53 protein-coding genes and 3 tRNA genes (1 of these 56 running past the window's edge) are annotated in these 57,671 nt (G+C 38.8%); 36 read left to right on the forward strand and 20 right to left on the reverse strand.

Annotated features, from left to right (window positions below):
- Window positions 1-93 precede the first annotated feature (93 nt).
- The 3 genes from DS885_RS05725 to DS885_RS05735 form a co-directional block, all read right to left on the reverse strand.
- Window positions 94-2,217 carry a RelA/SpoT family protein gene (locus DS885_RS05725; protein ID WP_113818443.1) on the reverse strand — a complete coding sequence of 708 codons (2,124 nt, stop codon included), beginning with the start codon at window positions 2,215-2,217 and terminating at the stop codon, window positions 94-96.
- A gap of 89 nt (window positions 2,218-2,306) precedes the next feature.
- Window positions 2,307-3,155 (reverse strand): deoxyribonuclease IV, encoded by an 849-nt coding sequence (gene nfo / locus DS885_RS05730; protein WP_113818444.1) that lies wholly within the window; start codon window positions 3,153-3,155, stop codon window positions 2,307-2,309.
- A gap of 97 nt (window positions 3,156-3,252) precedes the next feature.
- Window positions 3,253-3,612 carry a hypothetical protein gene (locus DS885_RS05735; protein WP_113818445.1) on the reverse strand — a complete coding sequence of 120 codons (360 nt, stop codon included), beginning with the start codon at window positions 3,610-3,612 and terminating at the stop codon, window positions 3,253-3,255.
- Between the two features lie 76 nt (window positions 3,613-3,688).
- Here DS885_RS05735 and DS885_RS05740 point away from each other — a divergent pair, with 76 nt between their 5' ends.
- The gene (locus DS885_RS05740; protein ID WP_113818446.1) at window positions 3,689-3,928 is read left to right on the forward strand and encodes a DUF3624 family protein; all 240 of its coding nucleotides are present in this window, start codon (window positions 3,689-3,691) and stop codon (window positions 3,926-3,928) included.
- Window positions 3,929-3,951: 23 nt separating this feature from the next.
- Here DS885_RS05740 and DS885_RS05745 read toward each other — a convergent pair whose 3' ends face one another.
- From DS885_RS05745 to yihI, 4 genes are all read right to left on the reverse strand, one after another.
- Complete coding sequence (locus DS885_RS05745) at window positions 3,952-5,058, reverse strand: anhydro-N-acetylmuramic acid kinase (RefSeq protein ID WP_113818447.1); 1,107 nt, start codon at window positions 5,056-5,058, stop codon at window positions 3,952-3,954.
- Between the two features lie 3 nt (window positions 5,059-5,061).
- On the reverse strand, window positions 5,062-6,429 hold the full coding sequence (gene hemN, locus DS885_RS05750) for an oxygen-independent coproporphyrinogen III oxidase (RefSeq protein WP_113818448.1): 1,368 nt from the start codon (window positions 6,427-6,429) through the stop codon (window positions 5,062-5,064).
- 114 nt (window positions 6,430-6,543) lie between these two features.
- Window positions 6,544-7,023 (reverse strand): DUF2489 domain-containing protein, encoded by a 480-nt coding sequence (locus tag DS885_RS05755; RefSeq protein WP_113818449.1) that lies wholly within the window; start codon window positions 7,021-7,023, stop codon window positions 6,544-6,546.
- Between the two features lie 12 nt (window positions 7,024-7,035).
- Window positions 7,036-7,608, reverse strand: coding sequence for a Der GTPase-activating protein YihI (gene yihI, locus DS885_RS05760; protein ID WP_113818450.1), 573 nt, complete (start codon window positions 7,606-7,608; stop codon window positions 7,036-7,038).
- A gap of 471 nt (window positions 7,609-8,079) precedes the next feature.
- Here yihI and yihA point away from each other — a divergent pair, with 471 nt between their 5' ends.
- Window positions 8,080-8,745, forward strand: a complete 666-nt coding sequence (gene yihA, locus DS885_RS05765) for a ribosome biogenesis GTP-binding protein YihA/YsxC (RefSeq protein ID WP_258546851.1) — start codon at window positions 8,080-8,082, stop codon at window positions 8,743-8,745.
- 60 nt (window positions 8,746-8,805) lie between these two features.
- Here the strand turns inward: yihA and DS885_RS05770 are convergent, their stop codons facing one another.
- Window positions 8,806-10,794, reverse strand: a complete 1,989-nt coding sequence (locus tag DS885_RS05770; protein WP_113818452.1) for an ATP-binding protein — start codon at window positions 10,792-10,794, stop codon at window positions 8,806-8,808.
- Window positions 10,795-10,998: 204 nt separating this feature from the next.
- Here DS885_RS05770 and prlC point away from each other — a divergent pair, with 204 nt between their 5' ends.
- Window positions 10,999-13,050, forward strand: coding sequence for an oligopeptidase A (gene prlC / locus DS885_RS05775; protein ID WP_113818453.1), 2,052 nt, complete (start codon window positions 10,999-11,001; stop codon window positions 13,048-13,050).
- A gap of 89 nt (window positions 13,051-13,139) precedes the next feature.
- On the opposite strand, the gene cobO is transcribed toward prlC, so the two are convergent.
- Window positions 13,140-13,748 carry a cob(I)yrinic acid a,c-diamide adenosyltransferase gene (gene cobO, locus DS885_RS05780; protein WP_113818454.1) on the reverse strand — a complete coding sequence of 203 codons (609 nt, stop codon included), beginning with the start codon at window positions 13,746-13,748 and terminating at the stop codon, window positions 13,140-13,142.
- 313 nt (window positions 13,749-14,061) lie between these two features.
- Between cobO and DS885_RS05785 the strand changes: the two genes are divergently transcribed.
- Complete coding sequence (locus DS885_RS05785) at window positions 14,062-15,273, forward strand: DUF945 family protein (RefSeq protein ID WP_113818455.1); 1,212 nt, start codon at window positions 14,062-14,064, stop codon at window positions 15,271-15,273.
- 48 nt (window positions 15,274-15,321) lie between these two features.
- On the opposite strand, the gene DS885_RS05790 is transcribed toward DS885_RS05785, so the two are convergent.
- Window positions 15,322-15,951 carry an MBL fold metallo-hydrolase gene (locus DS885_RS05790; protein ID WP_113818456.1) on the reverse strand — a complete coding sequence of 210 codons (630 nt, stop codon included), beginning with the start codon at window positions 15,949-15,951 and terminating at the stop codon, window positions 15,322-15,324.
- 201 nt (window positions 15,952-16,152) lie between these two features.
- On the opposite strand from DS885_RS05790, the gene msrB reads away from it, so the two are divergent.
- Window positions 16,153-16,596 carry a peptide-methionine (R)-S-oxide reductase MsrB gene (gene msrB / locus DS885_RS05795; protein ID WP_113818457.1) on the forward strand — a complete coding sequence of 148 codons (444 nt, stop codon included), beginning with the start codon at window positions 16,153-16,155 and terminating at the stop codon, window positions 16,594-16,596.
- 1 nt (window position 16,597) lies between these two features.
- Here msrB and DS885_RS05800 read toward each other — a convergent pair whose 3' ends face one another.
- Window positions 16,598-17,023: a GNAT family N-acetyltransferase gene (locus tag DS885_RS05800; RefSeq protein ID WP_113818458.1), complete on the reverse strand. Its 426-nt coding sequence runs from the start codon at window positions 17,021-17,023 to the stop codon at window positions 16,598-16,600.
- 88 nt (window positions 17,024-17,111) lie between these two features.
- Between DS885_RS05800 and murB the strand changes: the two genes are divergently transcribed.
- From murB to DS885_RS05825, 5 genes are all read left to right on the forward strand, one after another.
- Window positions 17,112-18,173: a UDP-N-acetylmuramate dehydrogenase gene (gene murB / locus DS885_RS05805; protein ID WP_113818459.1), complete on the forward strand. Its 1,062-nt coding sequence runs from the start codon at window positions 17,112-17,114 to the stop codon at window positions 18,171-18,173.
- Window positions 18,166-19,137, forward strand: coding sequence for a bifunctional biotin--[acetyl-CoA-carboxylase] ligase/biotin operon repressor BirA (birA, locus tag DS885_RS05810; protein ID WP_113818460.1), 972 nt, complete (start codon window positions 18,166-18,168; stop codon window positions 19,135-19,137). The genes murB and birA overlap by 8 nt, the downstream gene beginning before the upstream one ends.
- A 117-nt stretch (window positions 19,138-19,254) precedes the next feature.
- A tRNA-Thr gene (locus DS885_RS05815) sits at window positions 19,255-19,330 on the forward strand.
- 10 nt (window positions 19,331-19,340) lie between these two features.
- A tRNA-Tyr gene (locus DS885_RS05820) sits at window positions 19,341-19,424 on the forward strand.
- Window positions 19,425-19,515: 91 nt separating this feature from the next.
- Window positions 19,516-19,590 (forward strand) — tRNA-Gly (locus DS885_RS05825).
- A 197-nt stretch (window positions 19,591-19,787) separates the two neighbouring features.
- Here DS885_RS05825 and DS885_RS17740 read toward each other — a convergent pair.
- A complete protein-coding gene (locus DS885_RS17740; protein WP_258546852.1) occupies window positions 19,788-19,922 on the reverse strand; it encodes a hypothetical protein in 135 nt (44 codons plus the stop codon).
- 230 nt (window positions 19,923-20,152) lie between these two features.
- On the opposite strand from DS885_RS17740, the gene DS885_RS05830 reads away from it, so the two are divergent.
- Both DS885_RS05830 and DS885_RS05835 read left to right on the forward strand, forming a co-directional pair.
- Entirely contained in the window at window positions 20,153-20,926 is a 774-nt protein-coding gene (locus tag DS885_RS05830) for a hypothetical protein (RefSeq protein ID WP_113818461.1), read from the forward strand.
- A 136-nt stretch (window positions 20,927-21,062) separates the two neighbouring features.
- Window positions 21,063-21,800 carry a hypothetical protein gene (locus DS885_RS05835; RefSeq protein ID WP_113818462.1) on the forward strand — a complete coding sequence of 246 codons (738 nt, stop codon included), beginning with the start codon at window positions 21,063-21,065 and terminating at the stop codon, window positions 21,798-21,800.
- Window positions 21,801-22,000: 200 nt separating this feature from the next.
- On the opposite strand, the gene DS885_RS05840 is transcribed toward DS885_RS05835, so the two are convergent.
- The 4 genes from DS885_RS05840 to DS885_RS05860 form a co-directional block, all read right to left on the reverse strand.
- The gene (locus tag DS885_RS05840) at window positions 22,001-22,291 is read right to left on the reverse strand and encodes a type II toxin-antitoxin system RelE family toxin (protein WP_113818463.1); all 291 of its coding nucleotides are present in this window, start codon (window positions 22,289-22,291) and stop codon (window positions 22,001-22,003) included.
- Complete coding sequence (locus DS885_RS05845; RefSeq protein ID WP_113818464.1) at window positions 22,281-22,529, reverse strand: type II toxin-antitoxin system Phd/YefM family antitoxin; 249 nt, start codon at window positions 22,527-22,529, stop codon at window positions 22,281-22,283. Before DS885_RS05845 ends, DS885_RS05840 begins: the two co-directional genes overlap by 11 nt.
- A 939-nt stretch (window positions 22,530-23,468) precedes the next feature.
- The gene (locus tag DS885_RS05855) at window positions 23,469-24,446 is read right to left on the reverse strand and encodes a Gfo/Idh/MocA family protein (protein ID WP_113818465.1); all 978 of its coding nucleotides are present in this window, start codon (window positions 24,444-24,446) and stop codon (window positions 23,469-23,471) included.
- Entirely contained in the window at window positions 24,443-24,769 is a 327-nt protein-coding gene (locus DS885_RS05860; RefSeq protein ID WP_113818466.1) for a putative quinol monooxygenase, read from the reverse strand. The genes DS885_RS05855 and DS885_RS05860 overlap by 4 nt, the downstream gene beginning before the upstream one ends.
- A gap of 96 nt (window positions 24,770-24,865) precedes the next feature.
- Between DS885_RS05860 and DS885_RS05865 the strand changes: the two genes are divergently transcribed.
- Window positions 24,866-25,759 carry a LysR family transcriptional regulator gene (locus tag DS885_RS05865; protein WP_113818467.1) on the forward strand — a complete coding sequence of 298 codons (894 nt, stop codon included), beginning with the start codon at window positions 24,866-24,868 and terminating at the stop codon, window positions 25,757-25,759.
- Between the two features lie 323 nt (window positions 25,760-26,082).
- Here the strand turns inward: DS885_RS05865 and acnA are convergent, their stop codons facing one another.
- The gene (gene acnA / locus DS885_RS05870; RefSeq protein WP_113818468.1) at window positions 26,083-28,809 is read right to left on the reverse strand and encodes an aconitate hydratase AcnA; all 2,727 of its coding nucleotides are present in this window, start codon (window positions 28,807-28,809) and stop codon (window positions 26,083-26,085) included.
- A 785-nt stretch (window positions 28,810-29,594) separates the two neighbouring features.
- Here acnA and DS885_RS05875 point away from each other — a divergent pair.
- The 18 genes from DS885_RS05875 to DS885_RS05960 all read left to right on the forward strand — a co-directional run bounded on the left by DS885_RS05875 (window position 29,595) and on the right by DS885_RS05960 (window position 47,691).
- On the forward strand, window positions 29,595-32,390 hold the full coding sequence (locus tag DS885_RS05875) for a monovalent cation/H+ antiporter subunit A (RefSeq protein WP_113818469.1): 2,796 nt from the start codon (window positions 29,595-29,597) through the stop codon (window positions 32,388-32,390).
- Window positions 32,390-32,740, forward strand: a complete 351-nt coding sequence (locus DS885_RS05880; protein WP_113818470.1) for a Na+/H+ antiporter subunit C — start codon at window positions 32,390-32,392, stop codon at window positions 32,738-32,740. Before DS885_RS05875 ends, DS885_RS05880 begins: the two co-directional genes overlap by 1 nt.
- Window positions 32,740-34,251, forward strand: a complete 1,512-nt coding sequence (locus tag DS885_RS05885; RefSeq protein WP_113818471.1) for a monovalent cation/H+ antiporter subunit D — start codon at window positions 32,740-32,742, stop codon at window positions 34,249-34,251. The genes DS885_RS05880 and DS885_RS05885 overlap by 1 nt, the downstream gene beginning before the upstream one ends.
- Entirely contained in the window at window positions 34,251-34,751 is a 501-nt protein-coding gene (locus tag DS885_RS05890; protein ID WP_113818472.1) for a Na+/H+ antiporter subunit E, read from the forward strand. Before DS885_RS05885 ends, DS885_RS05890 begins: the two co-directional genes overlap by 1 nt.
- A complete protein-coding gene (locus DS885_RS05895) occupies window positions 34,745-35,014 on the forward strand; it encodes a K+/H+ antiporter subunit F (protein WP_113818473.1) in 270 nt (89 codons plus the stop codon). Before DS885_RS05890 ends, DS885_RS05895 begins: the two co-directional genes overlap by 7 nt.
- A 9-nt stretch (window positions 35,015-35,023) precedes the next feature.
- Complete coding sequence (locus tag DS885_RS05900) at window positions 35,024-35,389, forward strand: Na+/H+ antiporter subunit G (RefSeq protein WP_113818474.1); 366 nt, start codon at window positions 35,024-35,026, stop codon at window positions 35,387-35,389.
- 227 nt (window positions 35,390-35,616) lie between these two features.
- A complete protein-coding gene (locus DS885_RS05905) occupies window positions 35,617-36,522 on the forward strand; it encodes a LysR family transcriptional regulator (protein ID WP_113818475.1) in 906 nt (301 codons plus the stop codon).
- Window positions 36,523-36,686: 164 nt separating this feature from the next.
- On the forward strand, window positions 36,687-37,031 hold the full coding sequence (locus DS885_RS05910) for a RidA family protein (protein WP_113818476.1): 345 nt from the start codon (window positions 36,687-36,689) through the stop codon (window positions 37,029-37,031).
- 65 nt (window positions 37,032-37,096) lie between these two features.
- Window positions 37,097-38,350: an NAD(P)/FAD-dependent oxidoreductase gene (locus DS885_RS05915; RefSeq protein ID WP_113818477.1), complete on the forward strand. Its 1,254-nt coding sequence runs from the start codon at window positions 37,097-37,099 to the stop codon at window positions 38,348-38,350.
- Between the two features lie 110 nt (window positions 38,351-38,460).
- Window positions 38,461-39,321 carry an NAD(P)-dependent oxidoreductase gene (locus DS885_RS05920; protein ID WP_113818478.1) on the forward strand — a complete coding sequence of 287 codons (861 nt, stop codon included), beginning with the start codon at window positions 38,461-38,463 and terminating at the stop codon, window positions 39,319-39,321.
- Between the two features lie 469 nt (window positions 39,322-39,790).
- Complete coding sequence (locus tag DS885_RS05925; RefSeq protein ID WP_220149651.1) at window positions 39,791-40,618, forward strand: transporter substrate-binding domain-containing protein; 828 nt, start codon at window positions 39,791-39,793, stop codon at window positions 40,616-40,618.
- Window positions 40,619-40,669: 51 nt separating this feature from the next.
- Complete coding sequence (locus tag DS885_RS05930) at window positions 40,670-41,332, forward strand: amino acid ABC transporter permease (protein WP_113818479.1); 663 nt, start codon at window positions 40,670-40,672, stop codon at window positions 41,330-41,332.
- Window positions 41,333-41,343: 11 nt separating this feature from the next.
- Window positions 41,344-42,099, forward strand: a complete 756-nt coding sequence (locus DS885_RS05935; protein ID WP_113818480.1) for an amino acid ABC transporter ATP-binding protein — start codon at window positions 41,344-41,346, stop codon at window positions 42,097-42,099.
- 115 nt (window positions 42,100-42,214) lie between these two features.
- Window positions 42,215-43,519 (forward strand): aminotransferase family protein, encoded by a 1,305-nt coding sequence (locus DS885_RS05940; RefSeq protein WP_113818481.1) that lies wholly within the window; start codon window positions 42,215-42,217, stop codon window positions 43,517-43,519.
- Window positions 43,520-43,522: 3 nt separating this feature from the next.
- Window positions 43,523-45,007 carry a MocR-like pyridoxine biosynthesis transcription factor PdxR gene (gene pdxR / locus DS885_RS05945; protein WP_113818482.1) on the forward strand — a complete coding sequence of 495 codons (1,485 nt, stop codon included), beginning with the start codon at window positions 43,523-43,525 and terminating at the stop codon, window positions 45,005-45,007.
- 286 nt (window positions 45,008-45,293) lie between these two features.
- Window positions 45,294-45,935, forward strand: a complete 642-nt coding sequence (locus DS885_RS05950; protein ID WP_113818483.1) for a DUF1826 domain-containing protein — start codon at window positions 45,294-45,296, stop codon at window positions 45,933-45,935.
- Between the two features lie 160 nt (window positions 45,936-46,095).
- Window positions 46,096-46,512 carry an amidohydrolase family protein gene (locus DS885_RS05955; RefSeq protein ID WP_113818484.1) on the forward strand — a complete coding sequence of 139 codons (417 nt, stop codon included), beginning with the start codon at window positions 46,096-46,098 and terminating at the stop codon, window positions 46,510-46,512.
- A gap of 120 nt (window positions 46,513-46,632) precedes the next feature.
- Window positions 46,633-47,691, forward strand: a complete 1,059-nt coding sequence (locus tag DS885_RS05960) for a CobW family GTP-binding protein (protein ID WP_113818485.1) — start codon at window positions 46,633-46,635, stop codon at window positions 47,689-47,691.
- 109 nt (window positions 47,692-47,800) lie between these two features.
- Here the strand turns inward: DS885_RS05960 and DS885_RS05965 are convergent, their stop codons facing one another.
- From DS885_RS05965 to DS885_RS05975, 3 genes are read right to left on the reverse strand one after another with little or no spacing between them, the layout of a single operon-like run.
- A complete protein-coding gene (locus DS885_RS05965; RefSeq protein WP_113818486.1) occupies window positions 47,801-48,367 on the reverse strand; it encodes a PqiC family protein in 567 nt (188 codons plus the stop codon).
- Window positions 48,367-50,013 (reverse strand): intermembrane transport protein PqiB, encoded by a 1,647-nt coding sequence (gene pqiB / locus DS885_RS05970; RefSeq protein WP_113818487.1) that lies wholly within the window; start codon window positions 50,011-50,013, stop codon window positions 48,367-48,369. Before pqiB ends, DS885_RS05965 begins: the two co-directional genes overlap by 1 nt.
- Before the next feature lie 14 nt (window positions 50,014-50,027).
- Window positions 50,028-51,356, reverse strand: a complete 1,329-nt coding sequence (locus DS885_RS05975) for a paraquat-inducible protein A (protein ID WP_220149652.1) — start codon at window positions 51,354-51,356, stop codon at window positions 50,028-50,030.
- 472 nt (window positions 51,357-51,828) lie between these two features.
- On the opposite strand from DS885_RS05975, the gene DS885_RS05980 reads away from it, so the two are divergent.
- The 5 genes from DS885_RS05980 to DS885_RS06000 form a co-directional block, all read left to right on the forward strand.
- Window positions 51,829-53,700: a methyl-accepting chemotaxis protein gene (locus DS885_RS05980; RefSeq protein ID WP_113818488.1), complete on the forward strand. Its 1,872-nt coding sequence runs from the start codon at window positions 51,829-51,831 to the stop codon at window positions 53,698-53,700.
- Between the two features lie 198 nt (window positions 53,701-53,898).
- Entirely contained in the window at window positions 53,899-54,693 is a 795-nt protein-coding gene (locus tag DS885_RS05985; protein WP_181817704.1) for a helix-turn-helix transcriptional regulator, read from the forward strand.
- Between the two features lie 98 nt (window positions 54,694-54,791).
- A complete protein-coding gene (locus tag DS885_RS05990; protein WP_113818491.1) occupies window positions 54,792-56,027 on the forward strand; it encodes a M20 family metallo-hydrolase in 1,236 nt (411 codons plus the stop codon).
- Between the two features lie 2 nt (window positions 56,028-56,029).
- The gene (locus DS885_RS05995) at window positions 56,030-56,938 is read left to right on the forward strand and encodes a dimethylarginine dimethylaminohydrolase family protein (protein ID WP_113818493.1); all 909 of its coding nucleotides are present in this window, start codon (window positions 56,030-56,032) and stop codon (window positions 56,936-56,938) included.
- 52 nt (window positions 56,939-56,990) lie between these two features.
- Window positions 56,991-57,671: the 5' portion of a sugar phosphate isomerase/epimerase family protein gene (locus DS885_RS06000; RefSeq protein WP_113818495.1), read on the forward strand. Its footprint extends 165 nt past the window's final position; only the first 681 of its 846 coding nucleotides appear in the window; it begins with the start codon at window positions 56,991-56,993; its stop codon lies off the right edge, out of view.

The following is a 57,671-nucleotide window of genomic DNA, read 5'->3' on the forward strand; positions in this document are numbered from 1 at the left end:
ATGTAGATATTGTTATTATTATTTTTATTATAAACAATATAAATGATACTTCTTATCATGTGAAGTAATTGATTTAAGTATCATTTTTCTTAGTTATTTTTTATTGTTACGTTTCACGCTTTTCACGCCGCTTAATTTCTTAATTTGACGCATTATACGAGACAAATGTATTCGGTTAATCACAGTTAAGGTAACGTTAATTGAATAGATTTGATTAGTCACCGCAGTGGTTTGTAAATCTATAACGTTCGCATTACTTTTGGCTATTACGTTAAACATTTTCGCTAAGCCAGCTTTATGATTAGCCATCTGAACCACCAGATCACTTGAGTATTCATACTGGTTCATAAACTTCATATCCCATTCGACAGCGATATACTTATCAAGTTCATTTTCAAAGCCACTAACATTGTGACAATTGGTCACATGTACCACGACCCCTTTACCGGTACTGGTATGAGCAACAATTGGATCGCCTGGTAATGGCTTACAACAGTTTGCATAAGTCAACATAATGTCCTCTGCACCTTTAATAGCGCTTTGGCGAATATTTTGTTTATGTTGTGACTCAGTGAGTTCGCCAGCATTACCGCGTAAACGTCTTGCTATGATTAAACTCAGTAGTTTACCGCTACCAATTTCATGTAACAGGTGGTTAAAGCCATCTAGATGATGATCGGCGATCACCTTGTCGATATTTTCCTGTGGGATATCGGTTAAATTAGTCGCATTGAGTGCCTGTTTTAATAAACGGCGACCTAATGGGATGGTGGTAGTTTGTGGTAACTGTTTTAGGTAGTTACGAATACTGTTTCGTGCTCTATGTGTGGCAGCAAAGTTCAACCATTCAGGACTTGGGCTAGGCTCTTTACCTGTAATGATCTCAATGGTTTGACCACTTTCTAGTTTTTGGCTTAATACTGAATATTCATTATCTACTTTGGCACCAATACAATGATGCCCAATCTTGGTATGCACGGCATAGGCGAAATCTACGGCAGTGGCAAAAGCAGGTAGCACGATAATTTTACCCTGAGGGGTTAATACGTGAATATCATTCTTGCCTAACTCTTGTTTAATATTTTCTAGTAAAACAATGGAGTTAGTGCTGTTATCTTCTTGCTCAGTTAATCCTTGGAACCAGTTACGAGTTTGCAGTTGTGCGGCAATGTTAGTGGTTTGTTTACCTTCTTTATAGCTCCAATGTGCAGCAATACCGTGTTTAGCAACAGCATCCATATCTTCAGTACGGATTTGAATTTCTATATTCACACCTTGATGGGTAATCAAGGTGGTGTGCAAAGATTGGTAACTATTGGTTTTTGGTAAGGCAATATAATCTTCAAAGAACTCTAATTTTGGCTGATACAAATGATGTATTTGGCCTAGTACGCGATAACAAGTATCTAGGTCTTTTACGATAATTCTAAAGGCATACACATCCATAACATCATGGAATTGGCAGCCTTTTTTGCGCATTTTTTTGTATAAACTATAGAGGTGTTTTTCACGGCCAATCACTTGTGCATCAATAGACATTGAATTGAGTTGTTCTGATATTTCATCACAAATACTTTCAATAAAGTCTTGGCGGTTACCGCGAGCTTTGGCAATCGCCTCTTTTAATACATGGTAACGAGCTGAGTTTTGCGCTTTAAAGGCAAGTTCTTCCAGCTCATTTTTTAAATGGTGTAAACCCAGACGGTTAGCAATTGGGGTAAAGATTTCAAAGGTTTCTTGAGCGATACGCTGACGTTTATCTAAGCGTAATGAATCCAGAGTACGCATATTGTGTACGCGGTCAGCAAGTTTAATTAACATTACTCGGAAATCTTTAGACATGGCGATTAACATTTTTCGGATGTTTTGCGCCTGTGCTTGTTCACGGTTTTCAAAGTTGAACTTATCTAGCTTAGTCACACCCTCTACAAGTTGTGCTACATCAGCATTAAAAGCCTCTGCTAACTCTTCATGTGTGGTGTCTGTGTCTTCCAATACGTCGTGCATGAGCGCTGCAGATATCGCTTCGTAATCCAGCTTCATATCAGCCAAAATACCAGCTACTGCTACAGGGTGTGTAATATAGGGTTCCCCACTTGCTCTTTTCACACCATCATGTGCCGCATATGCATAATGAAATGCGCGTTCGACAAAGGCAACATGCTCTTCTGTCATATAGGTTTGAATAGATGCTTTAAGTGGTTGGAACATGAATATTACTTTCCTTATTTTAACGTTACTTTAGTAGCATAATCGCTGTTTAATGAGTTTCAAAGTATTTAATGCTCTAAAGCAATAATTAGCGCTTATTCAGCCTCTGACCATTGTTTTAAACGATTTATTTCTTGTGGCCACAGACTTTCATCTGTGGTTTCTAAAATCAGTGGGATGTCATCAAAGCGTTTGTCTTTCATCAGATATTCAAAACAATCCCAACCAATTTCACCTGCCCCTAAAGGTGCATGTCGATCTACACGGCTAGCAAAGGGCACTTTGCTGTCATTGATATGCATTGCGCGTAAATACTCAAAGCCCACTACATCAGAAAACTCCTTAAAGGTTGTTTCTGTTGCTGCCATTCCTCGTAAGTCATAACCTGCGGTGAAGGTATGACAGGTATCAATACAAACACCTACACGTTGTTTATCATCAACCTGTTCAATAATCTCCGCAAGGTGTTCAAAACGATATCCTAAGTTGGTACCTTGACCAGCAGTATTTTCAATAATCGCAGAAACGTGAGTGGTTTGCTGTAAAGCGATATTAATGGATTCGGCAATACGCTTTAGACAATCTGCTTCTGCTATCTTTTTCAAGTGACTACCTGGATGAAAGTTTAACAAGCTTAAACCGAGTTGTTCACAACGTTGCATCTCATCTAAAAAAGCATGGCGAGACTTTGCTAGTGCTTCTGCTTCCGGGTGGCCCAAATTAATTAAATATGAGTCATGAGGTAAAATATTTTGGCTTTGTATCTTATAACGTAAGCACGCTGCTTTAAATTTACGGATCGTATTTTCGTCAAGTGGTTTAGCCTCCCAACGTCGTTGATTTTTAGTAAATAAAGCAAAAGCTGTTGCCCCAATATTATGGGCATTTTTAGGAGCGTTAAATACGCCACCAGAGGCACTAACATGTGCGCCAATATATTTCATTCATTAAGCTCTTAAATTCAAGTGGATAACCAGTATATCTAAAGCTTAGGCTAGGTCAAACAGTAAACGACCTTAACGGTTATTTATTCTGAACGAGTTATGATGCTGGAATGGAAGCGGGTTGATTTTTGTTAATGGTGCTCGATTCAACGGGCATTTTAGCTTGTGGGGTAGCATCGCTTGTAGTGGTCGAAGGTGTACTATTCATATTATTACTGACTTCCGACTTTTGTAGTGTTGCTTGTTGTTTTTTCTGAGTGGTGTCTTTAGGCTTTTTGTATTCACTACCGATACTGTTAAAGTTATCAATAGGTTCGATATAGGTATCTTTTAATAAGCCTTGCGTGCCATTATTATGCGGCACCGCTGTGTCACTCTTAACTGGCGCGGCTCTTTTTTCAGAGGCCTCCACTGAAAAGATTATCAGTGCAAATAAGATGCTGATAAAGTGATGCATAATGCTGACTCATAAATAGAATAATGGGTAAATATTAATCAAAGTTATCCTAATTAACAAGATGTAGGAGATTCAAGTGGCTTGTAACGCTTGTATGAGTAGCTTATTCAAAGAAAAATTGGGGCGTTGTAAGCAGTGTATGCTGATTAATCTAGTGATGTTAATTGGTTTTTTTGCTGTTTATATGATGGTAGATATTGAACAATGGTTAGTCGTTCAGCAGGTCACTTTTTTAATGTTCTTTGCTATTACTGCTATCTTGATGGCATTACATTTATTGCTATGGTGTTTTTACCGTTTAACCGACAAATACTAAAATGGTGTGATTATGAGAATGCGCTAAGGCAAATAAACACAACCTAAAATGGTATCTCTTGTCGCGCCTGTGACAGCTTTCAACGGGACTTTCCTTTCTAATATTCTTTGTTCTGCTAACCAAGCAAAAGCAACGGCTTCTACATACATTGGGTTAATAGCTAAGGCCTCGGTGGTTTGCACTTGATGACCTACCAATAATGCATCTAAACGTAACATTAATAATGGGTTTAATGCACCGCCTCCACAAACATACACATCACAAGCTTGGCTTTGTTGTTTGATTTGTTCTGCAATAGTGATGGCTGTGAATTCTAATAACGTTCGTTGCACATCTTGTGCTGGATAATTTTGATCGGCTATCTGCTCGGTTAACCAAGTGAGATTAAATTTTTCTCTTCCGGTACTTTTAGGAGCAGGTAAAGTGAAATAAGGATCTGCTAATAATTGGTTTAATAGTGTTTGATTAATTTGCCCACTCTTAGCAAACCAAGCATCTTTGTCATAGATTTGCTGATGATGCAGGTTAATCCATGCATCCATCAACATATTACCAGGTCCTGTATCATAACCAAAAGCATGTTCAGTGCCATTTAATACACTGATATTAGCAATCCCACCAATATTCAAAATAACGCGTTGTTGCTCATGCTCAGCAAATAAAGCTTGATGAAAGGCGGGGACTAAGGGCGCACCTTGCCCACCGTAAGCCATATCCATACGTCTAAAGTCAGCAACGCAAGGGATCTGTGTTTGTGCAGCGATCACATTGGCATCACCAATTTGTTGGGTAAAAGCAATTTCAGTATCAGGAGAGTGATAGATGGTTTGACCATGACTGCCTACTGCCGTGACAGTGGATGGGTTGATACCTTCTTGGCTAAGTAGATGATTAATCGCCTGTGCACAAGCGGCCGCAAACAGGTGATCTACTTCCCCTATTTGATGCAAGCTGCTGTGTTTTTCATTACATATATTAAGCAATTGTTGGCGCAGCTTAGGGTCTAGGTCAATGGCAGTCCCTGCAACTTGTACAAAACCGTCTTCATTGCGCTCACATAGTGCAACATCAATGGCATCCAAGCTGGTGCCTGACATTAAACCTAGATATAAACTTGATCTATTTTGCATTACTTAAATGACTCGAGAAAATTGTTGCTGGCGTGCCTGTTGGCGTAAATACACATCAAAACACATACAAATATTACGGATCAATAGCTTACCTGTGGCAGAAACTTGAATCTGATGTTTATCCATGGTGATCAGCTTATCCTCAATAAAAGGCGTTAACAGTTGCATGTCATGTGCAAAATAATGATCAAATTGTATCGCAAATTGTTGTTCAATGGTGTTTTTGTTTAAGCGGAAGTTACAGATTAATTGTTTGATTACTTCGCGGCGGATTAAGTCATCTTTGCTTAATTGAATACCTCTCCATTGTGCATGGCCTAATTGCTCAACTTGTTGGTAATAATCTTGTAGTTTTTTTTGATTTTGCGAATAACAATCACCAATCTGACTGATCGCGGATACCCCCATGCCTAATAAATCAGCTTCTTGCTGTGTAGTGTAACCTTGGAAATTGCGATGCAGTTTTCCCTGTTGTTGCGCTACAGCTAGTTCATCATCCGGCTTTGCAAAATGATCCATACCAATAAATTGATAACCAGATCGAGTTAAAAATTCGATGGTTTGCTGCAATATCGCGAGTTTTTCAGCGGGTTTAGGCAGATCATGCTGATCTATTTTACGTTGTGCGGCAAATAAACTAGGCATATGTGCATAGTTAAATATAGATAAACGTGCAGGATCTAAAGTCAGGACTTTTTGCAAAGTATAGGCAAAACTCTGTTGATTCTGTAAGGGTAAACCATAAATCATATCAAGATTAATGGATTGAAAGCCTTGCTGTTTTGCACGTGTTAATAATTGCTCTATAAAGGCTTCGTCTTGTTCTCGGTTCACCGCTTTTTGCACGTCTTTATTAAAGTCTTGAATGCCTAAACTTAAGCGATTAAACCCCTCTTTGGCTAGATGGTTTATGGTGTCTAAGGCAATTTCTCGAGGATCTACTTCAATGCTTAACTCTGCATCCTGTGCAAAGTTAAAGTGGCTTCGTAATAGGATCATCAGGCGAGAGATTTGTTTGGGTAATAAAAAGGTCGGCGTGCCACCACCCCAATGTAATTGACTAACAACACGATTTGCCATTAAGCGAGATTGGTGAGCTATCTCTTTTGCTAAATAATCTAAGTATTTATCTGCTTTTTCTTGATGACGAGTAATGACTTTATTACAGCCGCAAAAATAACAAATCTTGTGACAGAAAGGGATATGGATATATAAAGACAAAGGACGTTCTGGATACTGCTTTGTTGCAGTGGATAAGTCGTTTTGCGTGAATGTATCGCTAAACTCTAACGCGGTTGGGTATGAGGTATAACGAGGACCACTGTAATTGTATTTTTCAATTAGGGCTTGATCCCAAATCAGCTGTTGCATCCGTCACTCTCTTTTATACTTTAATTATAAATCGCGTCAGAGTAACAGCTAAATAGCACGTTCTTATTGAGCTAGATCAGTTGCTTAACTAATAAAAAGTGCTATTGATTTAGGTTAAATAGTAAATTCCGCAAGTTGAGCGCTTTCTTTGATGATCGCCTCTTCCATTTCTGCTTCAAAAAGCTCACGTCTGGCATCTAATATTTTAATCTCTTTGACTGGACGAGCCTTACGTTCTTCATGTGTTGGCATATCTTTAACTTTTTCAAACATAGCCGTTAAAGCGGGGTAATCACCGGCGATATCTACAGCCTTTTCAAGCTGTAAGGTTTCTAATAAAACCGTTAAGCGAATGGCTGCTTCAGAAACGTTACATTGCTTTTGTAAGGTCGCTTTTGCAATAAAACGAATACTTTCCACAATATTATTATTTCGTTCTTGAATTTTTTGTTGCTTAAACTCAGCCTGTGCTTGTTCTGCCTTTAACGCTTTTGCTTTATGCATTTTGATTTTATTAAGTAACATACCCGCATAAAAAGCCAATGCTAAAATAATAACAACGGCAATAATGGCAAAGATCATACTTGTAGTCATATTAAGTCTATCCTATCTAAATTCATCCAGTGCAGAGCTTGCATCTTCAAACTGTTGTAGTAAATCTTCTTCGCCTTCATCATCCATCCAACCTAACTCTTTCATTAGTTCTTGGTGACGTTTTAGCTGTTGATCAACCCATGCTTGATCTTCTTTCGATAACGCTTGATCTGTTTCTGCTTGCTCTAGTAGATCATTTAGACGGTCATCATTTTCGATATTCGCTAGCTCTTTCTCTGGAGAAATTTTAACTGGCGCTTTTTGTGGTGCAGGAGCGCTTTTAACCACTTTCACTTTTGGTTGCATATCGATTTTAGGCTTAACCGCTTCTTGTGGTTTATCGTTAAGCGTTAATGCAATTGGTTTTTTACTGCCAACACGTTTGTCATTTTTTGCTTGGCGTTGGCTTTGTTGCGCACCTTGTTTGCTTTCAACGGCATTACGGTTACCGGCTTTATTGCCTTTTAATTTTTCTTTACGCTTCTTTTCACGTGCTTCTTTTGCTTGTGTTGACGTTTCTTTTCTACGGCCATCAAATTTAGCGTCACTGTTACCCGCTGTACGGCTTTTTTTAGAACGAGACATGTTTATAGTTACCTTTAAATATCAGTTTTCATCTTATTACTATGCGTTGCTTTAATAACATGAAAATAGTGGTGTTACACACCAGAATTGGGGATGTTAATGATGCGCAGAATAACAGGTTTATAGGGTGCTTAGCAATCAAGGTACTTGAATCAAACGCTATTTCTCTGGTGTTAGGTGGATGCCTTTAACAATTGTGCTTAATAAGTGATTTACCGGATATCAATAGGGTAATTCTGTAAGCTATTTATATGCTTGCTAAGCATAAGATTTTTATCACCTTTAATATTAAAGATGATCGCTTATTGAGGGATTTTGTTGATTCAGGCTAGCGCTTGATAGATTTTCAGGTCGGTTCTATTTAATTTCTAAAGTTTGCGGTTTTAGCCGTGCTATAATGCGCGCAAATAAAAACCATTGTGAGATGGTCTTTCAAAACAAATTTGCTATAAAAATGAGATGAGGCATATCGTGGAGTTTCCAAAAATACATTTTCAAAAAGCGCACTTTTTAATTAGTGCACCAGATATTCGTCATTTAGATAAGCATTTGCCAGTGGAAAGTGGCATTGAAGTGGCCTTTGCTGGCCGTTCAAACGCAGGTAAATCAAGTGCTTTAAACCGTCTAACACGTCAAAAAAGCTTAGCAAGAACCAGTAAAACTCCTGGTCGTACGCAGTTGATTAACGTCTTTGAAGTTGAAGAAGGTAAAAGATTAATCGATTTACCTGGGTACGGTTTTGCAAAAGTACCGCTAGAGATGAAATTAAAATGGCAAAAATCACTAGGTGAATACCTGCAAGAGCGTGAATCACTAAAGGGCTTAGTAGTATTGATGGATGTACGTCATCCTTTTAAAGACTTAGATCAACAGTTAATCTTTTGGGCTATCGATGCAAACATTCCTGTATTAGCGCTATTAACTAAAGCAGATAAACTAAAGCAGGGCGCTCGTAAAGCGACCTTGTTGAAGATGCGTGAAGAAGCTAAAAACTTTGAAGGTGATGTACAGGTTGAACTGTTTTCATCATTAAAAGGCTTAGGTGTTGATATTTTAGAGCGTAAAATTGCGCAATGGTATGGTGAACATGATTTACTAGAAGCCAGCGAAGAGACTGCTGACACACCTGCTGAATAAATTCCTTCTGAACATGATCAACCCTATCGTCAGTTATTTACGATAGGGTTGATGATTGTGTTAACCATTCATACTTGCACGGTAGGGAATCGACATCACAAAGTGTGCTCCTTGCTCTTCTGCTACATGTTCTATTGTTCCCTTAAATAATTGACTCACAATATTATAGACAATATGTGTCCCCAAACCGCTACCACCTGAGCCTTTTTTCGACGTAACAAAAGGGTCAAAAATACGGTCTGCTATATCCTCGGCAATACCTCTACCAGTATCTCGGTAGTCAATGACTAACATGCTCTCTTGTAGTTGAATATTAATGAAAATATGACGTTCACCGGACCAATCATTAAAGCCGTGAATCATCGAATTGATAATCAGGTTTGAGTAAATCTGTACGAAACTACCAGGGAAGCTATACATAGATAGAGTCTCCGGGCAATCAATATGCACCTGGGTTCGGCTCTGTTTTATTTTATGTTTTAATGAAATTGCTACTTGTTCAACGTTTTCTTTTAGATTAAATGAATAACAAGACTCTGAAGACTGATCTACAGCCACTTGTTTAAAGCTACTGATCAGCTCTGCAGCACGTTTTAAGTTGCTATGTAATTGCTTGCTGGCGTCTTGTGACTGTTCAACAAAACGATTTAAGTAGGGGCGTGATAATTCTGTTTCCTGTAGGTGGTTATTTAGCGCTGCAATCTCTTCCTGTAGCGAAGAAGCTGTGGCGACACTCATGCCAATAGGGGTATTAATTTCATGTGCCACGCCTGCCACTAAACTCCCTAGTGAAGCCATTTTTTTCGATTCAACTAAGTTTTGTTGAGTACGTTTTAGTTGTTCAACGGTTTGTACCATTTGCGCATTACTAGCGGTTAATGCCGCAGTACGCTTACTTACTTTTTCTTCTAGTTGATCGTTTAGTTGTAGTATTTCCTGCTCAACCTGTTTTTGTTGGGTGATATCGTGACCAAAACCGATTAAGTACTTGATATCCATACCTTCGTAAAAGGCAGAGAAGGTCCAAAGTAGGGTATTTACTTCGCCCATTTGGTCATGCATCTCTATTTCAATTCCATCTAAAGGCTCATTTTCAGAGAGCTTTTCTTGTAACTCAGGTTGGCGCTCTGATAACACAAAAATATCTAACCAATTCTTTTGGTTTAACTCTTCTTGAGAGTAACCTGTTAATATTACCGCTGCTGGGTTAATGGTGGCTATTTTGAAATCGGCATCTAAACAACAGATAATGGTGCTAGAGGAGTTAATAATGGTGGCTGAAAAGTCACGCTCTTGCTGTAACTCATTAATGGCTATCTCTTTATCCGTTAATTCAGCGACAATCCGTCTTTGCATCTTATTCAGTAGATAAACTAATTCATCCAACTCATCATTAGAGGCGGATAAATTGGCTTTTCGTCCATCTAACACTAAATTTTTATTGTTCGAGGAGAGTTTAATATTACGGGTATATAGCGCGATCTTATTAATATGGCGGATCACTGTGTAATAAATAATAAGCAGGATACTGATAGCCACTGCCATTATTTTAATAATTTGGTTAATAAAGATAGAAAAAGCATCATTAAGCAACTGTTGGTAGACCTGATCTAATGAAGCCGCAACAAATAACGCGCCAACTACTTGTTTTTGATGTACTAAATCAAACTTTGCACTAATGTCATACTTTGCTTGGAATATACCCTGATGAGTCATAGCCACTTCTGTGTTGCCGACCACTTCATAGACTTTGACATACTGCATATAGGGCAAGTTCATTATACGTTGGCTCTGAACTTCGATTTGCTCTTTATCAAAATTCCACAGGCTTTGGGCTAAGGGCTCAACAAAGGTTGTTTCAACTTGTTCAATACCGTTATGAATTTTTGTTAAATTGCTTTGATAGGTGATTAGTAGTTGAATTAAGGTAATAAGAATTGCAAGCGCAAAGCTACACACTAGAACATAAGAAAGCAGACGAATCGATAAACTATTTCGCATTCTAAAAGATTGTAAATTAATTAATGATTTGATTTTATTTCTTAACATTTATGTGAATCCACTACCCAGATTGTTATAGATGAGGTTACCATTTAGCCCTGATATTTAACACATTTACAAGCGGTTAAGTGTTTATATTAGATAAGTTTTAGATATTTACCTTAAATATATGCAAGCTAGCTTAGCCTACACCTTGAATTTTGAGGTTACTGACCGCATATTATTAGTTCCTTCTCAGATAAGATGAATGCTATGACTACAATAAAAGATTCAAGTTTATTAAAAACAGATGGCCTTCCTTTGTTTAGCCAACTACAAATCGCTGAAATTGAGCCGATTGTTAAACAAACTATTGCCGATAATAAAGCCTTAATTGAACAGAAATTAGCTGAGTTAGATACCTACACTTGGGATAATTTTGTTGCCGTATTAGATGAAGCTGATGATCATTTAGGCAAGCTTTGGTCCCCAATCTCACATATGAATTCAGTAGTGAGTAATGATGAATTACGCGCTGCACACGACGCTTGTCTTGGTCTATTTTCAGAATACGGCACTTTTGTAGGCCAACATCAAGGTTTATATGAAGCTTACCTAAGCATTGCTAATAGTGATGCATTTACAGAGTTAACTGGCGAACAGCAAAAAGTCATTGAAAATGAATTACGCGATTTTAAATTAGCGGGTATTGCTCTAAGCGAAGAAAAACAAAAACGCTACGGCGAGATTAAACAGCAACTTTCACAGCTACAATCAACCTTCAGCAATAATGTTATGGACGCAACACTCGCGTGGAGTAAATTAGTGACAGATCTGGATCTGTTAGCGGGTTTACCAAAAACAGCTATTGCAGCAGCTCAACAAGCAGCACAAGAGAAAGAGCAAGAAGGTTACCTATTTACGTTAGATTTCCCAAGTTACTTAGCGGTCATGTCCTATGCTGAAAATCGTGAGCTGCGTGAAGAGATGTACACTGCGTTTGCAACACGTGCTTCTGACCAAGGTCCGAATGCCAATGAGTTTGATAACAGTGAGATCATTGAACAAATCCTGGCATTACGCCATGAACTCGCGCAGTTACTAGATTTTAATGATTACGGTGAATATAGCTTAGCCACTAAAATGGCTGATGAGCCGGATCAAGTCATTGACTTCTTAACCCAGCTTGCTGAAAAATCAACTAAACAAGCTGAAAATGAAAGAGATGAAGTACTTGCTTTTGCACGTCAAAAAGATGGGTTAGAGACGCTAGAGTCATGGGACTTAAGCTATTATGCTGAACTGTTAAAACAGCAACGTTACCAAATTTCCGATGAGCAATTACGCCCTTACTTCCCGGAAAACCGTGTTGTTACTGGGTTATTTGATGTAGTACATCGTTTGTTTGATTTAACCATTAAAGAATCAAAAGACGTTGATGTATGGCATCAAGATGTACGTTTCTTTGAAATCTATAACCGCCAAAAAGAGCTAGTGGGTAGTTTCTACCTTGACTTATATGCACGAGCACACAAGCGCGGTGGTGCTTGGATGAATACTTGTCGTGGTCGTCGTCGTAAAGTAGATGGTAGCTTACAGTTACCTGTTGCTTACCTAACTTGTAACTTCAACAAACCAGTGGGTGGACAAGAAGCGTTATTTACTCATGACGAAGTAGTGACATTGTTCCATGAGTTTGGTCATGGTATTCACCATATGCTGACTAAAGTTGAGGCATCGGGTGTTGCTGGTATTAATGGCGTAGCATGGGATGCTGTTGAACTACCAAGTCAGTTCTTAGAAAACTGGTGTTGGGAGCCTGAAGCATTAGCCTTAATTTCTGGACATGTTGATACGGGTGATACTTTACCATCTGATTTATTGAAGAAAATGCTTCAAGCTAAAAACTACAATAGTGCTTTACAAATGGTCCGTCAGCTTGAGTTTTCACTGTTTGATTTCCTATTACATCACCAATATAAAGCCGGTGAAAAAGGTCAGGCTCAAAAAGTGTTAAGTGAAGTGAGAGCTAAAGTGGCAGTGATTAATGCACCTGCATTTAACCGCTTCCAGCATAGCTTTAGCCATATCTTTGCAGGTGGTTATGCGGCTGGTTACTACAGCTACAAGTGGGCTGAAGTATTGTCTGCTGATGCCTTCTCACGTTTTGAAGAGAATGGTATCTTTGATGCGGAAACAGGGCGTTCTTTCTTGAATAATATTCTTGAGAAGGGGGGCAGTGAAGCGCCAATGACCCTGTTTAAAAACTTTATGGGACGTGAACCATCGATTGATGCGCTATTACGTCACTCAGGCATTCAATAAGCTTAGTTAGTTTCTAGTAGTCATTAAAAAGGGCTTGTCGTTTACAACGACAAGCCCTTTTTGTTTGAATCAGTTGATTGGTGTGGTTATTACCACTCAATGCCCGCTTGCGCTTTTACGCCATCTTTAAAAGCATGTTTTTCAGCTAGGATCATGCTGTAAGTATCAACGGCATCGATTAACTCTTGTTTTGGACCACGACCAGTTAATACTACATTCATATCACGAGGGCGGTTTTTAAGTGCGTCTAGCGTTGGTTGTAGTTCAAGGTATTGGTATTTAAACATATAAGTGATCTCATCTAGGATCACTAACTGGTAAGAGTCATCAGCAAGCAATTCTTCCGCTTTTTTCCAAGCTTTCTCGGCACTATCAATATCATTCTGGCGGTTTTGAGTTTCCCATGTAAAGCCATCACCCATGGTGAACCAATGAACATTTTCGTGGCTGTTGAAAAATTTCTCTTCACCCGTCGACATTGCACCTTTTAGGAACTGTACAACAGCGACTTTATGACCATGACCTAAAGATCGCGCTAACATACCAAAAGCTGAGCTACTTTTACCTTTACCTGGCCCGGCTAATAAAATGCTCACACCACGCTCTTCTTTAGCAGCGGCGATCTTTTGGTCTTGTTTCTCTTTTACTGCTTTCATTTTCTTTAAATGTTTTTCTTCTGAAATTTGGTCAGTAGCCATGTTGTGTTCCTTATCAATAATATAAAGCCGCTTAAGCAGGCTTTTCAGAGTGGAGTTGCATGATGCACTCCACTTTGGCGATTTCATTCATATACTGTAACTAATCATACCTGAAATATTCAAGGCAAGCAGTACGGTCAGGCTATTGAGATGAACGTATTAAAAGTTTTATTTAACATATTTTAGTCAAATCGCCCGTTAAATCAGGTCTGGCTATTGTAATCCATAATGATTTACATAAATAATGTTACCTCCACTCTCGTTTATATCGATTTAGGCGTGTCTTATTTATCTGTTTCTTTATGAGGTTATAATGAAAAAATGGTTCATTATAAGTATCTTAACCTTAGTGATCCTGCTGTTAGGGAGTACTTACTTTGTTGGTGTTCAAGTAGAAAAAACCTTACATGAACAAGTCGCGCAACTGGATAGCCCTGATGTGGATGTGCAGTTATTAAACTATCAAAAATCATTTTTCCACACTAAGGCAGACTTCAAAGTATCAATTTCGATGCCAGAACGTCCACCCTTAGAGCTCAATATGACCTCTGATATTACCCATTATCCCTACAAAGCCAGTTCTGTGAATCAAATGCAGTTAGTAGATAAGCAGTTACAGGAAACATTGAATAGTTTTTTCCAAACAGAACATTGGTTTAACTCAAAAGAAGAGATCAACTTGCTAGGTAAGGTGCAAGGTAGCTTATCTTTGCCTAAAGGTGTTTATCAAGCAGCACAAGAGTCATTAGAAACAGGGGCGTTAACATTAAATTATGATTATGACCTGAATAACCATCACAGTGACTTGAATTTACAGTGGGGTGGTTTTCATGGTGTTGTTGATAATGAACATTTTGCCGCTGATGATATCGCTATTTTTGCTTCTTTTGTCACCTTAGAAGCAGCGCACTTAGTAGACTATCAATATCAGGCTAGTATCGATCAGTTTCAATTTGAAGCAGCAGGTAAAAAACTAGCATTACAACAAGTTAATTTAACGGGATCTAGTACCACTACAGACGACAGATTAAGTTTAGACAGCCAGAATGATTGGCAGATAAAAACCATACATAATGGACCGCAGGTATTTACTGATAGTGAGTTTTCACTCGCCTTAGATAAACTAAACCTTGCTGCATTAAGTCATTTAAAAAGAAACCTTGATGATCCTGGGTTAATGCATCAAGCATTTGCAGATTTAGTTAGCCTTGGAGTGGATGTTGATATTAAGAAACTAACTTCTAAAACCCCGTGGGGAGAAGTGAATGCTAACTTATCAATGGATATCCAGCCTAACGTAGGATTAAAAAACGTAATGAATAACCCTTTGATGTTAATTGATTACAGCAATGGTTCTTTGGATATGAGTTTACCTCAGGCACTACTTGGTCAATCAGACTTTACTGGCCTGTTACAAGTGGCATTAAGCAATGGTATTTTAGCCCAACAGCAAGGTAAGTTAAGATTACAGGCAACCCTGGATAGAGGTGAATTAACGATTAACGACAGAGTGATACCGATGTAAAATGAATAGGCGAATAAGCTCTGTTTAACTGGTTATTCGCCGTCTATTTTATCGTAAGTAAGGATTACTTTTTTGTTCTTGACCAATCGTTGTGGTTGGACCGTGACCAGGGTAAATTAAGGTATCCTGTGGCAATGTTAGCAACTTTTGTTTAATACCTGAGATCAATTGTTGGTGATTACCGCGCGGAAAGTCTGAACGTCCTACCGCACCATTAAACAAAATATCGCCGACAATCGCCTGTTTACTTTTAGCATCAAATAATGCGATATGGCCCGGTGTGTGTCCTGGAATGTGTAAAATATCTAATTTAATATTCCCAACTTTTAGTTCTTCACCTTCTTCAAGCCACTTAGTTGGTTCAAAGCTAGTGGTGTGCGGGAAACCAAACATAGTGCTTTGTGTTTCGAGTTGCTGTAACCAAAACGCATCTTCTTTCTCTGGCCCAAGTACTGGAATATCTAACTTGGCGAGCAGTGCTTCTGTGCCACCCACATGATCTAAATGTCCGTGCGTTAAAATAATTTTATCTACGGTGACATTGTGATTTTTAATCGCACTTAAAATACGTTCGCTCTCTCCGCCGGGGTCAACAATCGCTGCTTTTTTAGTTTCTTCACAAATCAGTAAACTGCAGTTTTGTTGGTAGGGGGTAACGGGAATAACCACGACTTTCATTGCAAATCCTTATACTTAACTCTATCGAATATGCACATTATTTTACCTGCTTGAAATAAAGAACACACAATTAAATTGTTGGTAAAAGTGTGATAAATCATCTTAGGTGGTCTTTTTCAGCACAATGACCGTAATCTTTGTGTGTTTTCCTTTTACTGAAAACATCGTACTATCGACTACCTATAAGAGAGAGGAAATAGCATGAGCAAATTTGAAAAGCCATCACAGGATGCATTAAAAGCGCAATTAGACGAAATGCAATACCAAGTGACTCAATTGGAAGGGACTGAACCACCTTTTAATAATATTTACTGGGATCACCGTGAAGAGGGCATCTACGTGGATATCGTCTCTGGCGAACCTTTGTTTAGCTCTCTAGATAAGTTTGATGCACATTGTGGTTGGCCAAGCTTTACGCAGCCGATTGAAGATATCGTATTAACTGAAAAAGTGGATACTAAACTATTTTCACAACGTACAGAGGTGAGAAGTGCGCAGGCAGACTCACATTTAGGGCATGTTTTCGACGACGGTCCAGCACCAACTGGGTTACGTTATTGTATTAACTCTGCCTCATTACGTTTTGTAAAAAAAGAACAGATGGCAGAGCAAGGTTATGAGCACTTATTAAGTTTGTTTGCTTAAGCTAAGAGCTGCTTACGCTCATTGATAGTAAGGGGTGACGATTATTGTAACGAGCGTATTGCTCAGCAAGTGTGATAGGTAACTGCTCAGCGGGCAATAATTGAAACCCTAACTGCTGATAAAACCCTTGTAGGTGTGGATAAGGGAAACAATAAACGGTTTCCGTCTGCAAGCTTAAAACATATCGGATTAGTTGGCTGGCTAATCCTTGTTGACGATAAGTAGGATCGCAGGCCACACCCGTTAATAACAGGTTATCATCAACTGCTTTTAATCTCGCGGCACAGACTATCTGCTTTGCCTTTACTACAAACACCTGCTCGCTTTTATTGGCTACTCCTTTTTTATAAACCTGCTTATAAAATTGATTCACTAAAGGGATTTGTAGTTTGTCTAATTGGCTGCATTGAAATGCCTTCACATCCATCGAAAATCCTGTTTATTTGTTTCAAGTGCTTGATAAGGTATTATGAATATCAGAACGCTTAGTTAAATTAATACCATAAAGGATTATCATGATTGAAAAAAACAGCTCACTCAAGGCCTTTAATAGCTTTTCAATTGATGCTGAGGCGCATCTACTCTTTCACTTTACTAACTTATCTCAGCTTTCTGAGTTATTAGCGTTAATTAAACAAACAAGAGAAGAGAGTCGACCTATATTGGTATTAGGTGGTGGTAGTAACACGCTATTTTGTGAAGACTTTGATGGCTTAGTGATTAAAGTTGAGCTAATGGGCATTCAGCAAACAGAAACATCAACGCATTATTTATTAGAAGTTGCTGCAGGTGAAGACTGGCATCAGCTCGTTGAACAAACAGTAGAGCAAGGAATCAACGGGTTAGAAAATTTAGCGCTGATCCCCGGTGTGGTAGGTGCTGCGCCTGTGCAGAATATCGGTGCTTATGGCGTTGAGCTTAAAGATTTCTGCGAACAAGTGGATTACATCGACTTAATGGACGGCACGCTGCACTCCTTAACTAACGAACAATGTAAATTTGCTTATCGAGACAGTATCTTCAAAGGTGAATTAAAAGATCGTGTATTAATTACCTCGGTTTCGCTGAAACTGCCTAAACAATGGCAAGCACATTGCCAATACGGCCTGCTACAGGGTTTAAACGAAACGGAAGAGTCAGTTAGCGCCTTGCAAATATTTGATAGTGTTTGTCGTATCCGCACAGAAAAACTGCCCGATCCGAAAGTGTTAGGCAATGCCGGTAGTTTCTTTAAAAACCCCATTGTCAGTGAATATTTAAGTGACCAGCTATTATCTCACCATTCCGATATGCCGCATTACCCACAGCCAGACGGCAATGTGAAACTAGCGGCAGGTTGGTTAATTGACCAGTGTGGTTTAAAAGGCCATAAAGTGGGTGGTGCAGCGGTACATCTACAACAAGCATTAGTCCTGATTAATGAAGATGGCAGAGCCACGGCAGAGGATGTTATTGAGTTAGCCTGGTTTGTTAGAGAGCAAGTATTACAGAAGTTTGCAGTTTTATTAGAGCATGAAGTGCGATTTATTGGCGCACAGGGTGAAACCAACTTATTACAGGTTACGGGCAATGTCTGAATTAAATGAGAAAGGCAATAAACTACTGGCTTTGTTAGCAGATGGCGAGTTTCACTCTGGTGAAAAAATTGGTGAGTTATTAGGAGTATCAAGAACTTCGGTTAATAACTACATTAAAGCATTACAAGAGATTGGCTTAGACATTTACAAAGTTACCGGCAAAGGTTATTGCAGCGCAACACCTTTAGCCTTGTTAAACCAACAAGCGATTCGTGACATTAGTGGGGTGGCGAACGTCCATGTTGAGCAGATCCTACCTTCTACTAACGAATATTTATTAGATAAAATCCCCAATTTAGCCAATGGTCAAACCTGCATTACCGAGTGCCAAACTGCTGGTCGAGGCAGGCGTGGTAGACAATGGGTTTCACCATTTGCATCACACCTGTATTTCTCCATGTATTGGCGCTTAGAGGCGGGTATTGAAAAAGCCTCTGGTTTAAGTCTGCTGGTGGGTATTGCAGTGGTTAATGCACTTGAGAAGCTGGGGATTCAAGGAGTAGCGCTAAAATGGCCTAATGACCTCTATTACCAAGGCAAAAAGCTGGCTGGTATATTGATAGAGCTAAATGCACAAGCCTCTGAGGCATGCCATTGTGTCATTGGTATTGGCATAAATATTAGAATGCCAGCACATCAAGCGGATGCTATCGATCAACCTTGGACAGACCTTAATACGATCAACGCACAACCCGTCGACCGTAATCAGTTGTCTGGATTATTAATCACTGAGTTACAGACGTTATTAGCAGATTATGAAGTAAAAGGCTTAGCGCCGTTTTTAAAACGCTGGTTTGAGCTAGATTGCTTCCTAAACCAAGATGTTAATTTGATCATGGCTGACAAAGTTCAAAAAGGAATTTGTCGAGGAATCAATGAACAGGGCGCATTGCTATTAGAGGTTGACCAACAAGTCACGCCTTACATAGGTGGTGAAATATCACTGCGTTTGGCGAATAATTAGACTAAATTAACGAAATTGATTTGTTTTTAAGCAAACAAACAAAAAACTGTGTTTTTTTGCTAATAAACACTTGCAAGGCAAGCTCAAGTTCTTTAATATTCGCGGCACTTAGACAGCGCCGACTTAGCTCAGTAGGTAGAGCAACTGACTTGTAATCAGTAGGTCACCAGTTCGACTCCGGTAGTCGGCACCATCTAAGTCCTGGAGGGGTTCCCGAGTGGCCAAAGGGAACAGATTGTAAATCTGTCGCGAAAGCTTCGGTGGTTCGAATCCACCTCCCTCCACCATATTTTATCTCACTTGTCACTGTGAGGCAGTAGAGAACAATGCAATAGCATTGTTTTTTGCTATGTAGTTTACGCTACTGATGCGGTATTTGCGGGCATCGTATAATGGCTATTACCTCAGCCTTCCAAGCTGATGATGCGGGTTCGATTCCCGCTGCCCGCTCCAACTACTTCTACTTTAAAACCAAGCACTTGTGCTTGGTTTTTTTGTTTCTGCTGTTTGAAAAAACATTCTTGGTGACCAAACGGTGACCATTTGGTGTCAAACTTAGTTTTTACATTGATAGACTTAATTCAAGTATCAATGCTTATCAACAATATTCTCATTGCCTTTAAAGCTTCGATTCGCTAAATAATGCTGTCTTAACCAGCACCATCGATGATAACAACTGCATATTTCTGACTCGTAGCGGCTTTGAATATCTGTGATAAATGCGTTTTCATGATCTCTTTATTAACAAATGGAACAACCATTGTCTTGCTAGCATCATTCGTCACCCAGGCTGAACCAAATCGATAAGCATACTCAATTTTTTGTGTGGAAAGTGAGCTGAGTATGACGCAATACTTAGTTTCTTTAACAGTAATATTTAATATTATTTTTATTAAAATGATGTAAAGTTTTGACTATGAACGAATTAATTGTTATTCGTTGTACTAATTTTAAACCCCATAATCCTTTACTATCGTGAATTATGGATAATATACTGTTATAAATCATGGAAAGTATGGATATCGAATTTATAAAATGGTTAGCCACGGGAGGACTTGGAGGAGCTGTAATATCATTCCTTCTAAAATCTTGGTTTGAAACTAGGCTAAAAAATAGCATAAAACATGAATATGACTCTAAGTTACTAGAGCTGAAAAATGCATTAGAAAAAGACAGCGCTGCTTTAGCTCTTATCCAGAATCACTACCGCACAACTAATGCTGCGGGTCATGATAAGGTATTGAACTCCATAAGTTACTTATGGAGTAGCATCGTTGAACTAAGAAAAGTTAAGCCGTCTATATTAACTTTTTCAGATGTATTAGTTGAAAGTGAATTCGGCGAAGATTTCGGAAATCACCTGCATGAAAATGTTATTGATATCACAGAGGATGACATTAATAAGTTATTTTCAGGAAAGCTTGAAACAGTAAGTGAACATAGACTTTTTGCTGGAGAGCTTCTTTCTTCTTACTTTTATTCTTACCAACGTATTATCGGGAGAATTTCAATCGTTATTCAAAAAGGGAGAATGAATAAAAATGTTCCTCTTTGGTGGGAAGATGAGATTTGTAAAAGTGTAATTTCAGCTGTTTGTAACGAAAAAGAAAAAGAAGTGTTTAATCAACTTCGATTTCAAAAAATCAACTGGTTACTTAATCACATCGAACAAAAGTTTCTAAGTGCCGCAAACCAAATTATTTCAGGTGAAAGTAGTATTGATAAAGCATTCGAACAATCAGCTCGTATTATGCAAAAGTATTCTAATGAAGAGTTACGTGGCAAATGATTTATAACAAGTGGAAGGTGTCCACTTTTGCGGGTGAAGATCACAAAAAACAGTTGGCTTTTTGCTCGTTCCTCGCTAATTGTAACCAACAATTTTATTGCCGCTTAGCAAAGCGTTATGCATCGAAAGGAATCATATGAGCACAATTAAAGAATATATGTTTGATCTTCAAGAAGAGGAAATGGGCCAGTGGATAAGGGAGCATCTTGAGGATGATGAGGCTGATGAAGAAACCCCAGGCTGGGATGAGTTAGCTCAAGAATGGTCATATATGCAAGAGAGCCTTCAAGAAGAACATGAGTCTCTACAGTGGTACACATCTCATTCATACTCGGACTTGCATCGTTCTTTTCAATTTCAAATACATAATCTGCGTGACCTAACAGATTTACAGATAGCCGTTTCACATGAAGAAACATTTTATAAAATGTCGTACGCACATGCTGTTACTTTGATGGAATCATTTTTAGCCGACTCAGTTAGGTCATTGATCATCTCTGATGAAAAATACTTTCAAAATGCTATAACTAAAGTCGAAGATTTAAAGGATATAAAGTACTCCTTAAAAGATATTGCCAAGCAGCAAGATGGAGCAAGAGGCTTCGCAGTCAAAGAATTATCAGGTGTTATGTACCATAATATTCCTAAGGTTCGCGAAATTTTAAAATCTATTCTTGGTCAATCCGTAACTCTTGATATCTCTTCTGTTTGTAAGATCACAACTCTTAGGCATGACATAGTGCATCGAGATGGTAAGACTACAGATGGAAACCTAATCAAAGTTGATAAAGATATTGCACTAGAGACAATTGCTGCTATTGAAGTATTTGTGGAAAGTGTGGCATCGGAAATTAGTCGAGTTACAAATGCATAACAAGGCGCTGCTACGGAAAATTTATTCGCTGGCGCTCATAAATTCCCGCAGAGCGCGGCGTTGAGGCTGTAGAATAACTCATTTTTTATAGATTTATGAAAATTTGTAATTTTTAACTTGTTGTTTTATTGGAATATTAAATTTTAAAATGGCTGTGCTTTCTTGGAAATAGAGAAGTTATACAGCCTCGTTAATCTTTCTCAGTCATTAAGTCGTTGCGTAGCTTTTGTATAAACATTGCTTCGTTCACGTTTTCCGACTGCGAGCACAGTTACAGTAACGATATTATCTTTGACTTGGTACACTAGTCGGTAGCCTGACTGTCGAAGTTTAATTTTATATATGCAGTCTGAACCAGAAAGCCTAGCAGCAGGGATGTGTGGGTTTGTTAAGCGTTCAACTAATTTTTTCTTAAACTGAATTTTGAGTGTTGCTCCTAATTTGTCCCATTCTTTTAATGCGCTTTTTTTGAATTCGAGACTATAGGTCATCGATATTTACCGAAATGTTAGCTTCATTTTGTCGTTCTTTTGCTAAAGCTAATAGCTCAAGATCTGCAATTTTGTCCATCATCATTTCGTAGGCTTCAGCAGGAACGCAATAAAATGCAGGTTCGTTTCTATTAAGCACGGCAACAGGATCACCATAAGCACTTGTTGCCACTTTCATTGGGTTTGCTTTGAATTCGGTAATACTGGCTGCGACATCAGCTAAAATTCTAGTAGTCATAGTTAAGGTCTCTTATTAGGTCTTTTAATAAGTCCATTGTAGTTACCTGAGCGAGGTTTAACAAGGCAATTAAATCGGACGCATAACGGCTGTCGCGATTTTTTATAAAAAAATTCGTAAAAATAGCGCCAACCTACACGCCATTTAATGCGGCGTTATAGCTTCAAATCCCAACTCTTTTCTTTGTACGCTAATTGCGTATACTCAACCAATGAAAAGTATTTTTATTGAATCGTCCATTTTTAAAAGTGGAGAAATAATTATCTATCAGAGGAAGATTTCCGACTTTTCTAAGCTGAGTTAATGCCAAACCCGAAAGCTGGCGATGTTATACAAGTCGCTGTTGGCCTAAGAAAAATTAGAGTCGCGAGCAAAGGGAATGGGAAACGTATTTCTCGACTAAGACAGCTAAATCGATACCCACCAAGCCCCCTCTGGAAACTATAAATATATGACCAATATTTTAAATATTACCACCGTCCGCTTTGAGCGGGCATACGCTCTAAACCTAATTGAACATCACAGTGACAGTCTTACAAGCCGCCAAAGCGGTCATTCACATCGCTCTAAATTTACTTGGATTTATGATATTACCACTATGGCGCTATCGCCTCGGAAGCGACGTAGAAAATTATAAGTTAATATTCGTTGGTCTCACAATATAATCATTTTAACCAAGCTAAAACTCGCCCCCTGGATGGCTCTGGATCAAGTATCTTGGAGTGGATTGGGTATATAAGGATACGATAATCCTAAAGCGTCTATTTTGTGTAATACCAAATCCACTAACTATGTGATTTATCTAGGCGCGAAGAAAATGAATGAAAGCAATGCGTTGATTGCAGTAACTAGTTATTCTAATTGCAAAATTAATAACGCAGCTAGCATTCATTTTTATAAGCGTAAATGAATAGCTATTTAGTGGAATTGGTATAAACACTATATCTGTGTTGCTGATTCCCAGTCAGTTAATAGCTTCATTATGTCTTCTGAACTTTCAGGCGTTACCTTAGGTGATTCAAGGGATTTAGCACCACGTTCAACGGCTTCACGTATTGCTCTAACCTGATAGTCGAAGGCATCGCCAGAAGCTTCTATTGTCGTGGTTTCCTTTGATGTTTCATATATTTCTACTTCAAATTCATTTTTTAAGGTTGGTAACCATGGGTTACTATTAAAAGTTAAACAGCCTTTACTTCCTAGTACGGTGAAACCATGTTTAAGCCCATAATCTTCAGCTGTATGAATTTGTAGACTAATCTTATTGGCAAAACGAAAAGTCGCGCTAGATTCACAAATATTGCCATCTTCGCCACGTCGTCCCATTCCTGATAACGTGTATTGCATCAATTCATTTTCAGGAAGAGACTGTTTTAAAATAAGGTAAGCCAACGACATTGGATAACAACCCAAGTTATATAAAGCACCTTTACTTTGTACATTGACGAATTGAGAAATTGACGCCACGTAAGAAGCTTGTATTGCTTTAATTTCACCAATCGCTCCCGATGCAAGTACATCAAGCCCTTTTTCTGAAAATGGATGACATAAGTACATCAAACCTTCTGCAAAAAATACGTTGTGCTCTCTCACCGCTGCAAGCGCTTGTTTGGTTTTTTCCATATCGACAGACAAAGATTTTTCACAAAGTATCGCTTTTCCTGCTTGAGCGGCTTTTATTACAAACTCATGATGAAGGTGATTTGGCAGCGCGATATAAACGATATCAACTTCAGTGTCATTGACGATCTCATCAAAGTCAGTAGACGATTTCTTAAACCCGTATTTGTTTGAAAATTCAGTTAAAGTGGAAGCAGTTCTTCCGGCGACTGCGTATAACTCGCTTTTATCATCATTTTGAATCGCTTTAGCCATTACGTCAGAAATAAAACTAGTACCTAGAATTGCCCATTTCATTTGATTTCTCCTTTCAATATATTTGCTACAGGTTCTGTTTCATAAGCTTTAACAAATTCTGTTAAGGCTGTACTGAAAAATGCTTTTGTATGATCAGCGATGAAGTGAGCATCAAATGCAGCCTTATCTTTATATATTTCCCATAAAATTATCTTTCTAGGGGCCTCATTATCCTGATGAGCAATTGCAAATAAACAACCTTCTTCGCTGTTCATATCATCACAAAACTGCTGAATTGCGCTTAATCCAGTATAAATTTCTACGGTTTCTTTGATTTTTAATTCTGCTGTTATTGAAACATTTCCTGTTATTGCATTAATCATAGTTGGCCCATTCTTAAGATAAACATCCAATATAATTGTAGCGTTACATTTGATAAACTAGCATTTAATTTATTTTCAATAAACTCAGGGTTTACAATGGATAAGTTAAAAAGTATGGAAGTATTCGTTTTTGTTGTAGAAAGTGGTAGCTTTCGTCAAGCGGCTAATCACTTTGATATTTCGGCAACAATGGCTGGGAAACATATTCAATACCTTGAGTCATCACTTGAAACACGGATTTTAAATAGAACAACAAGAAAGCATTCACTGACTGAAAGTGGTCAAATTTATTATCAAGAATGTAAAAGAATTATTGAAGATATTTCATTAGCAGAAAATAAAATACAACAGGTTGAAAATACGCCCATAGGCACGATTAAAATAAATACCCCGATCACTATTGGCTGTGAGTTGTTAGCACCTATTATTGCAACTTTCTTACAAAAATATCCCTTACTAGATGTGGAAATGATACTCGATAATTCGCTTGTTGACCCGTTTCAGTCCGATGCGGATATCTTTTTAAGAATTGGTGAGTTAAATGATTCTAATTTAATTGCACGTAAAGTGGGTGATTATAAAATGCGTTTTTGTGCATCCCCATCTTACCTATCTAAGTATGGTGAACCAAATAGTTTAGAGAGTTTAAAGGATCATTCCTGTCTTGGTTTTGTATATAACCAAGGGCAAATGCAAAGCCTTAAATTAAACTCTGACGCATTTAATAAACGTAATGCGAGATTAACCTCAAATAATGGACATGCACTTAAGATTGTTGCAGTTCATGGCGCAGGTATAGTGCTTCAGCCAACCATCTTGGTTGATAAAGAGATTGAAAAAGGCACATTAGTTGAGGTTTTAACTGAATTTGTGCCCGAGCCAAAACCAATTCATCTATTACTTAGAAATAGAATATTATCCATTAAAAATCGTACTTTTATGGACTATGTGGTGAAAAAACTACAAAAAGAGCTTCAAAATAATAGCTAGAAATCTTCCAATAAGAGTAATGACGGGTACTGTCTCGCTATCCTGCACAAATTATTAGCCATGCAGTTTGGCTTTATCATCGTTTTAACTTTACCTTTCGAGGCGTTATACCAATCATACTAAGTAACTGATCTATTTTACTTGTTAAAAGAACTGACGCCTTCGTTGTCATTTTCGCCAATAGAACAACTCTTAAAGCTCTCCGATAGACGATTAACGAAGTTAATCGTCGAAAGGCTTAAATGACGCCTTGAACTAAGCCATTTTTCCTGCGCAAAATTGAGATCACTTATTTAATGCAATTGGTATAAATTTGTAATAGATCAAAGCAGTGATCTCATGACATATTGAAGTATCCCACCATGACGGAAGTATTCGAACTCATTAGGAGTATCAATACGAATATCAGCGTCAAAGGAAATAACCTCTCCATTTTCTTTGGTTACATTCACAGTGACTTGTTTTTGTCCTGCTTCAATCGCCTCAATTGAAAAAGATTCAGTACCGTCTAAGTTATATTTTTCAGCACCTTCCCCTTTTTTGAATTGTAACGGCAATATACCCATACCGATTAGATTTGAGCGATGGATACGTTCATAGGTTTCTGCAATGGTTGCTTTTACGCCAAGTAATAGAGGTCCTTTTGCAGCCCAATCGCGAGAACTACCAGTACCGTATTCTTTACCTGCAATGACGACCGTTGGTATTTTATTAGCTGTGTATTGTTGTGCCGCTGCAAATACGGTCATTTGCTTGCCTTCAGGTTGATAAGTGGTAAATCCGCCTTCTGTACCCGGTGCAAGTTGGTTTTTTAATCTGACGTTAGCGAATGTGCCGCGCATCATTACTTCATGATTACCGCGTCTTGAGCCATAAGAGTTAAAGTCTTTTGCTTGTACTTGGTTTTCAACAAGGTATTTAGCTGCTGGTGTATCTTTACCGACAGAACCGGCAGGGGAGATGTGATCCGTTGTGACACTGTCGCCGAGTTTTAATAAACAACGTGCATTTTCAATGGCTTTTACTGGCTCTGGTTGTACTTTCATGTTGTCAAAAAAGCTTGGTTTTTTAACATAGGTACTTGTTGGCCAGTTATAAATATCGCTATCAACGGTTTCAAGGTTTTTCCAGCTATCGCCACCGTCATACACTGAACCATATTTATCTGAAAACATTTTTTTATTAACCACACGAGTGACAATGTCTTGTATTTCTTGCTGCTCTGGCCAAATGTCTTTTAAGTAAACAGGGTCACCATCATGGCTAATCCCTAAGGGTTCATTAGCTATATCCATTTTCATGTTACCTGCTAAAGCGTAAGCAACAACAAGTGGTGGTGACGCTAGGTAATTGGCTTTCACATCTGGGTGGATACGTCCCTCAAAGTTTCGGTTTCCGGATAATACTGACGTAACGGTTAAATCATTTTCTTGTATGGCATTACTTATTGGATCCGCTAGTGGACCTGAATTACCAATACAGGTTGTACAACCATACCCAACTAAATTGAAACCCAATTTATTCAGCTCTTTTGATAAACCTGCACTATTTAAATATTCAGTAACGACTTGTGATCCAGGCGCAAAGCTAGTTTTTACCCAAGGCTTAACGGTTAATCCTAATGTATTGGCTTTTTGAGCGAGTAATGCGGCAGCAACCAATACCGATGGGTTTGATGTGTTTGTACAACTGGTGATGGCTGCGATTACCACAGCACCTTCGTGTAGCTCTACATCTTGTCCTTTTAGGTGATAAGACGCGGATGTTTTGGGGGCCATATCTGTTGAGCCACTATTTTCAGTACCACCTTCATCATCAAAGCGTTTTTTCTGTTTTTCTGCTGGAATGATTGTTAGCTCATTTTGTTGCTTTATCCAGTTTTTAAAAGCGGGGGCTGCTTGGTCTAAATCAATTCTATCTTGTGGGCGTTTAGGGCCTGCAATCGCAGGTACCACTTGCTCTAAATCGAGGCTGACTTGGGCGTGGTACTCAGCCTTTTGTTGTGACTCACTTCCCCACATACCTTGTGCTTTTGCATAGGCTTCTATGATATCGATTTGTTCTTGGCTTCTGCCCGTTAACTCGAGGTATTTTGATGTTTGTTGGTCAATTGGGAATAAACCACAGGTTGCGCCATATTCTGGTGACATATTGGCAATCGTTGCGCGGTCAGCGACGGTTAAGTGTTGTATGCCTGAGCCAAAGAATTCGACAAATTTGCCAACCACGCCATGTGCTCTTAATTTTTCAGTAACAGCTAACACTAAGTCTGTTGCTGTTGCACCTGCAGGCAACTTACCGGTTAATTCCATGCCGACTACTTCTGGAATTAACATGGTGACAGGTTGACCCAGCATCGCGGCTTCAGCTTCTATACCGCCAACACCCCAGCCTAATACACCTAGTCCATTGATCATGGTGGTATGGGAATCGGTCCCAACTAGCGTATCGGGATATAATAGGGGAGTATCATGTTGGTCATCTACAAAGGTAACTCTTGCTAAGTACTCTAAATTAACTTGATGCACGATGCCTTTACCCGGCGGTACAACTTTAAAGTTATCAAATGCACTTTGTCCCCATTTTAAAAACTGATAACGCTCTTTATTTCGAGCGACTTCAATTTCAGTATTTTTTTCAAAGGAGTCTGCTTTACCAAATTCATCGACCATAATGGAGTGGTCTATGACTAGGTCGACAGGTTTTAACGGATTGATTTTATTGGCATCGCCACCTAGTTCAAGCATCGCATTACGCATTGCCGCTAAATCAACAACAGCCGGAACACCAGTAAAGTCTTGTAAGATTACACGTGATGGGACAAATGCAATTTCTGTATCAAGTGCCGCTTTAGTATCCCACTGGGATAAGGCTCTAATATCATCTTCTTGCACATACAGTTGTTCACTGTGACGGAGTAAGTTTTCTAATAAAATTTTTGCAGTTAAAGGGAGTCGATTAATGTCAATATCTAAGCTTGATAAGTCGAAATAGTTATAATCTTTACCATTAACCGTCAAGTTTGATAGGTATTTGTTTGATGATGTCACTTTACTCTCCTTAAAATGCTTTAATTGTAAAATTCAATCTAGTTGTGATTAGATGATGTTTGATTACTTATTGAGAACTCTTATCTACCTATAATTTAACTATGTAATAAAAAGACTAGCACCAATTGCCATTAATCATCGGTCTAACAGAACACTTACGAGTAAGCCTGCTTGTTTACTTTGAGACCTGTGACTAATCCATCACTTTTTTACGTTCACTACAGAGATATAAGCAATCACTGTGCCAGGATAATAAAAGCGCTTTATAGCATTATTGGAAAAGTGGGGAATGTTTTAATTATCAATAAAATAGGGAGTGTTCATTTACTGACATAAATCAGGAAATGATTTAAAATTTAATACAACGGGTATTGTTCGTGTAAGCTTTACTTGAATGGTTATAAATTTTACACACTTAATTATTTTTTAATTTGCTGAAAGACTCTGGACTTAGCGAGTATATCTAATTTTCTTTTAATTGGTTCACTCAGTTGCCAGTCCAAGTCCTCACATAGAATTTCAACTATGACACTGCTAATTTCCATGACTATCTGGATATTAAACATCTTTGACTGGCTTCTTCAGAGTACAATTAGCATAAGTAAAGCATCAAAAAATGTCACGCTAGAAAAGATTATGGAGGTTGTAGCTTAAACATAAAAATAGAAGTCTATAATAATCAATTATTTAATGCTCTTTGACATAATAAGGCATTGATTTTTGACCCATTAATCACTATCGTAGATTGAAAATACCAACCACTTAGCTAACGGAGCTTCGCTTAAATGTATTATTTCTGGGTGCCATTTCTACCCATGTTCGGGATACTTGTTCCCTTACTAACCAATAAACTTAATCGTAGTGCTTGTACGTTGGCTACCGCGTTGTTGCCTGCTCTTGCCTTGTGCTTGATTTTTCTTGATTTACCCGCGGTGTTAGCTGGAGAATCTTTTAGTAAGAGTGTTGAGTGGATCCCTCAATTAGGGCTCTCGTTATCATTCCGGCTTGATGGTTTAGCTGCTTTATTTAGTATATTGATCCTAGGGATTGGTTTACTGGTTATTTTATATGCACGTTATTATTTATCTGAAAAAGATAATATGGGGCATTTTTATAGCTATTTGATTATGTTTATGACAGCAATGCTCGGTATTGTTATGTCAAACAACATGCTTCAACTCTGGTTTTATTGGGAGTTGACCAGTATTAGTTCATTCTTGTTGATCGGCTTTTGGTCTCATAATAGTAATGCGCGTAAAGGGGCTAGAATGGCTCTGACTATTACTGGTGCTGGCGGTTTAGCGTTATTGGCTGGGATCATATTATTAGGTCAAGTGGTTGGCAGTTATGAATTAGATGTGGTCTTGAACAGTGGCGAATTAGTAAAACAAAGCCCTTATTATATTGCTATTTTAAGCCTATTTTTAATTGGTGCATTTACTAAGTCAGCTCAATTTCCATTCCACTTTTGGTTACCTCATGCGATGGCTGCACCGACGCCAGTTAGTGCTTACTTACATTCTGCAACTATGGTTAAAGCGGGTATATTTTTATTAGCGCGTTTCTATCCAGTGTTAGCGGGTACAGAAACGTGGTTTGTAGTGGTTTCTTTAACGGGTCTATGTACTTTGTTATTGGGGGCTTATACCGCATTATTTAAACATGATTTAAAAGGCTTATTAGCCTACTCGACTATTAGCCATCTTGGTTTAATTGTATTGCTATTAGGTTTAAATACCGAATTAGCCGCCATTGCAGCAATATTTCATATTATGAATCATGCCGTTTTTAAAGCGTCGTTATTTATGGCTGCAGGTATTATTGACCACGAGTCCGGTTCGCGTGATATGCGTAAAATTAATGGGTTATGGAAGTACATGCCGATTACCGCAACGTTAGCCATGGTGGCATCTGCTTCGATGGCCGGTGTGCCGCTATTGAATGGATTTTTATCTAAAGAGATGTTCTTTGCGGAAACGCTAGAACAAAGCATCTTAGGCGCTATGTCTTGGTTAATTCCTGTATTAGCGACGATTGCTGGCGCTTTCTCTGTCGCTTATTCGTTACGTTTCATTCACGATGTATTCTTTAATGGTGAGCCAAAAGGGTTACCTAAGACTCCCCATGAACCACCTCGTTATATGCGTGTTCCTGTGGAAATTTTAGTGGCTATTTGTTTGTTAGTAGGTATCTTCCCTAATTACACTATTGGTCCAATGCTTCAAAGCACGTCGTTAGCAGTACTTAACTATGAGTTACCTGAATATAGCCTCTCCATTTGGCATGGCTTTAATCTTGCTCTGTTAATGAGTGGATTAGCGATTGTTGGTGGTGCCGCTATTTATCTTAACCGTAAACATTTATTTAAGTTTTCAGGAATGTTCCCAGATATTGACGCAAAATTGGTTTTTGAACGTTTTATTCAGACCTGTGTTATGTATGCACAAAAGATAAACATGAAACTGGAGACAGGCTCCTTACAACGTTATGCATTTGGCCTGTGTTTGTTTGCATTACTACTGATTGCACCACCTTTATTCGACTTAGATACAACCAGAGGAAGTTTAGCTGGTACCCCTATCAATAGTGCTGTGGTGGTTGCTGCGATTTTGATCGTTGCTGGGTCGCTAGCCACTATTATTTGGAGTCATTACCGTCTTATTGCATTATTAATGTTGTCGTTAGTGGGGCTAGTAGTATCGATAACTTTTGCTTATTTCTCAGCACCTGACTTAGCGCTTACTCAGCTGTCGGTTGAGATTGTTACGGTGATCTTGTTGTTACTTTCACTTTATTTCTTCCCACAACAAACACCAACCAGTAAAAGTCGACCTAGTCATTTTGTGCGTGACTTTACCGTAGCATCATTTATTGGCTGTATTATTGGTAGTATTTGTTTTGCTTTAATGACTCATCCTCTAGATAGCATTTCTGCGTACTTCTTAGATAATGCAAAAATCGGCGGTGGCGGTACTAATGTAGTGAACGTTATCCTGGTTGATTTCCGTGGTTTTGATACTTTTGGTGAAATAACGGTGCTAGGGATCGCTGCATTAGGTATTCACAAATTGATTGCGCGTATGCGTTTATCTATGCGTACCAAAGACTATGCTGGTCGTCTCTGGGCGAAAGAGAAGTACCCTGTGTTATTACTGGTTGTTTCACAAAGTTTACTACCGCTATTTTTACTTATCTCTGCTTATATCTTTATGCGTGGACACAACTTACCCGGTGGTGGTTTCATTGCCGGTTTGATTACATCTATTGCATTAATACAACAATACCTTGCACACGGTGTTGATTGGATGGCAAAAAGAGTGAGCATCAGTTACCACTATATGATTGCGACTGGATTAAGTATCGCCGGCTTAACTGGTTTAGGTAGCTGGTTCTTTGAACGCCCATTTTTAACGTCTTGGTTTGATTACGTTTCTTTACCTTGGATAGGTAAGTTTGAGCTCGCGAGTGCATTGGTCTTTGATATTGGGGTTTACTTTACCGTGATCGGTGCAACATTGCTGATATTAGCGAGCTTAGGGAAGTTAACCACGACAGAACGACTCACAGTAGGAGAAAGATAATGGAATTAGTCTATGCAATTTGTGTCGGCTTCATGAGTGCATGTGGCATCTTTTTAATGTTGCGTGGCCATACCTTTACCTTGGTTATTGGGCTTACTTTATTATCTTATGCGGTTAACTTATTCCTATTTGCGAGTGGTGGTTTAACCATAGGGGCACCTGCGGTATTGAACAGCAGTGAAAATTATGCAGATCCTCTACCACAGGCATTAGTACTTACGGCCATTGTTATTGGTTTTGCTATGACTGCTTTTGCGGTTATTTTAGCGATGCGCGGCCGTGCAGATTTAGGCAGTGACCATGTCGATGGAACAGAGCCTTTTGATCCTTTATCTGAGGAAAAATCCTAATGAGTTTGTTTGACCATTTAGTAATCTTTCCAGTACTAATTCCTTTTATTGTGGCGGTTGTTTTACTGTTTCCAAGCCTCAATAATTCTTTGAATAAACAGCGTGTAGTGAGTATCACTGCGAATATTTTAATGATCGTAGTTGCTTTTTCACTGTTATTTAAAGTTCAGGAACAAGGTATCCAAGTATATGCGCTTGGTGATTGGTCCGCTCCTTTTGGTATTGTATTAGTGGCCGATCTATTTTCAGTATTACTGGTTTGTTTAAGTGCCATTTTAGGCTTAGCGGTGACGCTATATGCAAGTGCTGGGGAAGATAAAATAGGTGCCTTTTTCCATTCGCTTATCATGTTCCAATTGATGGGGATTAACGGTGCATTTTTAACGGGCGATGCCTTTAATTTATTTGTATTTTTTGAAGTGTTATTAATCGCTTCTTACTCATTGATGATACATGGCGGCGGCAAGCAAAAGACACAGGCTAATATTCATTATGTGTTTCTTAACTTGATTGGCTCATCGCTATTTCTATTTGCACTGGGGACCTTATACGGCACCTTAGGAACACTTAATTTTGCTGATATGGCTGATAAAGTTCCGTTGTTATCGGATAACGAGTTACTGATTGCTAAGTCAGGGGCTTTATTGCTATTAGCTGTGTTTGGTTTGAAAGCGGCGATGCTTCCTGTGCACTTTTGGCTACCTAAAGCCTACTCATCTACAAGTACGTCTGTGGCGGCTTTATTCGCTATTATGACTAAAGTGGGTGTGTATAGCATTTGGCGAGTACATGGGGCTATATTTGGCGACCAAGCAGGCGAGTTGGCTAACATAGCCTTGCCGTGGTTGTGGCCGATCGCCTTGTTAACTATTGCTGCAGGCACGATTGCGGTACTCGCGAGCAAAAGTTTAAAAGTACTTTGTAGTAATCTAGTGATTGTCTCTGTGGGTACGTTACTAGTGACTATTAGTTTGAATACCGTGCAGGCTGCTTCAGCGGGGATTTATTACTTAATACACAGTACCATCGCTTGTGCGGCAATGTTCTTGCTCGCTGGTTTAATTCAGCAACAACGTGGCCAAGCAGAAGACCGTTTTGTTGCCGCGAGAGCAATGCCACAAGCTGGTGTGTTAGGCTTCATCTTTGCTCTGTTAGCTATTGCTTTAATTGGTATGCCGCCATTATCTGGTTTTGTGGGTAAAGCATTAATCTTACAATCAGTCACTGACGCAAGCCAAGCCATGTGGGTGTACCCATTCATACTGCTGGGAGGCTTAGTGGCTATTATCGCCCTGTCACGTGCGGGTACGTCACTGTTTTGGCGAAGCAATGGTGAAAACACCAGTGCAATAAAAGGTCATCCAATGCAATATATTGCTATTGGTTTATTAGTCGCGATTCTGCCTTTGATGGTTATTTTTGGTGGGACAGTCACTGACTATACACAATTAGCTGCAGAACAACTTAAAACAGGTTTAAGTTTACAACAACTTAACGAGGTCGCTAAATAATGGATAAAGTACGTAAATTCGTTTGGTTTCCTACACCTTACCACAGCGTCCTATTATGGCTCGTTTGGCAAATATTGCATGACTTCAGTCGCGGGCATATGGTGTTGGGAGCGATATTTGCCATCGTGATCCCTTGGATTGTTGCACCGCTGAGTGAAGAGTCTGCCGTCGCCAAAAAACCTATTAAGGTATTGAGCTATACGTTTCGTTTACTGATTGATATTGCCGTCTCAAATTACGATGTTGCGAAGCGTGTATTACAAAGTAATCGCAATTTAAAGCCTGCTTTTATTGCTGTACCTTTAGATATTAAAGAGCCTGTGCCACTGACTATTTTTACCAGTAGTGTGTCATTAACACCCGGTACGGTAAGTGTTGAGTTATCTGAAGATAGAAAATGGTTATATGTGCATGTGTTGCATCTTGAAGATGAGCAGGCGCTAATTGAACTTATCAAAGCTCGTTACGAAGCACCGTTAAAGGAGATTTTTGGATGTTAACATACGCGATATTGATTGCTTGTGCGTTACTTTGTTGTGCTTTAGCATTAAATGCATGGCGCCTCATCATTGGTCCGTCAACGCCAGATAGAATTATTGCCGTTGATACTATGTATATTAATAGTATTGCGCTAATCATCTTATTAGGGCTTCATCAAGGCTCTGCTATTTATTACGAAAGTGCATTATTAATTGCGCTACTTGGTTTTGTAAGTACTTCTGCTTTTTGTAAGTACTTATTACGTGGCGATATTATCGAGTAAGGGAAGTAAATGACTGTATTTTTAGAAGTCGTGGTGAGTGCTTTATTAGTATTTGGTGCCGTTGTTATGCTAATCGGCTCGATTGGTTTAGCAAAACTGCCAGATTACTTTACGCGTTTACATGCACCGACAAAAGCTAGCACATTAGGCGTTGCTTGTATCTTAGTCGCATCGATGATCTTTTTCAGTATTCAACTGGGTCACGTCAACTTAAAAGAAGTATTAATCAGTATGTTTTTGTTGATTACTGCGCCTGTTGCCGCGCATATGCTTGGCAAAGCAGGCTTACACTACAAAGTAAAAATGACTGATAGTACTCAGAACCAGCATTTAGCTAAAAAAGCTTATTTACAACAACATCCCGAAGAAAAGTAGCTGATTTGTTTGTAAATAATCGTACCTAAACATTATCGTTTGTTTAGTAGCTGCTTTTTTACAGCAGACTAACGTTAGTTTGTATCTACCACTTAGATTTAAGTTGATGTTATGGTCTGCGGTATTTTTATAAGCAGTGGTGCTTAATAACCTATTTGTATCACCTCATACCATCACTATAGATTCCCTGATACACTTTAAAAATCTTTTCGATAGAGTTGTCAAAAATGAATGTCAAACAGCTTAAAGCCTTCAAAGAAGTCATGATAACCGGGTCTGTTTCTAAAGCCGCTAGTAATTTATTTAGGACTCAACCTGCGGTAAGTGCACAGTTAACAAGCTTAGAAAATGAAATTGGTATGGTTTTGTTTGAACGTAGAGAAGGGCGTTTATACCCTGTACCTGAAGCGGAATACTTACTCTCTGAAGCTGTTGAGATACTCGAAAAAATTGAAAATTTAGAAGATAATTTAACGCGAGTGCGTAACCTAGAGACGGGCAAGATCAATGTTGTTGCTATGTTGAGCCCTTCTATCTTCTTCTTACCTAAGCTGATTAGTGAGTTTGTTAAAGAGCGCGAAGGAGTCGATGTTTCACTTCTTTCACAAAGCTCTTTTCAGGCACAGCAGTTAGTTTCTGCACAACGTTATGATGTTGGTATCGTAGACCATATTGCAGAATCCTCTTCTCCATTATTAAAGCATGAACGATTAGATTATCGCTGTTTATGTGCTGTATCTGTTAACGATCATTTAGCAAAAAAATCCTATATTACAGCAGAAGATCTTAGTGGTAAGCCATTAGCGATGTTGTCAGAATCGCATATGATACATGCGCAAATGAAGCAGGTTTTTAATGATCTCGGTTTAGTACTTAATATACGTTTTGAAACACAATACTTTTTACCACAGTTATCATTTGTTGAAAATGGCTTAGCTTGCGCGCTAATTGATCCCATTACTGTCGCTAGTTATCAAGAAAACTGTATTACTAAAGACAAGGTGGTTTTTTTGCCTTTTAAACCAGATATTACTTTCTCCATTTCTATTGTTACGCCAGCTCATCGTCCGCTTTCATTATTAGCATCAATGTTTGTTGATACACTTAAAAATTCGTTAAAAAATTTGCAATAGCACCACACAAAACCTATAAGAAAATTTTATAGGATACAAGATATTACTAATTTGCCTTAATAGCCGTTTCCCCCCATGATTTCATTTGCTCTATTCGATACGTGAAGTATTCATTAAGAAAGTGCTTCATCGTTAACTATCTATTTTTTATTTAAGAGAACTCTATGATCGAACGTAAACACTCTAATAAAGTATTAAGCAAAATAGTGACAACAGAAACGACTGCTTATTTAGCAGGGCAAGTTGCCGATGACACCACACAAGATGTAGCGGGACAAACTAAACAAATTTTAGCAAAAATAGATACGTTATTAGCGGAAGCAGGTACTGATAAAACTAAGATGCTAAGTGTGACCATCTGGTTGGCTAATATTGATGATAAAGATGCAATGAATGGTGCTTGGTTTGACTGGATTAAGCCTGAAGATACACCTGCTCGAGCTTGTGTCGAGTCACGTTTAGCTCGTCCCGATATGTTGGTGGAAATGAAAGTAGAAGCGGCTCGTTAATAATACTGTTAATAGTAACGTTAATGAATGAGATTGAGCCTAATTATACAAATACGAGGGAGTGTATGTCGGAAAGCAAAAATATCGTCATCATTGGTGCGGGTATCATAGGTTTATCTTCTGCTTTATGGTTACAAAAAGCAGGGCACAAAGTCACTATTATTGATCGACAAAAACCGGGGGAAGGCACTTCTTTTGGTAATGCAGGCGTGCTGGCTAGTTTTGCATGTTTGCCTTTTACTCGATTTAGTATGCTTGGCAAAATCCCTAAAATGTTATTGGATCAAAATAGCCCTTTATCTATTTCGTCACGTTATATTCCTGAGATGTGTCCTTATGCTTGGCAATACTTCCGTTCTTGTTTTCGCTACCCCACTGCACGGGAAGCGTTAACTCAATTACAATCTAAAGCATTTGAATCTGACCAAGTCTTATTGAATATGACAGGAGGTCAATCTTTTGTTCGTAGTCAGGGGAGTCTCGCTTTATTAGCCGATCCAGAGAGTATCGAGAAAATACGTAAGGGAGAAGTACTGGAGCGACAGGGGCAAGGCGTGAATTTATCTCTATGTAATGCTAAACAGGTACAGGAAATGGAGCCGAGTCTAGCACCTTTTTATGCAGGCGGTATCTATTATCCAGATACACGTTTCACTGTTAGCCCGATCCAACTCAGTCGTTGTTATGCTGAGTACTTTATAGCGCATGGTGGAACCATTGTAGAGGATGAAGTGCAATCTATTAACACCAATAATCAAGGAGTAGAAGTTCAGCTGGCTACGGATGTACAACATTTTGAACATCTAGTGATCGCAGCTGGTACAGCTTCTAAAACATTGGTTAAACAGCTTAAAATCAATCTTCCATTAGTCAGTGAACGAGGCTATCACTTGATGATTAATTCAAGCAGTAATAAAAAGCCTTTATCACGTCCAGTCGCATGGTTAGATAAGTCTATTTTTATGACGCCGATACAAAAGCAAATTCGCCTTGCAGGTACAGCAGAGTTTGCTGATATTAATGCACCAGCTGTACAAAGACGCATCGAGAACCTAAAAAAAGTCGCTAGTGCTATGTTAGAAGGAGAGGCAGAGGTGACGTCAGATTGGTTAGGAAGCCGACCTTCAACACCTGACTCTTTACCTATTATTGGTCACTTACCTACTCAACCCAAAGTGACTTTAGCCTTCGGCCATGGGCATTTAGGGTTAACCCTCAGTGCGGTGACAGGCCGTCTTGTCAGTGAAATAATTGCAGGCGAGACACCTTGTGTAGATCTCGCTGCTTTTTCACCAATGCGTTTTAACTCATTAATTTAAATTAACATTTTTTATCGTTGTACATCTATCTGGTTTAAACAGATTCTATTATGAATAAGGTGTGACATCAGATAGACATAAAAACTAATTAATAATAAGGAAACTATTTTATGAAAAAATTCGGTTTTATTGGACTAGGCATTATGGGCAATGCAATGGCATTGAATTTGGTTAAAGCTGGATTAGATGTGACTGTTTGGAATCGTAATAGCGAAAAATGTTCAGCGCTAGTTGCACAGGGTGCAAAGCAAGGTAATACACCAAGAGAGGTGGCAGAAGCCTGTGATATTACCTTTACTATTGTCTCTGATCCTACGGCTGCTTTAGCTATTTGCGAAGGCCCTGATGGCGTTGTTGCTGGTATTGGTGAAGGGCGTAGTTATATTGATATGTCTACCGTGGATGATGCCACTTCACAAAAGATCTCTGCTGCGATCACCGAGGCGGGTGGACGATTTTTAGAAGCTCCTGTATCAGGTACTAAAAAGCCAGCTGAAGATGGTACGTTAATTATTTTAGCCGCAGGTGATAAATCTGTGTACGACGATGCGTTACCTGCTTTTGAAATAATGGGAAAAATGTCACCATATTTAGGTGAAATTGGTCAAGGTGCTAAAATGAAGCTGGTGGTCAATATGATCATGGGTGGCATGTTAAGTATTTTCAGTGAAGGTGTGTCATTGGGTTTAAAAGCTGATCTTGATGGTGAGCAACTATTAGAGATCATTGCTGCAGGTGCTATGGCAAATCCAATGTTTGCAGTTAAAGGGCCGATGTTATTAGCTGAGCAGTACGATACCAGTTTTCCACTTAAACATATGCAAAAGGATATGCGTCTAGCAGTTGATTTAGGAGACCAATTAGATTTATCACTGCCAACGGCTGCTACCAGTAACGAGTCTTTCAAACAGGCTCGTAAAGCGGGTTATGCTGATGAAGATATTGCTGCTATTTACAAAACTGTGAAATAAATAATTTCTTGCCCTCTTCACTTCTTGTTGAAGTCATCACTTTAATCTTGTTCGAGTAGAGTCAATAGTCGTAGCCATGCTCAATCGGGAGTGGTTACGACTTTTGTAGTTCTACCTGTCATTTCAGCATGTCACTTCCATTTATTTTTTCGTTTATTCCTACTGACCTGCCTTTTATTACTATTTTCCTGTTGTTTTAAGCTAATTAGGTCTGAAACATGCCATGAATATAAAGGCGGGTTTATAGTCGGGATGCTTGTGAAACAAGGCGCAGCAGTAAACTTTATGATCCCCATAACTCTTTTCATCAGCTGCACTTTTTTTGTGCACTTTGCACTCAATTAATACATTCTGTAACCATTAAAATTAATTATTTTGTGTCTTTTGTAAGTTCAGATGAGGGCCTATATTAAACATTCAATTGTTATTACATCACGTTTTTACTGCAATCAATGGAATGGAGAATACAATGAAATTTTTTAACACTTTAAAAGTTGCAACAATAGGGTTAATGGCCATTTTTGCTCTTAACACAACCGCCGCAGCACAAACCACATTAGAAGATATTCAACACTCAGGTAAATTGAGAATTGGGGGGGTAACGGACGCCGCTCCTACCTTTAAAAAAGACAGACGGTCTGGTGAATGGGAAGGTATTTTTATCGATATCGCTGAATCTTTAGCTAAAGATTTAGGTGTGGAATTAGAGATTGTGACAACCACATGGGGCAACTCTGTACTCGATTTACAGTCCGATAAAATTGATATCATGTTTGGTTTGAATCCAACAGAAGCACGTAAGAAGGTTATCGACTTTTCTACCCCTGTTTTTAATAACGCATTTACGTTAGTGGTACGTGACGATGCCAAGTTTGAAACCTGGGAAGACTATAACAAGCCCGAAATTCGTATCGCCGTTGATGCGGGCTCTGCACATGACGCAACAGTCACTAAGTTATTACCAAATGCCACTATCCTACGTTTTGACAATGTCAGTGAAGCTTCGATTGCATTACAGTCAGGTAAAGCTGATGCACAATGTTTTGTAATGATGTTGAGCTTACCTATCGTTAAGAAAAACCCGCAATTAGGCACAGTTATCGCTCCTTCTCCTGTTTCTTATACTACTTCTCATGCAGGCTTTCAGAAAAAAATAGGTGATACTAGTTTACAAGAATATGTGAATGCATGGCTTGCAAAAAACAGTGAAAGTGGATTCATCGGTGAAGCAGTTAAACGTAACATGTCACTGGTGGGGGTAACACCTGAAGACTTCCCATCTAACTTAAAACTTTAAGGCTGCTTAACCTTTTAACTTGCCACTTTAACTTATAGGAACGTCATCATTATGTATCAATGGAACTTTTCATGGCTTTGGGATAATTATGATTTTTTATTTAGTGGATTAATGGTCACCATTTTATTATCAGCGGCGGTTGTTGTTGCAGGTTTAATCTTAGGGACCGTTAATGCATTAGGTACTATTTCTAGACACAAATTTTTTAGAATTATCTCAATATCTATGATTGAAGTCTCTCGCTGTACCCCAGTTTTAGTGGCTTTAATTTGGATTTACTATGCGCTACCTATTTTAATTGGTGTAGAAATTTCAGCATTAACAGCCTCATTTATTGCATTGACTCTGTATGGAGCCTCTTTTTATGCGGAGATCATTCGAGGGGGAATTCAAGGTGTTGATCCAGGCCAATATGAAGCAGGTGAAGCAATTGGTTTAATGCACGGTGATATTTTACGTCGCATTATTCTACCTCAAGCCATCAGAAAGATGCTGCCTTCTTTGGTTAATCAGTCTGTTATTAACTTAAAGAACACATCATTAGTTTCAGTATTAGCAATACCAGACTTGTTATATCAAGGTAAGTTAATCGCGCTTGAAACTTTTAGGCCTTTAGAGGTTTATACGGTCGTCGCATTATTTTACTTCGCCCTTCTTTTTCCTTTAACCATGCTAGTACGTCACCTTGAGTCACGTAACAGCGTAAAACACTAAAAGGTTTAATTATGATCAGAATCGATGCAATTCAAAAACAATTTGGTGACCTTGTAGTGTTACGTGATGTTAATTTAAAAATTGAGAAAGGAGAAGTGGTGGCATTAATTGGCCCTTCTGGCTCAGGGAAGTCGACGTTATTACGTTGTTTGAATGTACTCGTTCCACCTGATGCAGGGCGTATTGAAATAGGTAATACCAGAATGGTGTTTGGTGAATCACGCCTACAATTGAAACCCAAAGAGCTAGCCGAATTTCGTCGTCACACTGGCATGGTGTTTCAGCACTTTAATCTTTTCCCACATATGACAGTACTACAAAATGTCATGGAAGGGCCGGTAACAGCCAAGAAAATGAATAAACAGGAAGCACAAGAATTAGCCATGGCACAGCTTGAGAAAGTAGGTATGAGTATTAAGGCTAACGATTATCCATCTTCTTTATCAGGTGGGCAGAAACAGCGTATTGCAATCGCTCGGGCCTTAGCAATGGAACCTCAGGTGATCTTGTTTGATGAAGCGACCTCAGCGTTAGACCCTGAATTAGTGGGGGAAGTATTGTCGGTCATGAAGGAGTTAGCAGCAGAGGGGATGACGATGATTGTAGTGACACATGAGATGTCCTTTGCAAGAGAAGTCGCTAACCGAGTGGTCTTTATGAGAGATGGCGTGGTGGTGGAGGATGGACCAGCAAAACAAGTTATCGACCACCCTAAAGATGAAAGAACTAAAGCCTTTTTATCTCATTTTCATGCTAATGAGCATTAAGAATAACCCTGTATTTTGGTCATTATCGGCAAATTAAGGTTGTATGTGCTGTGCATAAACAATCACCTTGCTGCTCAATGATGAAGGGTAATTTTTGTTAAAATAAGGAATTATAATGGATAACTCATTAACCTCTCAATGGGTGGAAGATTTTGAAGGTAGCACTGTTCCCGATACGATTATCTCTTCAGGCAAAGGTGGATGGGCGAAAATTGTTGGCCATGATTATGCCTATGAAGCGGTTTCTGGACATAGTTGTTTAAATTTAGGGCACGCTCATCCAGAGTTGATAGAAGCTGCCACCGAAGGTTTAAAAACACTCTCTTATTGTTCTCCTGAGCATCAAAGTTATGCCAGCATTGAGTTGTCGAATCGTTTGAGTGATTTATTAGGTGGGAGCTATAAAATAAAATATGCAATCAGTGGTTCATCGGCTAATGAGATGGCATTGAACATTGCGCGTAAACGTTGGCAAGCATTGGGTTTCACTGAAAAAACGGTGTGTTTATCATTAGACAGAAGCTATCACGGTAACCTTGGTCAAGCTAAGCAAGTGACTGGTTTTGCTCCTTTTAAAGTTGATACTCACATTACTTATGATGACTTTGTTTATATCTCTAGTGCGCGCAATGCGAGTACTGGTACAGTGTATTCATTAAGTGAAATACGAGCGCAACTTGAAGCTAAAATTGCAGAGATTGGACAAGATCGTATCGCCTGTTTATTTGTAGAGCCAGTTGGGTTTGCTGGTGGCGTCATTATTCCGCCAAAAGGTTATTTGAAGTTATTAAGATCGCTTTGCGATCAATATCAAATTAGCTTAGTAGTTGATGAAGTGATCACGGGATTTGGTCGTACAGGTACTTGGTTTGGATTTCAGCAAGAAGGGATCCGGCCTGATATGGTTACTATGGGAAAAGGCATTACAGCTGGTTATTTTCCTTTAGCTGCGGTTGCAGTAGATGAGCCGATTTATGATGATTTACTAGCGCATAACATGCCACTTAAAATGGTGATCACTATGGCAGGGCATCCTACTGGATGTAGTATTGCCTTAAAAGCAATAGAGATAATTCAACGCGATAACTTATGTAATAAAATTGCAGATAACGAGCAGCGTATTAATGCTTATTTTTCACAAATAAAACAACAACCTATTTTGCAAGATATTCGTGGTTTTGGGCATATGTGGGGATTAGAGTTTTGTGATTATTATGGATATTCAGCGGCTGAGTTAGCAAATAGTGTTGCTGAAGTTTGTCAACAAAATGCTTGTATTGTGGCTGCTGCAGACGGCATTATTCGTATTAATCCACCGCTTAATATTAATCAAGAAGAGTGTGATATGATGAGCCAAGCCATTGTTAATGCTGTTAATAGTGTAACGAATTTAGTCAAAGTTAAACTTGCAAAGGGATAATTGATGTTTGGTGTTGAAATTGTTGCACGTTATATTCAGATTGATCGGCAGTCTTCAACACCACTTTTTTTACAAACCAAAAAAGGGCTTGAGCAAGCGATTATTGAAGGCCACTTTCAAAGTATAAAACTACCATCAACCCGTAATTTAGCAGAGCAACTTAATGTCAGCCTGAATACTGTGTTAATGGCTTATGAAGAGCTAGAAGCACAAGGTATCATCTATTCTAAAGCGCGTTCAGGACGTTATGTTAATCCAGAAATCGCTACCCAAGAATCGTTAAAAACAGTCAGCAAAGCAACGCCTTCTGAACAAGGGTGGATGGCGCGTGCTAAAAGTACTGCTACCCCTGGTAATCCAGTGCAATTACAGCGCTCAGCAGTGGATGCAGAGTTGCCCTTTCCTTTTATTACCGCTTCTATTCCTGAAGATAGCTTCCCCAGCGCTGCCTGGGTTAAAGCATCCCGAGAAGCATTACAAGCAGGTAGTAGAAAGTTTAGTTTATATGATAATTTTGGTGCTGATGATCCGGTGCTTATTGATATTGTTTTAAAAGAGCTTTTAGTGTCGAGAGGCATTAAAGCAAGTGCAGAAAACATCATATTAACAGTGGGCACACAACATGCATTATTCTTAATTTCAGAGTTGTTGATAAAAAAGGGCACACCTGTTGCTGTTGAAGAGCCGGGATACCCTGATGCTCGCCATGCTTTTTTAAGGGCGGGCGCAAATATTTGCCCAGTACCCGTTGACGACAGTGGTATCAATTTAGAGTCGATCCCGAATAATACCGAAATTATTTATACAACGCCTAGCCATCAATTACCCAGTAATATCAGTATGTCGATGCCTCGAAAAGCCGGATTACTGCAAAAAGCCAAGCAGATCGACTGTTGTATTATTGAAGATGACTATGATGCAGAGATGCGCTTTATTGGCCGTTCATCGCCCCCTATTGCCTCTCAAGGTTTAGATAATGTTATCTATATCAGTGGGTTTTCAAAGTATTTAGGCGCTGTTTGTCGCATTGCTTATATCATTGCGCATAAAGATATCATTTCATCATTGTTGGATATTCGTCGTTATCAATTACGTAATCTCTCAGGCCATGAGCAACGTACTTTAGCTCACTTTATTGCTAATGGTGGTTATGATCAGCAGCTTCGGAACTTACGTAAAGTGGCAAAAAAGAGATGGAAACTATGTCAAAAACTTATTAAAGAGTTGTTGCCGGAATGGAAGTTCACCACGTCAACTGGTGGTTTAAATCTATGGGTTGAAGTGCCTGCCGACATAAATACCACTGTATTAGCCAGTCACTTACGAAAGCAGGGTGTCGTGATAGAACCTGGTCCAGTATTTTTTTCTCAACACGAGCAGGGCAATAATTTCATCAAGCTCGGTTTTATACTGCTTAATGAAGAACAATTGCGTGAAGGGTTAACCAAAATCGCTACTTATATTAACTCAAATCTGCTTCATAAATAATCTACTTCATTCAGTAAATTTACTTTAAATTATCTCAGCTTTGTTAGATACCTTTAATAGGATTGTAACGTTTATCGTTTTACTATTTTTTTCACTATCAATGCTGATGCTAAGAATAAATCATCTGCGCTTTTATAAATATCCCTTCTTAACTAGTAATCACTTATTACATAGTGTTATGTTATAACATTTCTTAAAGATTGAAGTAATGCCATTTAAACAGTAAAGAGTACTTGTTTAAATGGCAAAACCTAGAGCAAGTTATGAACAATAGAAGGGTAATTATATGAATGTAGCTGTTGCAAATAATATGGTTGAGTCTGTATTACCATTACCAATCGGTAACCAATCAAGTGTATTAACTGATATCTATCAACCAGAAAACAATATCGCGATATGGCAACGCACATTACCAATAGAGATGACAACTTCTATCCAAGAGATGTTACAAAATAGTAAGCCATTAGCGCTTGTTAAATACGTGACACCTGATGACGTTGCAGAATGGATTAGAGGCAAGCTGGACGGATATGCTTGTGCAAATGCTTTGAGTGAAGATATTGCATTAATTGTCGATATGTTCTGCTGTTTATTTGATACAAAGGAAGCGGGTTTACGACTTACCACATTAGATAAACCTATGTGTCCAAAATTTCATGTTGATCAAATCCCATGTCGTCTTGTGACCACTTATGTAGGGACTGCAACGGAGTGGTTAGATAACCAAGATGTTAATCGAGGTGAGCAAGGCGCTTCAGCCTTGGGGCAAATTAGTAGTGATGCGCAGATCCAGCAAATATCAGCTGGAGATGTTGCATTATTGAAGGGCAGTGGTTGGGAAGGCAATGAAAACACTGGACTTGTGCATCGCTCACCTGCAGTCAATTTAAATGAACCACGTTTATTACTAACCTTGGATATAGTGTAGTGCCCTTGAGTGACCTTGATACCGTTCTCGATTACCTAGAACAAAGCTGCCTAGCTCGGGGAAAAAAGTTAACACCTAAGCGTAAGTTGGTGTTGCAAACCTTGCTTCATGCTAATCAAGCGCTCTCAGCATATGAACTATTGGATTATTGTCACGGACCATGTATGTACCCCATACATGGGAAGAGAAGCAAGTTCCCTATGAACAAGCGCCTACTGGCCTACCTTTAGTTCAACATGCTTTATTGAGCTTATTTGACCAAGTGCACATGGGAAAAATGACCTTACCTGAGGTTGTTGAAAAGACTGCACATAACCCTGCTATTCGTTATCGTATTGAAGGACGTGGTTATATTCGAGAAGGCTATTATGCTGATCTAGTTTTGGTTGATAGCAAAGCGGGCACAATGGTGAGTAATGAAAATAGTTTATATCACTGTGCTTGGTCGCCTTTTGCAGGGCACCGTTTTTCTGCTCAAATTAAAAATACCTGGGTAAATGGTCGTTTAATGTATGCTGACCAGCAAGTGATTGAGGATGCCTCTGCTGCAATGCGTTTAGTGTTTTCAGCTAAGTAAAATGGGTATAGGCTACTAATAAAGTAAAGGTGAATTAATATGTTAAGGGAAATTCGATGAGCCAGAGCCGCGTGCTATTAACACAGTATAGTGTCGTCAAACATAGTAGGAGTATCCAACATGCGTTCCGATAACCCGCCAATTTTAGGTGTTCCTACTAATATTATTACAGGGTTTCTTGGTGTAGGTAAAACTTCTGCGATTTTAAACCTCATTAAAAGTAAACCTAAAAATGAACGTTGGGCTATTTTAGTGAATGAGTTCGGCGAGGTTGGAGTTGATGGGTGTTTGGTACAAAGTCAACAGGATCAATCACAACAGGTGTTTATTCGAGAGGTGCCTGGTGGTTGTATGTGTTGTGCTGCTGGTTTACCGATGCAAGTAGCGCTTAATCAATTATTACTAAAAGCAAAACCAGATCGTCTATTGATTGAGCCTACTGGGCTTGGCCACCCTAAAGAGGTGTTACAGGTATTATCAACAGACCATTATCGAAATGTATTATTGTTGCAAAACAATATTACCTTAGTGGATGCTCGCCACTTGGTGGATCCACGTTATACCAACCATGAGACATTCAATCAACAGATTGCAATCGCCGATATTGTGGTCGGTAATAAACAAGATCTTTACCAAGCAAATGATGCTGAAAAATTAAAAGCTTATGTACTGAAAGTAGCTTCTCCAGAGACGAACGTTATTTTTAGCGAGTACGGCATAATCCCTTTAACGGTACTAGATAATAGCACAGACTTTAAGCAGGTTATTCCGGACCATCATAACCATCATAACCATCATAACCATCATGACCATCATGACCATCATGACCATCATCATCACACCCATATGAAAGCGCTTGTATCAGACATGGCAATCCCTGACAACGGAGTACTCAAAGCGGTGAATGCAGGCGAGGGATTTTGTAGTGTAGGTTGGCGGTTTTCAGCGTCTAAGGTCTTTCAACGTGACAAGCTACTTTCATTATTTTCTGAATTGAAAATAGAACGCATGAAAGCAGTCTTAATCACAGAGAAAGGGGCATTTGCTTACAATTTAACGGCCGATGGGTTAACCGAAACGGCATTATTTGAATGCATAGAAAGCCGAATTGAAATCATTGCTGAAGAGATTGATGAGTCTATTGAAACACAATTATTGAGTTGTATTAAGCAAGATTGATGGATTACAAAGTTGACAATAGCATTTGTGGTTGTAAACACTATTGTCGATTAATGCTGATTTTTCAAAGAGCTATTAATCGCGTTAATCTTGTTTACTTCCTCTCTATTTATAATGGCTTCACTTGTTCAGCAATGATACGGCTGAGGTCATCTAATCCTTGTGCTAAAGCAATAACTAATTCCTCGTAGCCGGTTTCTTTAAGTGGTTTATTTATTTGAAAGTAATCGCTTTTAATGAGCTGGCCTTGTGCGTCAATCAGTAACCATTCCCCACTTAATTCAGCGTCACCTGTGAATGCGCCATTAAACTTAGTGAAATGGATTTGCAACTTAGGTTGGTTAGTTAACTGCATCGAGGTATTGCGCTCTACTGGCCAGTAGGTACTTTGATTCGTACGTAAGTTAGCCACCATTCGTTGATTAATTTGTTCGGATAGTTGATGTGCCCAACTATTATGTTTGGCTAACACAACCTTAGTATCCGATACTCTATACACTAGGCTCGCTTGGTCTAGGTAGGTATCTAAGTTAGTGCTTACTAGTAGCATGGGCAAGCTATTATTTGCTATTGCAGCTGTCGTATTTTCAGGTAATAAAAATAGTGAGTCTTGCTGCACTTCATTATTACTGCACCCTGTGATAAATATAACCAATATTAATAACCACTTTTTCATTAGTTTATTCTCTTTGTTGGAATGGGGTCGTCGATTTGGTCTTCACCAAAAATGAGCGAGTTTGGTTTGTCGTTAATTTGTTTTAACACCGGCTGTAACTCCTGCATGACTTTTTCAACTTTATCGAGCGTTTGCTGTAAGTCGTTATAAATTGCTGAGTTAGGGCTAAAACCTGCTAGTGTTTGTTGCAGCTGTTGTAAGCTAGTCTGGACATCTGCAGGTATCGCTTGCACCTCTTTTTGTGAGATGATCTCATTGAGTTTATCAAAGGTGTTGTTAGCAGATGTTAAGGTCTGATTTAAAGAATCCATGGTTTTAGTCATTGATCCTGCTACCTCATTTAAAGGAATATCATTAAACTTATCCATGAATGAGGATATTTGTTGCTGAATCATCGCCAGTCCTCCTTTTTTGGTGGGGAAAACGTCGTATTCACCTACTTTAGTGATCTTGAAATCAGGATTTGGCGTGTCGAACTCTGTATCAATGAAGAGGGCTCCTGTTAATAAATTACCGCTTTTTAACTGTCCTTTGAGGCCATTTTTAAAGTGTTTCTCAATTGTTTCTTGAAAAGTGCTGAGGGAGAGGTTGCGGTCTGCACTAAATAATCTACCTAGATCAATTTTAATTAAGACTTGGATCTTCACCGATGAGGTATCACCTTGAGGTACCATCATGTCATAGGGTGCTTGTAATACCGTACCAATGCGTATACCGCGATACTCTACAGGCGCGCCAACCGTTAAGCCTCGAATTGTTTCATCGAATTCCATGATGAATTTAACATATTGCTTATACAGTCCATTTTGTACTTGTTCATAATTATCAAATAGCGGCAGTTTCACTACGTCGCTAGCAAAGGGAGTACCGACTCTTTCGCCTGCAGGAATACCAAAAGTAACTCCGCCAGAGAGCAGGCTTTGTAATGAGTCAACCTGTACTTTAAGACCATCGGCTTTGAGTTGAACATCAACGCCTGAGGTGAGCCAAAATTGCGAACCAGAAAGTAAGAGGTCATCATAGGGTTCGAATATAAATAGCTGATATAAGGCTTTTTTAGCTTTTAAATCAAAAGAGGTTTTTTCTACGCGTCCCACGGTGAATCCTTGATAGGAAACGGGGTCGCCTACGCTGAGTTTCCCTGCACTATTATGGCTTAAAATAACGCGTTTTCCTTTGCTGCCTAATGGGGCAACAGGAGGAAGATCTAATGCTTCAAATGTGAGCTTTTTGGTTTTAGAGTCACCGGGTTGTATTTGAATATAGGCGCCAGATAAAATAGTGTCCAGACCAGAAATTCCTTCGCTACCTACGCGTGGTTTAACTACCCAAAATTGGGTTTTGTCATTAAGCATCCTTTCACTGTCTTTGCTCATTTGGGCTTTTATTTCTATATGATCATAGTTTTCACTCAGTGTTACAGCAGTGACCATACCGACTTTCACATTTAAAGATCTTATTTCAGTTTTGCCGACTTTAATCCCTTCGGCCGTAGGCATGATGATGGTGATCTCTGTTCCTTTGTTATTTACATATTGAAATAACATCCATGCACCAATAAACAATGCCAATATTGGAATGATCCAGATTGCAGATATCTTTTTCTGTTCTTTTATTGTGGCTTGTACTGGAGTTTCATCACTCATTATTGGTATCTCTTTTAATCATTTATGGGTTGCGAGTATGGTTTGGTTAACTCTGTTTTCTGTGTACTTTGCTCTGCTGATTGACGCCATAACATACGAGAATCAAACTTCATTGCTGAAAGCATGGTAAATATAACGACAGCAGCAAAGGAAAGTGCGGCAGGTCCTGGGTAAATTGCCATTAATTTTTGTAATTGAACCAGTGCTACTAATATCGCTACGACAAAAATATCGATCATTGACCAGCGTCCGATAAACTCGGTAATGCGGTATATTGTTAGTTTTTTAGCCGCTTCACTCTCAGGTAGCTTATTGAACTTTTTGGCACTAATAAATAGCCACGCTAACGCAAATATTTTGATCAATGGAATAAACACACTAGCAATAAAGATGATCGCAGCCACTGGGTAAGAGCCTAATTGCCATAACAGGATCACACCTTCCATAATGGTCGATGGAGTACTGGAGCCTAAGCTTACTGTGTACATCATAGGGTAAAGGTTCGCTGGAAAATAAAATACAATCGCTGTTAATAGCAGCGCCCATACTTTTTGTAAATTAGCATCCATATCAAAATGATGTAGAGGGCTACCACACCGTAAGCAAGTCTGTTGTGCTGTTTGATTATCTGGATTTATTTGATGGCAAGTATGGCAACTTAAATGTGTCTGTGAAAGATGCGTATCACCTTCGTAATTGTGTTGAAGGGATTTGGCAGGAATAAGTTGCTCCCAGAGCCAAATTTTATCAACCAGCGACACACATTTAACCACTAAAACCGCATAGATACAGAAAGTAAAAAATGAATAGCCAAGACTGATCTCTGCCAAAGACGCTATTTTCACCAAGCTAACCAGCACCCCAAGTAGGAACACATCCACCATTAACCAAGGCTCTATTATAAATAGTATTTTACAGCAATGTGTTACATATCTTTTAGGTCGTCCTTTGTTACTTACCGCCTTGTAATATAGGTACAGCATTAAGCTAATGTAGATAAAAGGAAGTACCAAAACTGTCGCGAATAATAACAACCCTAATAATGTATTTTGATATTCACCTAGCATTTGCGCAGCTTGCAACAAATTAATTTCTTGGGTTAGCCCTTGTACTGAAAATGACATAAATGGGAAAGAGATACTTAATATTAACATCATCAAACAAGCCGATGCATAAGCTGTGGCTGTTTGGTAAGGCTTTGCTATTTTTTTAGTAAGCAGATGCTCACATCTAGGACAGTGTGCTTTTTGCTTATCCTGAAGTGCTGGAATGGCGACGACTAAGCCACACTCTTCACAGGATATCGTTAAATTAGGACTGCTTAATATGGTTTCTGTAGTCACGTTGTTGACGAGTTCACTTTTATTAAGATATGAGACAATACTGATGTAATGGTGTTTGTGTATTGTGTGAAGCGTTCTTTTTTGATGATAACAGATGTTTTTTTTTACATCTATGACCAGGTAAGCGTAATACAAAATGCAGAAAAGTTATTTATAGTTACCAAACTACCGGTAAATATTTTAGCTAAATAAATCGAATTAACGTAGGAGTGAAGATAAAAAGCCAATAATAAAACATTTTGTTGGCGTTATAAGCCTATATTGTTGTTAATTCTTAAAAATAATAAAGATTCCTACTTGTTAACAACAAAAACTCTCCTATATTAAATTGAATAAAATCATTACTTAGTTCACAAATTTTACAATGAATGTAATATCAGTGTTATTGAAATTAATCACATCGATGTACTAGTTTGATTAATATTTTACTTAAAACAGTTTTACTACATCACTTTTACTATTAGGACCCATAATGGCTATTTCGATCGGATTTAAACAACGCATAATATTAGCAGCTACTCTTTTATTAGGCGTCTCTTTATTAGTCTCAAATTGGGTGTCATATAGTACAACCCGTACAGAAAGCGTTGCAGAAGTTGATAGGAATTCTGCAGCTGTTTTAAAAATGGTTAAGGAAGATATTAATGCTTGGTTGCAGAGTAGTCAGAAGGTTATTACAAGTGCCAAAAGCTTATTAAATAGCGACGACACAGCAAAAAAAGTAGAAATAGCTAAATTATTAGTTTCTTCAACTCCTTTAGATGCGGTTAACTTTGCTGATCAAACTGGTTTTACTGTTGGTAACTCTGGTGTTATTGATAATTATGATGCGACTCAAGAGGAGTGGTATCAAGATGCTAAAGCTGCAAATAAGCTAATCATCACAGACATTTATTTTGATAAAGGTATTTCTGATAAATACATGTTCAGCTTTTTAGATGTTGGTAACAATGGAGTCATTGGGGGTGATATCTTTTTAGAAGCAGTTGATCACTTCATTAACGACGTTGACTTTAAAGGTGCTGAAATCAGTATTTATGATGCTAATGGAGGTTTGATTAGTACGTCAGGAAATGGTGAGTACGGAGACCGAATAAGCGATAAAAACTTAGAGCAACAAGTGTTAAGAAATGATCAAGGTAAATTCTTTTATCAAAAAAATGGCCATCAACAACAAGCTGTTTATGATGACTTAACCTTACTCGGTGGTAAGAAATGGCATATCGTCATGGATATTAATGAGTCAATTGTTTACCAATTTCTAGATGAGCAACTTATCTCTGCAATTATTACAGCGGCAATTTTAATAATAGTGACGATTATTTTATTAGTATTGACGTTAGCTAAAATTTATACCCCTATTATTTCGTTAAAAGAAAGAATCGGTAGTTTGGCTCAAGGCGAAGGTGACCTGACACAACGTTTAGAAGTGAAAGGCAATGATGACCTTGCGCAAATTGCACGAGATGTGAATTCGTTTATTAGTCAGTTACAAACGATGCTGATTGATGTGTTAACTTCATCTGCAGATATTTCAGAAGAAATTAAGCACCTTAAGCAAGCTTCTTTGGCTAATACTCAATCACTTAAAATGCATTCTGATGAAACAAATCAAGTAGTGGCTGCGATTACAGAAATGAGTGCGTCGGCTAATGCCGTTGCTGATAATGCAAGACAAACGGCGCTAAGCACACAACAAACCAGTGATGAAGCGTTAGTATCGAAAGAACTGGTTCATACTTCTTCAGAAAGCGTAAGAATGTTAGTGACAGAAGTCGATGTTGCTTCAGAACGTATTAATACGATGAATGAAAATACACAAGAAATAGTCTCGGTATTAAGTGTTATTGGTGCTATTGCTGATCAAACTAACTTGTTAGCGTTAAACGCAGCGATTGAAGCTGCTCGAGCTGGTGAGCAAGGTCGAGGGTTTGCTGTTGTTGCTGATGAAGTCAGATCGTTGGCTGCCAGAACACAGACTAGCACTGCTGAAATTAATGAAATCTTGTTAAAACTGACTAGTGATGCGGTACTATCGGTTAAAGCAATGGAAACGACTAAAGAGAGCTGTCAAAGTACTACTGATAACACCATCCGTGTTGGTAGCGGATTAGATGCAATGGTCGGTTCGATAATCGAAGTTAATGAATTAAGCTCGCAAATTGCAACTGCCGCCTCTGAGCAAAGTACGGTGGCTGATGAAATCAGTCGTAATATGTCGTCAATTCAACACATGGTGAATGATTTAACAGAGAATGGTCGATTAACCAGTAATAGCACAGAGAACTTAGTAACAGCAAACCAACAGCTAGATGCATTAGTCAGTCGTTTTAAATTAAATTAAACGAGCGAGTATGATCCCTTTTATAGCTTTTATGAAAGGGATTTTAGTTGCGTAAGCGTCATGTTGTTTATTAACAATAGTCTCTTCTTTTCGCGCTTGATCGCGAAACAATCTCCTTTAGCTCCATTTATTATTATACTCTCTACATTCCCTTAGCAATTTGCTAACTTATGAATAAATGGATTGATGAGAGTATTTATGCATAAAGACCAACTCACTTTTAATAATATGATCACTTATGGTATCGCTGATTTAATATTATCTATTGGCGATGCTGCTTTTTTTGACAAATTAACGTATTTGTTAAAGTCCGCGGCGAGCTTCGATGATTATGTGATTTTAATTTACCATCCAACGGAATCTCCAACGGTATTGAATTCCTCTTTTGCTATTGATGAAATGGCCGTTTGGGAGCGTTACCTTGCAGGGGCCTATTTATTGAGTCCATTTTACAATTATGGGGTTAATCAAGGTAAAGAAGGGTTTGTCACATTAGATGAAATTGTACCCGATGATTTTTATCAAAGTGCTTATTATGAAGATTATTTTCGTCAGTCTAAATTAGTTGATGAGACCTGCTTTTCCGTGCAGGGGGCTAACAATAATGTGTACTTGTTATCGTTAGGGAGAACAAAAACCTTATCTAAATTCAGTGAGCGCATGTTAGTAAGATTAAGGGAGTTATATCCTATTTTTAGTTCAGCAGTAAAAATGCATGATAAAACACAACACCTGCCAGAGCGACAATCTCATCTAAAAATAAAAGAGTATATCGCTGAGTTTGGCATGGATGTGTTAACTCCTAGGGAGCATGAAGTTACGCTACTGTTGATTCGTGGTTACTCCACTAAGGAAGCCGCTCGTTTACTTAATATCTCCTCTGAAACAGAACGTGTACACCGTAAAAATATTTATACTAAGCTACAAGTCAATTCTCAGCATGAGTTACTCGCCAAGATTTTTGACGACATTGTAAACCTTACTCCAAACTAATTTTTGCTTTAACTATGTCTATACCGCAATTGGGTAATAGTACTCAGTAAATTCTATCTTTATGATAATTTTAACGATTATCAAGGTAGCAGAGACTGATGACAGATTTACAAATTAAGCCGGAACGATTACTTTCATTTATTGCTGAAATGGCAAATATTGGTGGTACTGCTAATGGAGGCTGTAATCGCCAAGCGCTGACTGAAGAAGACCGCATTGGCCGTTCATTATTCTTAAAGTGGTGCAATACAATTGGTGGTGTTGCTCGGCTTGATAGCATGGGTAATATCTTTGTACATTTTAAAGGAACTGATACCACTAAATTACCTGTATTAATGGGGTCGCATTTAGATACCCAACCCTCTGGTGGTAAATTTGATGGTGTGTATGGTGTGCTTGCCGCATTAGAGGTGATGTCTTCGTTACATGATCAAAACATAACTTTGGCTCATCCTGTCGAAATTGTAGTATGGAGTAATGAAGAAGGATCTCGGTTTAGTCCTGCCATGTCTGGATCTGGGGTGTTTGCTGGTAAGTTATCACAATCAACTCTTTATCAATCTGTGGATGATCAAGGTGTTAGTTATTATCAAGCCTTACTCGAGACAGACCAACTTGGCGACCTTCCCTGTCAAGCTTTCCCTTTCGCTGCCGCATTAGAGTTACATATTGAGCAAGGACCTATTTTAGAAGCTGAGAAGAAGAGTATTGGTATCGTCACTGGTGTACAGGGAATGAATTGGTATCAAATTACACTTTCAGGTGAAACCACACATGCCGGGCCAACGCCAATGTCGATGCGTAAAGATCCGGTTCAAGGATTGAATACCGTTTTACCCGCTATCTATGCAAAAGTTGCTGAATATGGGGAACAGGCGAGGATCACTATCGGCAAAATAACAACCATTCCCGCTTCACCAAATACGGTACCTGAGCATGTTATTTTCACATTAGACTTAAGACACCCAACACAATCTATCTTAGATAAGATGTCAAATGAAGTATTGACGCTATGTCAACAAGTCCCACCTATTTTAAGCGCCAAGGTCGATGTGCTATGGCAATCACCTGCAGTTGAATTTGATCCACGTTGTACTGAAGTGGTGCGCCATTCAGCTAAAAAACTCAATATGAATGCGATGCCGATAGTGTCTGGTGCTGGTCACGATTCAGTGTATTTATCTACTGTTGGGCCTACTGGAATGATTTTTGTGCCATGTAAAGATGGCATTTCTCATAACGAAAAAGAGCATGTTGAACCTAAACATTTAATTGCTGGTGGCAATGTTCTATTGCATAGCTTGATGCAATTAGCACAAGAAAAGGAACAGTAAAAATGGATAACTTATTAAGCCGCCGTCAAATCAATGGTGGAACAACTCCTTTAACTGATTGGGGTATTGCTTCTGAAACAGGACGCTTAAAAGAGGTATTAGTGGGGCCTATTGACCATTTTGAATGGCGCTCAGGCAACTCTACGTCACGACGTCATATGGATGCCGGTGAGCGTTATGATTTGAACGTTGCAAAAGCACAATACAACGAAATGCTTGATGTTTACCGTGAAACAGGAGTTAACGTACATTTTTTAAATGCGAAGTCGGAGCAACCTTATTCTATTTACGCACGAGACTCATCAGTGATGACGCCATGGGGGCCTATTATTAGCCAAATGTATAGTCCTTGGAGGCAAAGCGAGTGGTTAACTGTTTTGGAGTTTTATACCAAACAGAATATTCCTATTTTTGATGTGGTCACCGCGGGTAATTTTGAAGGTGGTGACTTTATGCTGATTGAGCCGGGCGTTGTGCTTTGCGGCTACTCTGGCGAGCGAACTAACCAAGCTGGTATGAATCAAGTAAAAGGTTGGTTTGAAAAAGAGGGGTGGGAATTTCAAGGAATTAAGTTTGACCCTCACTTTTTACATATGGATGTGCAATGTGTAATGGTGGCAGAGAAATTAGCGGCTGTGTGTACTGCGGTCGCGCCAGATAATTTATTGAAGTGGTTAAAAAGTAAAAACATCGACATTATCGATATTCCTTATAAAGAAGCGATGGAACTAGGTTGTAATATCGTGTCGCTGGGCGACGAAAGAGTGTTAATCCCATCGGATAGCTTGACCTTAAGAGACCAATGTAATGCGAGAGGATTAACAGTATTTGACCCTGATATATCGATGATTACAAAAGGTGGTGGCGGTGTACATTGTATGTGCCAAGCACTTAAAAGAGATGAAAAATAAATCGCTGTATTGATGCACTATAAAATAAATGAGCAGTAAAGGTAATAAAGCAATGGAATTAGCATTATATCGAACATTATGGGGTGTTAAAGAGCCTATTACAGCATTAGCCGATAAACTAAATGCCGCTGGTTTTGAAGGCGTAGAAGGCAGGATCCCTACCGATCCTGATGCAAGACAAATATTTAAACAGGCTTTAAAAACAACGGGTTTAGACTACATTGCGATTATTTTTACCGGTGGTGACGTTATTCCTGATCAAAGTATGACGGTAGATGATCACTTAAATGTGCTCGCTGAACAGCTTGTTTACGCTAAAGAATTAAATGCACAATTTGTTAATGTATTAGCCGGCAATGACCGTTGGTCGATGACAACGCAAGTGACATTTTTTACAAAAGCAGTCGCGATTTCAAAAAAATTAGGGGTGACATGTAGTTTTGAAACTCACCGAGGCACATCACTTTATAGCCCGTGGGTGACTCTGGAATTAATGGAAAAAGTGCCTGAGATGTTATTTACAATGGATATTAGCCATTGGATTTTAGTGGCTGAACGTCTATTAGACCGACCTGAAGATGACCTATCAGTGTTCTTGAAGCGTGTGTTTCATATCCAAGCGAGGATCGGTTATGACCAAGGCGCACAAGTGCCGCATCCTGCTGCACCTGAGTATCAAGCCTCGTTGGCCTTTCATCAACATTTATGGGAACAGGTGTGGGCAAATCATCAA

This window comes from Psychromonas sp. B3M02, from assembly GCF_003318165.1.
Taxonomy (GTDB): Bacteria; Pseudomonadota; Gammaproteobacteria; order Enterobacterales; family Psychromonadaceae; genus Psychromonas.

Coding starts and splice junctions, on each gene's coding strand:
- nfo (WP_113818444.1), bottom strand. CDS start 3,155: ATGAAATATATTGGCGCACATGTTAGTGCCTCTGGTGGCGTATTTAAC.
- DS885_RS05735 (WP_113818445.1), bottom strand. CDS start 3,612: ATGCATCACTTTATCAGCATCTTATTTGCACTGATAATCTTTTCAGTG.
- DS885_RS05745 (WP_113818447.1), bottom strand. CDS start 5,058: ATGCAAAATAGATCAAGTTTATATCTAGGTTTAATGTCAGGCACCAGC.
- hemN (WP_113818448.1), bottom strand. CDS start 6,429: ATGCAACAGCTGATTTGGGATCAAGCCCTAATTGAAAAATACAATTAC.
- DS885_RS05755 (WP_113818449.1), bottom strand. CDS start 7,023: ATGACTACAAGTATGATCTTTGCCATTATTGCCGTTGTTATTATTTTA.
- yihI (WP_113818450.1), bottom strand. CDS start 7,608: ATGTCTCGTTCTAAAAAAAGCCGTACAGCGGGTAACAGTGACGCTAAA.
- DS885_RS05770 (WP_113818452.1), bottom strand. CDS start 10,794: ATGTTAAGAAATAAAATCAAATCATTAATTAATTTACAATCTTTTAGA.
- prlC (WP_113818453.1), top strand. CDS start 10,999: ATGACTACAATAAAAGATTCAAGTTTATTAAAAACAGATGGCCTTCCT.
- cobO (WP_113818454.1), bottom strand. CDS start 13,748: ATGGCTACTGACCAAATTTCAGAAGAAAAACATTTAAAGAAAATGAAA.
- DS885_RS05785 (WP_113818455.1), top strand. CDS start 14,062: ATGAAAAAATGGTTCATTATAAGTATCTTAACCTTAGTGATCCTGCTG.
- DS885_RS05790 (WP_113818456.1), bottom strand. CDS start 15,951: ATGAAAGTCGTGGTTATTCCCGTTACCCCCTACCAACAAAACTGCAGT.
- msrB (WP_113818457.1), top strand. CDS start 16,153: ATGAGCAAATTTGAAAAGCCATCACAGGATGCATTAAAAGCGCAATTA.
- DS885_RS05800 (WP_113818458.1), bottom strand. CDS start 17,023: ATGGATGTGAAGGCATTTCAATGCAGCCAATTAGACAAACTACAAATC.
- murB (WP_113818459.1), top strand. CDS start 17,112: ATGATTGAAAAAAACAGCTCACTCAAGGCCTTTAATAGCTTTTCAATT.
- birA (WP_113818460.1), top strand. CDS start 18,166: ATGTCTGAATTAAATGAGAAAGGCAATAAACTACTGGCTTTGTTAGCA.
- DS885_RS05830 (WP_113818461.1), top strand. CDS start 20,153: ATGGATATCGAATTTATAAAATGGTTAGCCACGGGAGGACTTGGAGGA.
- DS885_RS05835 (WP_113818462.1), top strand. CDS start 21,063: ATGAGCACAATTAAAGAATATATGTTTGATCTTCAAGAAGAGGAAATG.
- DS885_RS05840 (WP_113818463.1), bottom strand. CDS start 22,291: ATGACCTATAGTCTCGAATTCAAAAAAAGCGCATTAAAAGAATGGGAC.
- DS885_RS05845 (WP_113818464.1), bottom strand. CDS start 22,529: ATGACTACTAGAATTTTAGCTGATGTCGCAGCCAGTATTACCGAATTC.
- DS885_RS05855 (WP_113818465.1), bottom strand. CDS start 24,446: ATGAAATGGGCAATTCTAGGTACTAGTTTTATTTCTGACGTAATGGCT.
- DS885_RS05860 (WP_113818466.1), bottom strand. CDS start 24,769: ATGATTAATGCAATAACAGGAAATGTTTCAATAACAGCAGAATTAAAA.
- DS885_RS05865 (WP_113818467.1), top strand. CDS start 24,866: ATGGATAAGTTAAAAAGTATGGAAGTATTCGTTTTTGTTGTAGAAAGT.
- DS885_RS05875 (WP_113818469.1), top strand. CDS start 29,595: ATGTATTATTTCTGGGTGCCATTTCTACCCATGTTCGGGATACTTGTT.
- DS885_RS05880 (WP_113818470.1), top strand. CDS start 32,390: ATGGAATTAGTCTATGCAATTTGTGTCGGCTTCATGAGTGCATGTGGC.
- DS885_RS05885 (WP_113818471.1), top strand. CDS start 32,740: ATGAGTTTGTTTGACCATTTAGTAATCTTTCCAGTACTAATTCCTTTT.
- DS885_RS05890 (WP_113818472.1), top strand. CDS start 34,251: ATGGATAAAGTACGTAAATTCGTTTGGTTTCCTACACCTTACCACAGC.
- DS885_RS05895 (WP_113818473.1), top strand. CDS start 34,745: ATGTTAACATACGCGATATTGATTGCTTGTGCGTTACTTTGTTGTGCT.
- DS885_RS05900 (WP_113818474.1), top strand. CDS start 35,024: ATGACTGTATTTTTAGAAGTCGTGGTGAGTGCTTTATTAGTATTTGGT.
- DS885_RS05905 (WP_113818475.1), top strand. CDS start 35,617: ATGAATGTCAAACAGCTTAAAGCCTTCAAAGAAGTCATGATAACCGGG.
- DS885_RS05910 (WP_113818476.1), top strand. CDS start 36,687: ATGATCGAACGTAAACACTCTAATAAAGTATTAAGCAAAATAGTGACA.
- DS885_RS05915 (WP_113818477.1), top strand. CDS start 37,097: ATGTCGGAAAGCAAAAATATCGTCATCATTGGTGCGGGTATCATAGGT.
- DS885_RS05920 (WP_113818478.1), top strand. CDS start 38,461: ATGAAAAAATTCGGTTTTATTGGACTAGGCATTATGGGCAATGCAATG.
- DS885_RS05925 (WP_220149651.1), top strand. CDS start 39,791: ATGAAATTTTTTAACACTTTAAAAGTTGCAACAATAGGGTTAATGGCC.
- DS885_RS05930 (WP_113818479.1), top strand. CDS start 40,670: ATGTATCAATGGAACTTTTCATGGCTTTGGGATAATTATGATTTTTTA.
- DS885_RS05935 (WP_113818480.1), top strand. CDS start 41,344: ATGATCAGAATCGATGCAATTCAAAAACAATTTGGTGACCTTGTAGTG.
- DS885_RS05940 (WP_113818481.1), top strand. CDS start 42,215: ATGGATAACTCATTAACCTCTCAATGGGTGGAAGATTTTGAAGGTAGC.
- pdxR (WP_113818482.1), top strand. CDS start 43,523: ATGTTTGGTGTTGAAATTGTTGCACGTTATATTCAGATTGATCGGCAG.
- DS885_RS05950 (WP_113818483.1), top strand. CDS start 45,294: ATGAATGTAGCTGTTGCAAATAATATGGTTGAGTCTGTATTACCATTA.
- DS885_RS05955 (WP_113818484.1), top strand. CDS start 46,096: ATGTATGTACCCCATACATGGGAAGAGAAGCAAGTTCCCTATGAACAA.
- DS885_RS05960 (WP_113818485.1), top strand. CDS start 46,633: ATGCGTTCCGATAACCCGCCAATTTTAGGTGTTCCTACTAATATTATT.
- DS885_RS05965 (WP_113818486.1), bottom strand. CDS start 48,367: ATGAAAAAGTGGTTATTAATATTGGTTATATTTATCACAGGGTGCAGT.
- pqiB (WP_113818487.1), bottom strand. CDS start 50,013: ATGAGTGATGAAACTCCAGTACAAGCCACAATAAAAGAACAGAAAAAG.
- DS885_RS05980 (WP_113818488.1), top strand. CDS start 51,829: ATGGCTATTTCGATCGGATTTAAACAACGCATAATATTAGCAGCTACT.
- DS885_RS05985 (WP_181817704.1), top strand. CDS start 53,899: ATGCATAAAGACCAACTCACTTTTAATAATATGATCACTTATGGTATC.
- DS885_RS05990 (WP_113818491.1), top strand. CDS start 54,792: ATGACAGATTTACAAATTAAGCCGGAACGATTACTTTCATTTATTGCT.
- DS885_RS05995 (WP_113818493.1), top strand. CDS start 56,030: ATGGATAACTTATTAAGCCGCCGTCAAATCAATGGTGGAACAACTCCT.